Raw genomic sequence first — 56631 nt, forward strand, 5'->3', positions numbered from 1 at the left:
AGTTCGCCGCGTGCTGGCCAGCCCTGGCGCAGCCGGCCGGCGCCTGGATTTCCTCATGCAAGAGCTCAACCGCGAAGCCAACACCCTGGGCTCCAAAGCCTTCGATCCCCGCAGCACTCAAGCCGCGGTGAACCTGAAGGTGTTGATCGAACAGATGCGCGAACAAGTACAGAACATTGAGTAAGGCTATTTTGATGAAACCGACACCCGGCACCCTTTATATCGTTTCCGCGCCGTCCGGCGCCGGCAAGACCAGCCTGGTCAAGGCGCTGATCGACGCCGAAGCCGACATTCGCGTGTCGGTTTCCCACACCACCCGCGCCATGCGCCCGGGCGAAGCCGACGGCGTGAACTATCACTTCGTTGATCGGCCTACTTTCCAGGCGATGATCGAGCACGGGGATTTTCTCGAGCAAGCCGAGGTATTCGGCAACCTGTACGGCACGTCCAAAAGCCGGCTGCAACAAACGCTGGAAGCCGGCCAGGACCTGATTCTGGAAATCGACTGGCAAGGCGGTGAGCAGGTTCGCAAGCTGATCCCGGGTACACGTTCGATCTTCATCCTGCCGCCATCGCTGCAAGCCCTTCGTCAGCGGCTGACCAACCGCGGCCAGGACAGTGACGACATCATCGATGGCCGCATGCGTGAAGCGGTGAACGAGATGCGCCACTACGTTGAGTATGACTACCTGGTGATCAACGACGATTTCGCCACGGCGCTGGGCGACTTGCGCGCGATCTTCCGCGCCAATCGGCTGAGCCAGGGCCTGCAACAAAGCCGCCACGCCGCACTGCTGCAAGGCCTGCTAGGCTGAAGCGGCGACCGCGGCAGACCAACGGCAAGAGAAATGTTGGCTGACGGAGCGGTTCCTCTTCCATTAAGGCTGGTGATTTTTTAAACTGCCTAGTCCGCTACCCCGCTCCGGCGGGCGCTCACTGTTTATGCAAGAGGAAGACCATGGCCCGCGTGACCGTTGAAGACTGCCTGGAACATGTCGATAACCGCTTCGAGCTGGTCATGCTCGCCACCAAGCGCTCCCGTCAGCTGGCAACCGGCGGCAAGGAGCCCAAAGTGGGTTGGGAAAACGACAAGCCTACCGTGGTAGCCCTGCGCGAGATCGCCGCTGGCCTGATTGATTACGATGTAATCGCTGAGGCAGAGATCGTCGATGAAGAGCCGCTGTTCACTGCGTTCGAGGACGAGGCCAACGAGGCCGTCTAACCCCATGCCCTGTCGACTCACCGCGGCGAAGACGCCAATCTGGCGGGAGGTTCCTCCTTGCCAGGCATAGACGTTCTTGCCGAGCGCTTGTCGACCTATCTCGGCAAGGACCAGGTCAATCTGGTCCGCCGGGCATATTATTACGCCGAACAGGCTCACGACGGTCAGCGCCGCCGTAGCGGTGAGCCCTATGTTACCCACCCGCTCGCGGTGGCGAACATTCTTGCCGACATGCACATGGACCATCAAAGCCTGATGGCCGCCATGCTTCATGACGTGATCGAAGACACCGGTATCGCCAAGGAAGCGCTCTGCGCACAGTTTGGCGAAACCGTGGCCGAACTGGTCGATGGCGTCAGCAAGCTGACCCAGATGAACTTCGAGACCAAAGCCGAGGCTCAGGCAGAAAACTTCCAGAAAATGGCCATGGCCATGGCGCGCGATATTCGCGTGATTCTGGTGAAGCTGGCTGATCGGCTGCACAACATGCGCACCCTCGAAGTGTTGTCCGGCGAGAAGCGCCGCCGCATTGCCAAGGAAACCCTGGAAATCTACGCACCCATCGCCAACCGGCTGGGCATGCACAACGTGCGCGTAGAGTTCGAAGACCTTGGCTTCCAGGCCATGCACCCAATGCGCTCGGAGCGTATCCACCAGGCGGTGAAGCGCGCGCGGGGCAACCGCAAGGAACTGGTCGCCAAGATCGAACAGTCCCTGGCCAACTGCCTGGCGGTAGACGGCATCGAAGGCGATGTGAGCGGCCGTCAGAAGCATCTCTACGGGATCTACAAGAAGATGCGCGGCAAGCGTCGCGCCTTCAACGAGATCATGGACGTGTACGCGTTCCGCATCGTGGTGGACAAGGTAGACACCTGCTACCGCGTGCTGGGTGCCGTTCACAACCTGTACAAGCCGCTGCCGGGCCGCTTCAAGGACTATATCGCCATCCCCAAGGCCAACGGTTATCAGTCCCTGCACACCACGCTGTTCGGCATGCACGGCGTGCCTATCGAAATCCAGATTCGCACCCGTGAAATGGAAGAGATGGCCAACAACGGCATCGCCGCACATTGGCTGTATAAATCCAACGACGACGAGGTGCCGAAAAGCACCCATGCGCGCGCGCGTCAGTGGGTCAAGGGTGTGCTGGAGCTGCAACAACGCGCCGGCAACTCGCTGGAATTCATCGAGAGCGTGAAGATCGACCTCTTCCCGGACGAGGTCTACGTGTTCACGCCCAAGGGCAAGATCATGGAGCTGCCCAAAGGCTCCACGGCGGTGGACTTCGCCTATGCGGTGCATACCGATGTGGGCAACAGCTGCATTGCCTGCCGTATCAATCGCCGCCTGGCCCCGCTTTCGGAGCCTTTGCAAAGTGGCTCCACGGTCGAAATCGTTAGCGCACCCGGCGCCCGGCCCAACCCCGCGTGGCTGAACTTCGTGGTCACAGGCAAGGCGCGCACGCACATTCGCCATGCGCTCAAGCTGCAGCGCCGGTCCGAATCGGTAAGCCTGGGCGAGCGGCTGCTGAACAAGGTGCTGAACAGCTTCGATGCATCGCTCGATGGCATCCCGGCCGAGCGTATCCAACACCTGCTTGCGGAGTACCGCCTGGAAGTCATCGAAGACTTGCTCGAAGACATCGGGCTGGGCAACCGCATGGCTTATGTGGTGGCACGTCGGCTGCTGGCCTCGGACGGCGAGGCTTCGCCAAATCACGAAAGCCCGTTGGCCATTCGCGGTACCGAAGGGCTGGTGCTGAGCTACGCCAAGTGCTGCACGCCGATCCCGGGCGACCCTATCGTGGGTCACCTGTCTGCGGGCAAAGGCATGGTGGTGCATCTGGAGAACTGCCGAAACATCAGCGAAGTGCGGCACAACCCTGAAAAATGCATCCAGCTGGCCTGGGCCAAGGACGTGAGCGGCGAGTTCAATGTTGAATTGAGGGTGGAACTCGAGCACCAGCGAGGCCTGATTGCCTTGCTCGCCAGCAGCGTCAATGCCGCCGATGGCAACATCGAGAAGATCAGCATGGACGAGCGCGACGGTCGCACCAGCGTGGTCCACCTGATGGTAAGCGTGCATGACCGCGTGCATCTCGCTCGGGTCATCCGCAAACTGCGCGCGCTCAATGGCGTGATCCGAATCACGCGCATGCGAGCCTAGGCCATCGCCGGGCTCGATGCGCAACGGCTACTACAACAAGGAGTTTGCAATGACCAAGAGCGTCATCCATAGCGACAAAGCCCCCGCCGCCATCGGCACCTATTCCCAGGCCATCAAGGCCGGCAACACCGTCTACATGTCGGGGCAGATCCCTCTCGATCCCGCCACCATGGAGCTCGTGGAAGGCTTCGAAGCACAGACCGTGCAAGTGTTCGAGAACCTCAAATCCGTTGCCGAGGCGGCGGGCGGTTCGTTCAAGGACATCGTGAAACTGAACATCTTCCTCACCGACCTGAGCAACTTCGCCACGGTCAACGAAGTGATGGGCCGTTACTTCCAGCAGCCTTACCCAGCCCGTGCCGCGATTGGCGTTGCCGCGCTGCCAAAAGGCTCCCAGGTAGAAATGGACGCCATCCTGGTTCTCGAATGAGGCCGTGACGGCGCAGCCCCCATGGGCGCGCCGTCCTCACACTCCAAGGACTCTCCATGCGCACCCTGTTTCTGGCGATCCCCGCCCTGGCCATGCTGCTGGGCGGTTGCGCCAGCCATCCCGCCGATGCTGGCGGCACCTGGATCAACGAGGACGCCATCGAAGCCGCCGTCAAGGGCGGCAACCTGCGCCAGGCCTTGCTTGGCATGGGCCCCACGCTCGAATGGCAGATCGACTCGGCCGCCGGCAAGGCAACCTCCAGCAATGGTTTTGAAGTGGCCGAAGGCAGCCTGACGCCCACTGACAAGGCCCAGTGGCGAGTGGACTTCTACGGCAACGGTGCGGAATCGCTTGCCCTGGATGGCGACGAACTGCTGCAGGCCTCCAGCGACAGCGCCGCCGAGCAGACCTTCAAGCGGGTAGATCCTGCAACGCCTCAGCTCCCGCCAGGGGGCGCCTTCGAGCATCGCCTGTACGAAGCCTATATGGGGGGCGAGTGGACGGTCAGCGAAGGTGAAGGATTGGGTGCCAAGGTGCACTTCCTGCCCGACGGCCATGTCGACGGCTTGCCCGGCATGGACCGTTACGCCTTGTGCCTGGGTGGTGACTGCGCGGCCATGAGCGGCGCCTTCGATAGCATCTGGCTGCAGAGCGGCCCTCAGGGTGCGGCTTATATCCTCCAGCGGGGCAAGGACCAGCTGGAGATCTATCAGGCCGCGAACCAGGCCGCAGCGGATGAGATGCCCAGCCTGCGCCCTGGCCCGATTGCCTGGCGCCTTACGCGCTAGGCCCCAGCGGCTGTTGAAGCAGCGCCGCGTAGCCTTTGTGATAGTCGGGATAACGCGGCGCCCACCCGGTACTTCTGGCGAGGGCATTGCTGCATCGTTTGCTACCCGTGCGACGCATGGGCGCCGCTTCGGTCGCGACTTCAACCTGCAACTGCTCCCGCAGCCAGGCAAGCACCTCATGCAGCGGCGCCGGGTTGTCGTCCACGCCCAGGTAGCAGCCCGCCAGCGCTTTCCCCGCCCAGTCTGCCTGCAATAAATGCGCGATAAGCCCAGCGGCATCTTCGGCATGTATCCGGTTGCCATATTGCGGAGGATCTTCGGTCGCGTAATGGCCCTGCCGGGCCTGATTGATCAATCGCTCCCTGCCCGGGCCATAAATACCGGTCAACCGAACCACGGTAGCCGCTATACGGCTGGCGCCGGCAAGGCTTTCTGCTTCCAGCATGATCCGGCCGGCGTAACCGGTAGGGCAGGTATCCGACGCTTCATCGACCCACTCCCCCTCTGCCTGCCCATACACACTACTACTGGACACAAATACGAGCCTTCTTGGCGCCTGCGCGGTCTGCTCGACCCAGCTCATCACGTTGGCAAGCCCGTCCAGATACGCCCGGCGATACCCGGCTTCGTCGTGCTGGTCCGCGGCTACTGCATAAACGAGGTAGTCCGGGGCGAGTGCTTCCCAGCCGGCGGGGCAAGGCGCCAGGCTGAAATCCGCCTGAAGGCCGGGCAGCCCTGGTGGCAGCTTTCCCAGGTTGCGCCGTACGCCCGTGGCGTGCCAGCCGCTGCCTTGCAGCTGCAAGGCAAGCCTGCTGCCGACGTCTCCGCAACCGGCTATCACCACTCTGGGTATGCTCATGAACACCTCTATCTCGGCTTCGTTTGATGCGTCCGTGTGAAAAATCCGACGCAATCGCTTCTGCTATTAAGAATTACTTGCAATAATGGCGCACCATTTGTCCCGGCGCCCATCAGCCTGCATGGACCGCCACCTCCATTATTCAGGTTCGGCCAGCATGAATTCCACACAGTTCTCTGTTTCGCTCCCCTCGCTTCGCAGCATGTCGCGCGCCTGGTGCGCTTTCGCCCTGCTGCTCGTCAGCCTGGCTGCGCCGGTCGCTTTCGCGGACACCACTGCCAGCCCGGCCGCACCGGTCACCACGGCGGCGCCCACTTCCGTCGAAGCTGCTTCGCCCAGCCAAGCGCTGGTCGCCGAAGACGCTCCGAATATCGAAGACCCTGCCCTGAACCTGGGCCATGACTTGTCGCCATGGGGCATGTATCAAAACGCCGATATGGTGGTGAAAGCCGTCATGATCGGGCTCGCCATCGCCTCCATCATCACGTGGACGCTGTGGATCGCCAAAGGCCTGGAAGTACTGAACGCCAAGCGCCGCCTGCGCCGCGAAATCGAAGTGCTCAAGCGCGCCGCCACGTTGAAGGCAGCGAGCGATGCGACCAACCAGCCCGGAACGTTGGCTCACCTGCTGGTGCAGGACGCGATGGAAGAATTGCAATTGTCCGCCAATGCCCGTGACAAGGACGGCATCAAGGAGCGCGTGAGCTTCCGTCTTGAGCGCCTGGTTGCCGCCTGCGGCCGCAAAATGAGCAGCGGTACCGGCGTATTGGCAACCATCGGCTCTACTGCTCCGTTCGTGGGCCTGTTCGGTACCGTCTGGGGCATCATGAACAGCTTCATCGGTATCGCCAAAACCCAGACCACCAACCTGGCGGTCGTCGCACCCGGCATCGCCGAAGCATTGCTGGCGACTGCCTTGGGCCTGGTGGCGGCTATTCCGGCGGTGGTTATCTACAACGTGTTCGCGCGTTCCATCACCGGCTACAAGGCACAGGTTGCCGACGCCAGCGCACAGGTATTGCTGCTGGTAAGCCGGGACCTGGACCATCACCCGGTCGAGCGTGCCACCCAACCGCATTCCATGGTCAAAGCGGGTTAATCATGGGCCTGCATCTTAAGGAAGGCGCCGACGAGCTCGCCGAAAACCACGAGATCAACGTTACGCCGTTCATCGACGTGATGTTGGTTCTGCTCATCATCTTCATGGTCGCCGCGCCGCTGGCGACCGTTGATATCAAGGTAGACCTCCCGGCTTCCACGGCCAAGCCAGCGCCTCGGCCGGAAAAGCCGGTATTCCTCAGCGTGAAGGCCGACAAGCAGCTGTACCTGGGTGACGATGCAGTGGACCGTGCCACGCTGGGCCAGGTACTGGATGCCCGTACTCACGGCAAGAAAGACACAACGATCTTCTTCCAGGCCGACAAGGGCGTGGACTACGGCGACCTGATGGAAGTGATGGACGCCCTGCGTGGCGCCGGCTACTTGAAGGTCGGCCTGGTAGGCCTCGAGACGGCAGGCAAGCAATGATCGCAGCGAGTCGCCCTGTGCTAGATGTAGCGCGGTACGGAGGTAGCCTGGCATTGGTGCTGGCTATCCACGCGGTGGCGATCCTGGTCGCCCTCAACTGGAAAAGCACCGTCACGCCCCCTCCGCCGCCCCCGGCCATGATGATGGAGCTGGCCCCGCTTCCCGAGCCGCAGCCGCTTCCGCCGCCCGTGCCCGTGGTGCAGCCACCGCAGCCGGTGGAGGAGCCGCCACTGCCCAAGGTAGTGGAAGCGCCAAAGCCGGTGATCGAGCTGCCCAAGCCAAAACCCAAGCCCAAGCCGCAGCCACCCAAACCGCAGCCCAAGCCAGAACCGCCCAAGGAAACCCCGGTCGAGCAACCAGCGCAGCCAGCCTCCACGGCACCTGCCAAGGCACCGGCCCCTACCCCACCGCCACCGCCCGCGCCGGCGGCCAGCACCGCGCCCAGCTGGGAAAGCGAGGTATTAGGCCGGTTAGGACGGTTCAAGGAATATCCGCCAGCCGCACGTAGCCGGGGCACCGTGGGCCAAGTGATGGTGGAGTTCACAATGGACGGCCAGGGTCGCGTGCTGGATGCGAGTATCTTCACCAGCTCTGGCAGCAGCTTGCTCGACCGGGCGGCGTTGCGCGCCGTGAATCGTGCGCAGCCCTTGCCAATACCACCGGCAGACAAGTTGAGTAACGGAACGGTCAAGCTTAAAGCCCCTTTCAACTTCAGCCTTACTCACTGAGGTTCTGATACAAGGTCGCGTATTCGATAACGTGCGTCTATCGACTGCAGCCGCTATGCTGGGGCCGCAACTTCATGGACGCCCGTTATGACCCTTACAGAATTACGCTACATCGTGACCCTCGCCCAGGAGCAGCATTTCGGCCACGCCGCCGAACGCTGTCATGTGAGCCAGCCCACATTGTCGGTGGGGGTGAAAAAACTCGAAGACGAACTCGGCGTACTGATCTTCGAGCGCAGTAAAAGCGCTGTGCGCCTTACCCCGGTAGGGGAAAGCATCGTTGCCCAGGCGCAGAAAGTGCTCGAGCAGGCGCAGGGCATCCGTGAACTGGCACAGGCAGGCAAAAACCAGCTCACCGCGCCCCTCAAGGTGGGCGCCATCTACACCGTTGGGCCTTATCTGTTCCCGCACCTCATTCCCCAGCTGCACCGGGTTGCCCCGCAGATGCCGCTGTACATCGAAGAGAACTTCACGCACCTGCTTCGCGACAAGCTGCGCAACGGCGAGCTCGACGCAGTGATCGTTGCGCTTCCGTTCAACGAAGCCGATGTGCTGACGCTGCCGCTGTACGACGAGCCCTTCCAGGTATTGATGCCCAGCGACCATCCGTGGACCCGCAAGGAAACCATCGACTCCGCCTTGCTCAACGACAAGAGCCTGCTGCTGCTTGGCGAGGGGCATTGCTTCCGCGATCAGGTGCTGGAAGCTTGCCCTACGCTGGGCAAAGGCGCTGACGCGGCGCGGCATACCACGGTGGAGTCCAGCTCCCTGGAGACCATTCGCCACATGGTCGCCTCCGGGCTCGGGGTATCGGTACTGCCGCTGTCCGCCGTGCATAGCCATCACTACGCCCCCGGCGTCATCGAGGTACGGCCCATGACCCCGCCCGCACCCTTCCGCACGGTGGCCATCGCCTGGCGCGCCAGCTTCCCACGGCCCAAGGCCATCGAGATCCTCGCCGACTCGATCCGCTTGTGCTCGGTGGTCAAGGCACCTGCGGCGAACACAAAAGCCGCGGTATGACCGAACTCGCCGGCGTGCCGGTCACGGCACTCAAGGGGGTGGGCGAAGCCATGGCGGAGAAGCTCGCCAGGGTGGGGCTCGAAACCGTACAGGATGTACTGTTCCACCTGCCCCTGCGTTATCAGGACCGCACGCGTGTGATCCCGATCGGTAGCCTGCGCCCTGGCCAGGACGCGGTGATCGAAGGCGTGGTGCGCGGCGCGGACGTGATGATGGGCAAGCGCCGCAGCCTGCTGGTGCGCCTGGGTGACGACACAGGCGTGGTCAGCCTGCGCTTCTACCATTTCAGCAACGCCCAGAAGGAAACACTCAAGCGCGGCACGCCGGTGCGGTGTTACGGCGAGGCTCGCCCCGGCGCCTCGGGGTTGGAAATCTACCATCCCGAATACCGCGCGCTCACCGGCGACGAGCCTGCACCCGTCGAGCAAACCCTCACCCCTATCTACCCGCTGACCGAGGGCCTGACCCAGCAACGCCTTCGTCAACTGTGTGTGCAAAGCCTGGCGATGCTAGGCCCCAACAGCCTGCCCGACTGGCTTCCCGAGGAGCTTGCGCGCGAGTACCGGCTAGGGGCTTTGGGCGATGCCATTCGCTATTTGCACCAGCCGCCCGCAGACGCCGATGTCGAAGAGCTTGCCCTGGGCCATCACTGGGCGCAGGAGCGCCTGATATTCGAAGAGTTGCTCACGCATCAGCTTTCACAACAACGGCTGCGTGAAAGCCTGCGCGCGCAGAAGGCTCCGCCGCTTCCCGCGCCGCGCACCTTGCCGGCCCGTTACCTGGCAAATCTGGGCTTCAGCCCTACGGGCGCACAGCAGCGGGTAGGAAAGGAAATCAGCTATGACCTGTCCCAGAACGCGCCGATGTTGCGCCTGGTGCAAGGCGATGTAGGCGCCGGTAAAACAGTGGTAGCAGCCCTTGCCGCGTTGCAAGCGATAGAGGCCGGCTACCAGGTCGCGCTCATGGCGCCCACCGAGATTCTGGCCGAGCAGCACTACATCAACTTTCAGCGCTGGTTCGAGCCGCTGGGGATCGAGGTCGCCTGGCTGGCTGGCAAGCTCAAAGGCAAGACCCGCCAGGGCGCGCTGGAGCGCATTGCCGCTGGCGCGCCGATGGTGGTGGGTACCCATGCGCTGTTCCAGCCTGAAGTTCGCTTTCATCGCCTTGCCCTGGCGATCATCGACGAACAGCACCGCTTCGGCGTCCAGCAACGTCTGGCGCTGCGACAGAAAGGTGTAGATGGGCGCCTGTGCCCGCATCAGCTGATCATGACTGCCACGCCTATTCCCCGCACGCTGGCCATGAGTGCGTACGCCGACCTGGACACTTCGGTGCTGGACGAACTGCCACCTGGCCGCACGCCGGTGAACACCGTGTTGGTGGCGGACAGCCGCCGTATCGAGGTGATCGAACGTGTTCGCGCCGCGTGCGCAGAGGGGCGGCAGGCGTATTGGGTATGCACACTGATCGAGGAATCCGAAGAGCTGACCTGCCAGGCGGCGGAAACGACCTTCGAGGAACTCACCAGCGCCCTGGGTGAGTTGCGTGTGGGCCTGGTGCACGGCCGAATGAAGCCAGCAGAAAAGGCAGAGGTGATGGCCCGGTTCAAACAGGGCGAACTGCAGCTGCTGGTTGCCACTACGGTAATCGAAGTGGGGGTGGACGTGCCCAATGCCAGCCTGATGATCATCGAGAACCCGGAGCGCCTTGGGCTGGCCCAGCTGCATCAATTGCGCGGGCGGGTTGGCCGGGGCAGTACCGCTAGCCATTGCGTGCTGTTATACCACCCGCCCCTGTCCTTCATCGGCCGCGAACGGCTTGGGATCATGCGTGAAACCAACGACGGCTTCGTGATCGCGGAGAAGGACCTGGAGCTGCGGGGGCCCGGTGAAATGCTGGGTACTCGGCAAACCGGCCTGCTACAGTTCAAGGTGGCTGACCTGATGCGGGACGCGCATTTGCTGCCGGCGGTAAGGGATGCCGCCCAGCAACTTATCGCCCGCTGGCCCAACCATGTGAATCCGCTCCTCGAGCGCTGGTTGCGCCACGGGCAGCAATATGGCCAAGTATGAGGCCATAACTCCTTAATCTGCCCGCATTATTCCCGAAGCTGGGTATACTGGCGCTTTGTAAACGTTCGGATACAGCCATGACTGAAGTTGCCCTGGAAGTAGCAACACCGCACGCCCCCGATGCCATCCAGCAGCTGTTGCGCGCTCACAGCATCGATTACCGGGAAGTGATCGAATCGCCTCTGCTGAACCCTGCTCGACAGGTACAGGCAGTATTGCTCGGCGATGCGGTTGGCCTACTTCTGGTGCTGCTGCGCAAGGATCAGCTTCTGGACCTTACGCGCCTGGCCGAGATCTACGGCCGCACCCTTACGGCCGTACCGCTGGAAAAACTCAAACGCCTGCTCGACCCCCTCAACCTGGGTGAGCTGCCGGGTATCCCACTGGCGGTGAGTGCGCCTTGCGTTTACGACGAACGGCTGCTGGACATCGAGTATGTCCTGGTCGCTTCGGGCCAGCCTGGAATTCTTCTCGAAATTTCCACGGACCAGAATCAGTTCCGCAAGGCGCTGGCCAACGCCAGCTCCGCCCGCTTTGGCGAAGACGTCGCCAAACCGGTGGTCCAGCCACTCTCCGGTTCGCTAAGTGTAATTTCCAAGGGTGTGCAGGCATTTACTGCGCGCCGCATTCAACAGCGCCTCGAAGACACTATCGAGATTCCACCGCTGGCGACTACGGCGCAGAAAATCATCAAGCTGCGGGTTGATCCGGATGCCAGCACCGATGACGTGACCGGTGTGGTCGAAACCGATCCAGCCCTCGCGGCGCAGGTCGTGAGCTGGGCGGCTTCGCCCTACTACGGCTCGGTAGGCAAGATCCGCTCCGTCGAAGATGCAATCGTGCGGGTGCTGGGGTTCGATCTGGTGATCAACCTGGCCCTGGGTCTGGCATTGGGCAAAACCCTCACCCTGCCCAAGGACAAGCCCCAGCACGCTACGCCCTATTGGCAGCAGTCGCTCTATACCGCAGCGGTCGTTGAAGGCCTTACCCGGGCCATGCCGCGTGCACAGCGGCCCGAGGCCGGGCTTACCTACCTGGGCGGCCTGTTGCACAACTTCGGCTACCTGCTGCTGGCGCATGTCTTCCCGCCACATTTCTCGCTGGTGTGCCGCCACCTCGAAGTGAACCCCCACCTGCCCCACGCCTATGTCGAGCAGCACTTGCTCGGGATAAGCCGTGAGCAGGTAGGTGCCTGGCTGATGAAGCACTGGGATATGCCCGAGGAACTGGTCACTGCGCTGCAGTATCAGAACGACGCCAGCTATGATGGCGAGCACTCGGCTTATGCCAACCTTGTGTGCCTGGCGGTGCGCTTGTTGCGTGCTCGCGGCAAAGGCTTCGAGGTAGAGGAAGATATCCCGGACGCCTTGCTGGAGCGGCTTGATATCACCCGCGAGAAAGCCAACGAGGTGGTCACCAAGGTGCTGGATGCCGAGCAACTGCTACGTGAGCTCGCCCAGCAATTCGGTCAGGGCTAGGGTCGGGCAGCAGGGTTCCGTTCCTGAAAGCAGGCCGCAACGCGCGGCCTGTCGATAAGCGTGCTGGCAGCTATGCCGGCTTAGCCGATGCTCTCGCGCAGCCCTTTGCCTGGCTTGAAAGCGACCGTGTTGCTGGCTCGGATTTTCACGGGTTCGCCCGTTTGCGGATTCTTGCCTGTGCGGGCGCCGCGGTGGCGTTTTTCGAAAGTCCCGAAGCCAACGAGGGTCACATTGCCCTTGTTCACAGCCTGGGTAATTTGCTCAAGTAATACGTTGAGGACGTGATTAGCCTGGTCCCGGGTGAGATCAGCCTTGTCGGCGATAGCCTGGGCGAGTTCAGGTTTGCGCATGAGTGATGCCTCTTTGCAGTTTTTTGTTTTTATGTCCGGCTGGGTAGGCCCGTGCCGAATGCGCACGTGGACCCCTATCCACGGCTGACTGGTCGAGAATGGCACGCCCAGCGCACCCGCGCCAGTGGTGCGAAGGGCTTTATTATGGGACTTCGAGCTGATTCCGACGGATCGGATGGCTTATCGGCCATCCACCGTCAGGGTTAACTGCGGTTTCAAACGATCTCGATCATTTCGAAGTCGGTTTTGCCTACGCCGCAGTCCGGGCACAGCCAATCTTCAGGGACGTCTTCCCAGCGGGTACCCGGCGCCAGGTCCTCTTCCGGGCAACCGGCTGCTTCGTCGTAAATGAAACCACACACCACACACTGCCACTTCTTCATTGAACCCCCTCATCGTTATGCTATTGCCCGGCATGCCAGGGCGCCCGGCCATTCATGCTAAGCTTCATGACCTGCCAACCGCCATGCCTCTTGAACCGTGCCGCCTACTGCTCCGCTTTGCCCTCTCGCCTGGTCGAACGCCATCGAACCCGCCAACGCGCTGCTCGAAGACTGGCTGTTCGACGCCGGCTCGCTCACTCGCCGCCTCACTCGCCTTTCCGCTGACAGCTTCACGGTTGTTCCTGTCAGCGAAGGCTGGGCCGAGCTGCGGGAAGATGAATGCCTTGCCCTCTGCCTTTCACCCAATGCCATGGGCTGGGTACGGGAAGTCTACCTCAGCGGCCACGGCAGGCCATGGGTGTATGCACGCAGCGTGGCCGGGCAACAGGCACTCAAGCAAGACGGTTTCCCTCTCGCTGCGCTGGGCTCGCGCTCACTCGGCGAGTTACTGTTCGTGAATGGCGGTTTTACCCGAGGCGCCATCGAAGCAGGGCGTTATCCGGCCGCCTGGTTGCCCGTCGACGTAACCGGTGAAGCGCCATGGGCCCGGAGGTCACGCTTTGACCGCGGCGCACTGGGTATTCTGGTCACCGAAGTATTCCTGCCTGAATTCTGGGCCGCATTGCCCGGCTCCACGGAGGCTCTCTGATGTACCTGGCCCTGCTTCGTTCGCTGAACCGTGTTCATCCACGCGCCTGGGACTTCATTCAGCTCAGCCGAATGGACAAGCCCATCGGGATCTACCTGCTGCTGTGGCCAACCTTGTGGGCGCTCTGGATCGCCGGCCAGGGCAGCCCCTCGGCGAGCAATGTCGCCGTTTTCGTGGTGGGCGTGATCCTGATGCGCGCGGCTGGCTGCGTGGTCAACGACTTTGCCGATCGCAAGGTGGATGGCCATGTTCGACGCACCGAGCAACGGCCTCTGGTAAGCGGCAGGGTCAGGGGCCGCGAAGCGTTGGTGTTCTTTGCGGTGTTGCTGAGCCTCAGCTTTGCGCTGGTGCTCTGTACCAATGCCGCCACCGTGTGGTTGTCTGTGGGGGGGCTGGTGCTTGCGGCAAGCTACCCGTTCATGAAGCGCTACACCTACTACCCCCAGGTTGTACTGGGGGCCGCGTTTTCCTGGGGCATGCCCATGGCCTTCACGGCTGAAACAGGCCATGTGCCCGCGGCCGCCTGGGGGCTTTATCTGGCGAACCTGCTGTGGACCGTCGGCTATGACACCTACTACGCCATGACGGACAGGGAAGATGACCTGCGGATAGGCGTCAAATCCACGGCCATCCTGTTCGGCAATTCGGATCGGTTGATCATCGGCATCCTTCAAGGGCTGGCTATCGTGTGCCTGCTGCTCACTGGGGATCGCTTCGGGCTAGGCGGGTGGTTCCATGCCGGGCTCGCGGTTGCCGTCGGATGTTTTGTCTGGGAAGCCTGGCACACCCGCAAACGGGAGCGGATGGCCTGCTTCGAAGCCTTTCTACATAATCACTGGGCAGGTTTGGCTATCTTCGTCGGCATCGTCCTGGACTACGCCTTGCGCTAGCCTTGGCGGCTTTCTGCGGGGGCGTCGAAAGCACGCTAAAGCTTCAGCGCGGTACCCATAACTTGCTACCCTTCCCCTGACTGTCATGTGACTGCAATATTTCCGTTATCTAATGCAGCGCAATATCCAGGACAGGCTCGAGGGTAAACCATGGTTGGCAAAAGCATTCTCATCGTCGACGACGAAGCGCCCATTCGCGAGATGATCGCCGTCGCGCTGGAAATGGCCGGCTATGATTGCCTCGAAGCCGAGAACAGCCAGCAGGCGCATGCAGTAATCGTGGACCGCAAGCCAGACCTTATCCTGCTGGACTGGATGCTTCCAGGTACCTCGGGGATCGAACTGGCGCGTCGGCTCAAGCGGGACGAACTCACTGCCGCTACGCCTATCATCATGCTCACCGCCAAAGGTGAGGAAGACAACAAGATCCAGGGCCTGGAAGTGGGAGCGGATGACTACATCACCAAGCCTTTCTCGCCACGGGAACTGGTAGCGCGCCTCAAGGCCGTGCTGCGCCGGGCGGGCGCCACTGACAACGAAACGCCCATTGAAGTCGGTGGCCTGTTGCTCGACCCTATCGGTCATCGAGTGACTATCGACGGCAAACCGGCGGACATGGGCCCCACCGAATACCGCTTGTTGCAGTTCTTCATGACTCACCAGGAGCGCGCCTACACACGCGGCCAGCTGCTCGATCAGGTGTGGGGCGGGAACGTGTATGTCGAGGAGCGCACGGTGGACGTACATATCCGCCGGCTGCGCAAAGCCTTGGGTGAGGCCTACGAGAACCTGGTGCAGACCGTGCGCGGAACGGGGTATCGGTTTTCCACCAAGGGCTGAGCCGCTCGGCATGCGAAAGGATTGATCGCTAATTGAACCGAAACTGGCACGGCGTGCTTCTCCGCCATTTGCTGCTGTTGATTGGCGCCTGCCTGATCCTGGGCCTGCTGACCGGCCACTACGGCCTGTGCCTGGCCTTGGGCCTGGGCGGCTATCTGGCTAACACACTGCGCCACCTGCTGCGCCTTCAGCACTGGCTGCGCCATCAGCAGCCCGATGAACCTCCCCCCGAAGGAGACGGGTTATGGGGCGATGTGTTCGACAATATCTATAACCTCCAGCGCAAGGATAGCCGCGCCCGGGCACGGCTTCAGGGTGTGATAGACCGCGTTCAGGAGTCCACCGCAGCCTTGCGCGACGCCGTTATCATGCTGGACAGTGACGGCAACCTTGAGTGGTGGAACCCGGCGGCCGATACGCTGCTGGGCCTCAAAACCCCACAGGACGGCGGCCAGCCAATCACCAACCTGGTACGCCACCCACGGTTCAAGGAGTACTTCGAGGCGGAACAGTACGCCGAGCCGCTGGAAATGCCGTCGCCACTGAACGACCGGCTGCGCCTGCAGTTCATGGTTACCCGCTACGGGAACAACGAACACCTGATGGTTGTGCGCGACGTGACGCGCATTCATCAGCTGGAGCAGATGCGCAAGGACTTCATCGCCAATGTCTCCCACGAGCTGCGTACGCCGCTGACAGTGATCACCGGCTACCTGGAAACCTTGCTCGACAACGCCGGGCACCTGAACCCGAGATGGTTACGGGCGCTGCAGCAGATGCAGCAGCAAGGCAGCCGCATGCAGACACTGCTCAATGACCTGCTGCTGCTGGCCAAGCTCGAAGCCACGGACTACCCCTCCGATAGCTACCCGGTGGACGTGCGCGCCATGCTGCAAAGCATTGTCAACGATGCTACCGCCCTCTCCGGCGAACGCCACCATCAGGTGACGCTGGAAGCGCCTTCGGGCCTGTGTATGAAGGGCAGTGAACCAGAGTTGCGCAGCGCGTTCTCGAACCTTGTGTTCAATGGCGTGAAATACACCCCTGATAACGGCCGTGTGCATGTACGCTGGTGGCAGGACGAAACCGGCCTGCATCTGAGCGTGCAGGATTCGGGTATCGGTATCGAGCCCAAGCATATCTCGCGGCTTACCGAACGGTTCTATCGCGTGGACTCCAGCCGCAGCTCCAGCACTGGCGGCACTGGCCTGGGCCTGGCGATCGTCAAACATGTACTGCTTCGCCATAAAGGTAGCCTGGACATCGCAAGCATTCCGGGCAAGGGCAGTACGTTCATCTGCCACTTTCCGCAGGCGCTCTGGGTGCAGTCAACGGCGGCCGACAGCACCTTTGCATAACCGGCTGGAAGAACCCTGCTACGGTTTGCTACTGGCCAATCGTGGCACTACTCGCTAAATTGCTTCATTCGCGCCCCTGGATGGCGCTATCCCCTAACCAGCACGGATTTCACACGTCTCCCAATGGACCCTTCCCCTGCGTTAACGCTGTCTACCCTCTTCGCCGACTTCGGCATGATTCTTTTCGCGCTATTCCTGGTTCTGCTCAACGGCTTCTTCGTTGCCGCCGAGTTCGCCATGGTGAAATTGCGCTCCACACGCGTCGAGTCCATCGCGGAAAAGGAAGGCTGGCGCGGCAAGATCCTGCGTACGGTGCATAGCCAGCTCGACGCCTACCTTTCGGCCTGTCAGCTGGGTATCACCCTCGCCTCGCTTGGCCTCGGGTGGGTGGGCGAGCCTGCGTTCGCGCACCTGCTCGAGCCCCTGCTGGCGGCGGTTGGCGTGCAATCGGCGGAAGTTATCAAAGGGGCGTCGTTCTTTACCGCGTTCTTCGTGATCTCGTACCTGCACATCGTGGTCGGTGAGCTCGCACCCAAGTCCTGGGCCATTCGCAAGCCCGAATTGCTTTCGCTGTGGACGGCCGTCCCGCTGTATCTGTTCTATTGGGCCATGTACCCGGCTATCTGGCTATTGAACGCCAGCGCCAACGGCATCCTGAGGATCGCCGGCCAGGGCGAGCCCGGCCCTCATCACGAACACCACTACAGCCGCGAGGAACTCAAGCTTATCCTGCACTCCAGCCGCGGCCAGGATCCGAGCGACCAGGGCATGCGCGTTCTGGCCTCCGCCGTCGAGATGGGTGAGCTGGAAGTAGTGGACTGGGCCAATTCCCGGGAAGACCTTATCGTGCTCGAACACGGGGCGCCCCTGAAGGAAATCCTGGCGACGTTCAGGCGGCACAAATACAGCCGCTACCCTGTGTACGACAGTGAACGCGGCGAGTTCGTGGGCCTGTTGCACATCAAGGACCTGCTGCTGGAACTGGCGGCGCTGGACCACGTTCCCGCCTCGTTCAACCTCACCGAACTCACACGGCCGCTGGAGCGTGTATCACGACACATGCCGCTGGCCGAGCTGCTGGAGCAGTTCCGTACCGGCGCCGCGCATTTTGCGCTGGTGGAAGAAGCGGACGGCAAGGTGATCGGCTACCTCACCATGGAGGACGTACTGGAAGTGCTGGTGGGCGACATCCAGGACGAGCACCGCAAGGCAGAGCGCGGTGTGCTGGCGTATCAACCGGGCAAGCTGCTGGTGCGTGGCGACACGCCGCTGTTCAAGGTCGAACGCCTGCTGGGCGTGGACCTGGACCACATCGAGGCGGAAACCCTGGCAGGGCTGGTGTATGACAGCCTGAAGCGGGTACCGGAGGATGAGGAAGTGATCGAGGTGGAAGGGCTGCGCATCATCATCAAGAAAATGAAGGGCCCCAAGATCGTGCTCGCCAAGGTGTTGAAGCTGACTTAACGGTTGCCTACCGCGAAATTCGGCAGGCTTTGCAATGGCCTGTCGAACTCGTAGGGGATGGACTCCAGGCCCAGGCCGGTATTGCGCTGCACCACGAAATGCAAGTGCGGCCCGGTACTGTTGCCGGTATTTCCAGAGCGTGCCAGCGGCGAGCCTACGGCGACCTTGTCACCCTCGCGCACCACTACCGACCCTTGCATCAGGTGCAGGTAAACGCTCATGGTGCCGTCATCGTGCAATACCCGCACAAAATTGCCCGAGGCCTCGGCCCCTCCCGCCCCTTGGCTGTTCTCTACCTTGATTACAGTACCCGCGCGCGCCGCCACGATAGGCGTGCCTTCAGGCATGGCAATGTCGATGGCGTAGCGCCCGCGTGGGCCTGTGTGGCTGAAGCGCCCGTTGGCGCCCTGGCTGATCCGGAAAGGGCCACCCAGCCATGGGAAGGGGTAACGGTACGCCCGGGGGCTGGTCGAAGGGTCACCCAGGGCGTAGCGGAACTCCGGGCTGCCTGTGATCGGCTTGCCCGGCCTGGCCGGTGAAACGGTAGCGAGGACCAGCGAGGACCGTGGCGGCACCGTCCGGCTGATACTGCGGGGCAAGGTGCCTGCGGCGTTGCCAATGGCGCCAAGGCGTAGCTCGACCTGTACCGGAGCGTACAGGTCGTTGCGCGCTTCATAGGTGACCTTGCCGTCCGCACGGCGAGTATCAAGGCGAACCTGCGCGGCCAGCGATTCCACCATGCGGTCCTGGAATACCAGGCGCTTGGCGCCCGGAGTGATGCGATCCGTGTAATTGACCACGCCGTTGGCATCGGTGAACTTGTAGATCGCAGAGGCGTGAACCTGGCCGACGGCACCCAGTAGTGGCACGCAGAGCAGCCAACCCAATGCCGCCTTTTGCATGGGTCAGGCGCCCGGGACGAAGTGCTTCTGTACGGTGCCGCGGGCAATCAGCCGCGAGACGTAATCCAGCTTCTGCGCATCCTGGTCCACGAAGCGGAACGTAAGCTGCAGCCATTCGCTGTCTGGCTTCGGCTCCATGGCGACAACAGCATGCAGGTACCCGTTGAGCCGGGCCACTTCGTTATCGCCCTGCTCCAGGTCCAGCACCGCTTGCTCCAACACCTGAGGCAGCGTATCGGTACGCTTGACTACCACCAGGGCCTCCTTGAGGCTGAGGGCCTTGATCACGCAGGCCATGTTCCCGCCATTGGCCAAGCGTAGCTGGCCCTGCCCACGCCCGCCCACAGACGCTGCCGCCGGACGTGCAGCCGGAGCTGGCGCTGGCCTGGCTGCCGCAGGGGCGACCGGTGCCGCCGCAGGAGCGCCTTCCGGCCGGTTACTGGTGAGCGCCGCAAGCGAATCGTTGGCAAACGCCGAGGCATTCGGACGCGACCCCGGCCCGCTCATCAAGGCGTCCAGCTTGCCGGCCCGGTGAAGGGCTTTCTTTACCTTGGTGAGCAACTGCTCATTGGTGAAGGGCTTGCCGACGTAGTCGGAAACACCTGCCTGGATCGCCTGGATAACGTTTTCTTTATCACCCCGGCTGGTGACCATGATGAAAGGAACTGTCTTGGTACTCTCTTGCTCCCGGCACCAGGTCAGTAATTCCAGGCCGGTCATCTCGGGCATTTCCCAGTCGCAAAGGATCAGATCGAAGGGGTCCTTGGCCAACATCGCCTGAGCCTTGCGGCCGTTGACGGCATCCTCGATCTGCATGCCGGGAAAGGCATTGCGCAAACATTTTTTTACCAGATCGCGGATGAAAGGCGCGTCATCCACTACCAGAACACTGACCTTGGCCATTAAGGACTCCTGAAATTCATCCGGACAGCATAGCGTGCGCCACCGTGGCCACACCTACCCGGACCTCGCACCCGCCAGGCGGACGCCAAAAAATCTGCTGCCAGTATGAACGAAAACGCCCGGCACAGGCCGGGCGTCGATACTCGGGCAAACCTACTTATCGTCAGCCCGTGGAGAAACATTAGCGCGTTCGGCGTTACGGCGAACTTCTTCTTTCATGCGCTCGAGCCCGAGGTGGCGAACATCGGTGCCCTGAACCAGGTAGATCACCAGCTCGGCAATATTACGCGCATGGTCACCGATCCGCTCCAGCGAGCGCAGCGCCCAGATCACATTGAGCACGCGAGAGATGGAACGTGGGTCTTCCATCATGTAGGTCACCAGCTCGCGCAGGGCCGTCTTGTATTCGCGGTCGATGGTCTTGTCGTACTGCGCCACCGACAGCGCCAGGTCTGCGTCGAAGCGGGCGAACGCATCCAGCGCGTCACGCACCATTTTCAGTACCTGGTCGCCAATGTGGCGTACTTCCACGTAACCACGAGGCGACTCACCTTCCTCGCACAGCTGAATGGCCCGTCTGGCGATCTTCGTGGACTCGTCCCCGATGCGCTCCAGGTCGATCACCGATTTGGAAATACTGATGATCAAGCGCAGATCCGAGGCGGCAGGTTGGCGGCGGGCCAGAATGCGCAGGCATTCCTCGTCGATGTTGCGCTCCATCTGGTTGATTTCATCATCCAGGTCACGTACCTGCTGGGCGAGGCCGGAGTCAGCTTCGATCAGCGCGCTTACCGCATCGTTGACCTGCTTTTCCACAAGCCCACCCATGGCCAGCAAGTGGCTGCGCACTTCTTCCAACTCGGCATTGAACTGCTGGGATATGTGATGATTCAGGCTCATTTTATCAATCATGGGTCAGGCTCCTGGATACCGGTGGTGGTTGGCGACAGCGTGGGTGCGTACGGGTGCGGCGGCTTGATCAGCCATAGCGACCGGTGATGTAGTCTTCGGTCTGCCTCTTTTTCGGGTTAGTAAACATGCGATCGGTGTCGCCGAACTCGACCAGCCTGCCCATGTGCATGAATGCGGTGTAATCCGATACGCGGGCGGCCTGTTGCATGTTGTGGGTCACGATGACAATGGTGAACCGGGTTTTCAGCTCGTAGATGAGCTCCTCCACCTTGAGCGTGGAAATCGGGTCGAGCGCCGAGCACGGCTCGTCGAGCAACAGCACCGCCGGTTCTACCGCGATGGTGCGCGCGATCACCAGGCGCTGCTGCTGGCCACCCGACAAGCCCAGCGCCGATTCATGCAAGCGGTCCTTCACCTCATCCCACAGTGCCGCGCCCCGCAGGGCCCACTCCACCGCATCGTCAAGCACGCGTTTCTTCTTCACGCCCTGGATACGCAAGCCATACACCACGTTCTCGTAGATGGTCTTGGGGAAGGGGTTGGGCTTCTGGAACACCATCCCCACCCGCCGACGAAGTTCGGCGACATCCAGGCCCCGGCGATAGATATCATCGCCGTACACCTTGACCGTGCCTTCCACCCGGCAATCATCCACTAGGTCGTTCATGCGATTGAACGTGCGCAACAGGGTTGACTTGCCACAGCCGGAAGGGCCGATGAAAGAGGTCACACGCCGCTGAGGAATGCTCAAGGCCACATCGAACAGGGCCTGCTGCCGGCCGTAGTACAAGTTGAGCCCCGCGACGTCGATGGCGACCTCTTCGGGCACCACGGTAAGGCCCGGCTTCTTGCGGCCCAGGGCGCCCATGTCTAGGCCCCGGCCGGGTGTGTGTTGCTGCATGCAGGCTCCATACGCTAGTGAACGGGACATCAGCGGGCTGGCCGCGCTTGGATCAGGTGTCGAGCGATCGGTATTTCTCTCGCAAATGGTTGCGAATCGCCACGGCCGACAGGTTCAGCAGTGCAATCACCAGCACCAGCAACAAGGCCGTGGCGTATACCAGAGGCCGCGCGGCTTCGATGTTCGGGCTCTGGAACCCCACGTCATAGATATGGAAGCCCAGGTGCATGATCTTCTGGTCCAGGTGTACGTAGGGATAGTTGCCGTCCACCGGCAAGGCAGGCGCCAGCTTCACGACACCTACCAGCATCAATGGCGCCACTTCCCCTGCGGCCCGCGCGATCGCCAGTATCAACCCCGTCATGATCGCGGGGCTGGCCATGGGAAGCACAATTTTCCAGAGGGTTTCGGCCTTTGTGGCGCCCAGGGCCAGCGAACCCTCGCGCAGGGAGCGAGGTATGCGCGCCAGGCCTTCTTCAGTGGCGACGATGACTACCGGCACCGCCAGCAACGCCAGGGTCAAGGATGCCCACAGCAGCCCCGGCGTGCCCAGCGTGGGGGCCGGCAGTGCCTCGCGGAACAATAACTGGTCCAGCGAGCCACCGAGCACATACACGAAAAAGCCTAGCCCGAACACGCCATAGACAATCGCCGGTACGCCGGCAAGGTTGTTCACGGCAATCCGGATCAAGCGGGTCATCCACCCCTGGCGCGCGTACTCACGCAAATAAACAGCGGCAAGTACCCCGAAAGGCGTAACTACAACAGCCATCAGCAGGGTCATCATCACCGTCCCGAAGATGGCCGGAAAAACGCCCCCCTCGGTATTCGCCTCACGCGGGCCAGTGCTGAGGAATTCCCACAGCTTGTCGATATACACCCGAGCTTTTTCGAGGAGCCCCATAGCGTTGGGACGCCAGGCATGGAGCACATTACCCAGGTTGACCTCAAGTTCATGCCCCTGGGCATCGGCCATGGTGAGGCTGTCCCGAGCGGCGGCGCGTCGAAGCTCGTCAAGGTGCGCTTCCAGGCCTTGGTAGCGGGCCGTCAGCGCGCTGCGCTCTGTTGCGAGGTCTGCCTGGCTGGCGGCGTCAAGGCGCCCGTCCAATTCAAGCTTGCGCGCCTGAAGCCGCAGTTGCTCCAACGCATGGTTGATCCCGCCAACATCGCTTTGCTCTACGTGTTCCAACTGCTCGCTGATAGCAGCCGCCCTGGCAAGGCGCGACTGCAGTTGGCTCCACGCCTCTGGCCCCTCGGCCACCACGCGCCCGCCTTCCTTCACGTTTAGCAGGTGGCCGTAGAAATTCCCCCACTCCCGCCGTTCCAGCACCACCGCCTCGGCGGGATAGGCACGGAAGGTCAGCCACTCCCCCACTACCCAATTGAAATCGCTGGTACCCAGGTCCCGGTTGCCCGACTTGAGCAGCACTCGGGTAATCAGGGTTGCGCTACCCTCGGCCAACGGCAATCCAGCCTCGCGCAGCCGCGGGAGAGGCGCCTGTTCCTCTTGTACGATTTCCCCCATCACGCTGACGGGAGCTTGGCCGGGTACTTCGTAGGTAGCCTGGAGAATATCGGCAGGCCAGAAGTGGCCCAGCCCTCGGACGGCAATCAAGGCCAGCAAGCCGATGGTCATGATAACCGCCACAGAAACCGCCCCAGCGCTAAGCCACACGCCTGGCGCACCGCTGCGTAGCCAGCCCATCGGGGTAGCCTTGTGTACTGTCGTGTTAGCGCTCACAGGGAGGAGTACTGCTTGCGCAAGCGCTGGCGGATCAGTTCTGCCAACGTGTTCATGATGAAGGTGAACAGCAACAGCACCAGGGCCGCAAGGAACAACACACGGTAGTGGCTGCTGCCGACTTCGGATTCCGGCATCTCGATCGCTACGTTCGCTGCCAGCGTGCGCATGCCTTCGAACAGGTTCATGTCCATGATAGGGGTGTTGCCGGTAGCCATGAGCACGATCATGGTTTCGCCTACCGCGCGCCCCATGCCGATCATCAGTGCTGAAAATATCCCGGGGCTGGCGGTCAGCAGCACCACTCGCACGAGGGTTTGCCACGGCGTGGCGCCCAGCGCCAGCGAGCCGAAACTGAGGCTGCGGGGTACGCTGAACACGGCATCTTCGGCAATGGAATAGATGTTGGGGATGACCGCAAAGCCCATGGCGATACCTACCACCAAGGCATTGCGCTGGTCGAAGTCGATGCCAAGGTCCAGGCTCAACCACTGCCGCATATCGCCATTGAACAAGCACTGTTCAAGCCAGGGGCTGAGGTACAACGAGCTGCCCCCCAGCAGTAGTATCACCGGTATCAGCAAGGCACTTTCCCATCCTTCGGGCACCTTGAGCCTGACGTCGGCCGGCAGGCGGCTCCATAGCAGCCCGAACAGGAGTATTCCCAGCGGGGTAATCAGGAGAAGGCTGAAGACGCCAGGCAAGTGGCTTTCCAGGAACGGCGCCAGGAACAGGCCGGCAAAAAACCCCAGAATGACGGTCGGCAGGGCCTCCATCAGTTCGATCACTGGCTTGACCTTGCGGCGCATCGCCGGTGCCATGAAGTAGGCGGTATAAATGGCAGCGGCCACCGCCAGCGGCGCCGCCAGCAGCATCGCGTAGAACGCTGCCTTGAAGGTGCCGAAAGCGAGGGGGGCCAGGCTCAGCTTGGGCTCGAAATCCGAGTTCGATGCGGTGGACTGCCATACATAGTCGGGGCTGTCGTAATGCTCGTACCACACCTTGTCCCACAGCGCGCTCCAGGACACTTCCGGGTGCGGATTATCCAGCGTGAACCTGAGGAGCTGGCCGTTCGTTTCGAGCATCAGGCGGTTCGCGCGGGGAGAAAGCGCCAGCACGCCGCTCGCAGGCGCCACCTGGCGCACGAGAAGCGTACGGTGCGCTGTGCTATGGAAAACACCCAGTTGGCCTGTTTCATCGAGCGCTACGAAACCCTTGCGCCGCTGCTCGGTACGGATGCGACTGATCGGGGCTTTACCCAATTGAAAGTCGCGAATATGGCTCAGGCGGGCCTCCCCGTCCGCGCCCCGAGTCATGAACCACTGGCCCAGGCCGCCAGCCGAGCTGCCGATAAGCAGCGATACGCCCCCCACCAGCTGAGCACTGGCGGTTACCCTGTCGTCGGCGCTTTCCAGAAGCTTGTAGCGGCCGTTGAGCGTGCGGCTTTGCAAATCGAAGACATCGGCATAGGCGCGACCATTGATCACGTACAACCAGCGCTGAGCAGGGTCGAGGTAAATCGCCTGAACCGATTCGGTCAGCTGCGGCAGCGGGATGCGCGTTTGTGTTGGTGTGCCGCCCGGCCGCTCGCTGAGTGACAAGACCGTCAAGGTTGTGCCATCGGTGCCGGCAAGCATTGCGTCAGTATCGCTTGTGCTCAGGCTGATATGCCGCACAGGCGAGGCGTGCTCATCCAATGTAATGGGCGCGGGGCCATAGGGGTATTCCACCGCCGGGGTAATGGTTTTGTGATCGTCGGGCCAGGCTGTCTGGTACAGGTGCCTAAATACGAGCGCCTGGCCATTGGAAAGGCCTACCGCTACCAGCCCCTTGCCGGGCTGATCCTGGGCTATTGCAGTAATGCGGGTACCCATCGGCAAGGGCAGCGCTACCGTCCCGAGCACGGCGCCATCCACCGCGCTGAAGAACACCGCCGCGCCGTCCTCGGAAAGCCGCATCGCCACGCGGTTCTGCTCCTCCAATGTGAGCAGAACAGGCCGCCCCGCCGTGGACAGCCATGCAGGCGTCAGCGGATCCCTCACGGTCAGCGTCGCGCCTTTGAACAAGGGCGCAACCACATACGCCAGATAGAAGAAGATCAGGGTGATGGCGGCCAGCACGCCCAGGCCACCGACCCAGACGTAACCACGGGTAAAACGATCGACGAACGCACGCAGCCGGCGATGGCGTTGCATGGCTGGCGTATTGAAGTCGATGCGCGCCGAGGGCGTGCCAGGGTTTGCCTTGCTTACAGCCGGATCATTCATCCGCACACCCTAGCGGCGATATATGACAGAAACGTGACATCACGGTGACAGCATTGCCACAGCCTGATCGTGCTTCGCATGGCAATAATGACCACCGGTACCTCAATGTGTGGGTTAGTGAGCGCCATCGCCCAAGCCTACGCTTGCCAAGGCTTGCGCCGCGACGGTCGCAGGCAAGGGGATATAACCGTCCCGCGCCACCAGCTGCTGGCCACTGCGGGACAATATCAACTTCAGGAACTCCCCTTCCAGCGGTGGCAAGCGTCGGTTCGGTGGTTTGTTCACATACACGTAAAGGTAACGTGCCAGCGGGTAGCTGCCGTTGATGGCATTGGCTTCAGTGTCCTCTACAAAGGGACCACCGTCTGCCAGGGCCAATGGCACGGTACGCACGCTTGCGGTCTTGTAGCCAAACCCCGAATAGCCGATGCCGTTGAGCGAACTGCTGATCGCTTGCACCACCGATGCCGAACCCGGCTGTTCATTGACACCCGGTTTGAAATCGCCTTTGCACAGGGCCCGCTCCTTGAAATACCCGTACGTACCGGAAACCGAGTTACGTCCGAATAGCTGCAGAGGCTGGTTCACCAGCGTGCCGGTTTCGCCCAGATCCCCCCAGCGCCGCGCATCGGCACGGGCGCCACATAGGCGAGTGGACGAGAAGATGGCGTCCAACTGGGCTAGCGTAAGGCCCTTGATCGGGTTGTCCTTGTGCACGAACACGGCCAGCGCGTCGATAGCCACCGCAACCGCGGTTGGTTTGTAGCCGTATTTCTGCTCGAAGGCCTGCAGCTCAACGTCTTTCATCCGGCGGCTCATCGGGCCGAGGTTGGCAGTACCTTCGGTGAGCGCTGGCGGCGCGGTGGAAGACCCGGCCGCCTGAATCTGCACATTCACGCTGGGGTACGTGCGCCTGAACGCTTCTGCCCACAGGGCCATGAGGTTTGCCAACGTATCGGAGCCTACGCTGGTGAGGTTTCCGGAGACGCCCGCGGCCTTGTCATAGTTCGCAAGGCCGGGGTCCACCGTAAGGGGGCCAGGCGCTGGCGGTAACGCCGCGCCTGCAAACGGCGCAGCCAACAGGCAGATCATCACCGAAAGGCGCGGGAAGATCATAGGGATGCTCCGAGCGGCAGGACGCACGCAATCAAAGGCCGCCGTTGCAGGCAAAGGGCAGAGTGTAATTGCCAATTGTTACAGCTTGATGACCGGCCGCCCTGCCCCGCGACCGGCCTTGGTTTATCGCCGGCGGGCGAGCAGATAAAGCCCTACCACAAAGCCCAGCACACACAGCCCGGCCACGTACCACGAAGCACCCATGGGGTTGTATTTGACCATCATCGAGACAGCCAAGGGCGTGAGCCCGCCGAATATTGCATAGGCCAGGTTGTAGGAGAACGACAGGCCGGTAAAGCGCACCACGGCCGGGAATGCTTTGACCATGACATAAGGCACGGCGCCGATCACCCCTACACACAGGCCAGTCACGGCATAGAGCGGGAACAGCCAGTCGGGGTGAGCCTGCAGGCTGTGGTAAAGCGCCCATGAGCTCACGCCCAGCGCAACGCTGCCTACGCTGAATACCTTACCTGCGCCAAAGCGATCGGCCAGCGTGCCTGCCAGGATGCAGCCCAGGCTCAGGAACACGATCGCCAGGCTGTTGGCCTGCAAGGCTATCTTTGCCGGGAAGCCGTAGATTTTCTGCAGCAAGGTGGGGGTCATCAGGATTACGACCACGATCGCCGCCGACAACATCCAGGTCAGCAACATGGAAAGGACCACTGCGCCCCGGTGATCACGCAACACCGCCTGCAAGGGCAGCTCGGCCGCCAACGCCTTGCGCTGCTGCAACTCGGCGAATACAGGGGTTTCGTGCAGCCAGCGGCGAAGGTAGACCGAGAACAGGCCAAAGACCCCACCCAGGATAAATGGAATTCGCCAGGCGTAAGCAGCCACTTCCTCGGGCGCGAACAAGCTGTTGATCAGCGTGGCCACCAACGAGCCCAGGAGGATACCCGTGGTCAGCCCGCAGGTAAGGGTGCCGCAGGCATAGCCGATGTTGCGCGCAGGCACATGCTCGGACACGAATACCCAGGCCCCGGGCACCTCACCGCCAATGGCCGCGCCTTGGATCACCCGCAATATCAGCAGCAGTACGGGGGCGGCAATGCCGATCTGAGCGTAAGTGGGCAGCAGGCCCATGCACAGCGTGGGCACGGCCATCATGAAAATGCTCAGGGTGAACATTTTCTTGCGCCCCAGCAGGTCGCCGAAGTGCGCCATCACGATACCGCCCAAGGGGCGAGCAAGGTAGCCAGCGGCAAAAATCCCGAAGGACTGCACCTGTTTCAGCCATTCCGGCATGTCTGCGGGGAAAAACAACTCCCCGACGACAGCTGCGAAGAAAACGAAGATGACGAAATCGTAGAACTCCAGCGCGCCGCCAAGGGCCGACAGCGATAAGGTCTTGTAATCATTACGGTTCAGCGGGCGCGTTGACGGCGCGGCGCTGGATGGCGCGGTGCTCATGGGTGCATTCTCTTATTGATCGCGTTCGGCAGCAGGCTCCGCCAGAGCAGGCGCCGGCGGGTGTAGGAAGATAGCAAATTGCTTGATAAAGCACATATATCTGTGTTTGAACGGTTATGCACACGCAGATGGCTCTATATACTGGGCCGCAATGGCTGTCACCTTTTATGAGCCATCATTTCGAAGTCATGGGTCCGAGGCCCCCGGCATGATTGAACTCGAACAAGAAGATCCTATTCCGCAAGGCGACCTTGCCTTGCAGATCACCGCGCTCCCACGGGAAACCAACGGCTTCGGCGATATATTCGGCGGGTGGCTGGTGGCCCAGATGGACCTGGCCGGTACCGCCATGGCCAGCAAGGTCGCTGGCGGGCGTGTGGCGACCGTGGCCATTGACCGCATGGCTTTTCTGGTTCCGGTAGCCGTGGGCGCGCAGTTGTCCTTCTACACCCAAACGCTGGAAATCGGCCGTAGCTCGATCCAGATGATGGTTGAGGTATGGAGCGACGACCCGCTGTCCAGCGAGTGGCGCAAGGTAACCGAGGCAGTGTTCGTGTTTGTGGCCATCGATGGCAGCGGCCGCACCCGCAGCGTTCCACCCCGGCGTTAAACTTGCCAACGGCGGCGCGGTCAACGCCACACTCCCATCTGTATCGAGGAAGCGATATGTCGACCCCCACGCTGGAAAAGCTCAAGCAGGGCGAACTGGATATCTGGCGCGTGAAAACCGCCCACGCGGAGCTGCTGGTGGCCGAGCAAGGCGCGCAGGTATTGAGTTATGGCCGAACGGGCGAGCAGCCGCTGATCTGGCTCAACGACCACGCCGATTTCAAGCAAGGCAAGCCTATCCGCGCGGGCGTACCGGTGTGCTGGCCTTGGTTCGGCAACCTGGCCCGCAACCCTGAAGCCATTCAGCACATGCGCGAAGGCACCGAACCTGCAACGGCGCACGGCCTGGTACGCACACTGAAGTGGGGCCTGGCCGAACCAGCCATCGAAGGCGACAAGGTCACGCTCACCTTCACCCTGCCCGAAGCCGACGGCCAGCTTCCTGGCTGGCCTCACGCCGCGCGCCTTGAATTGAAAGTGGAACTGGCCGATACCCTGACAGTGTCGCTGACCACGCTCAACCTTGGGGTCGAAGCCCTTCATCTGAGCCAGGCCCTGCACACCTACTTCGCCGTCAGCGATGTGCGCCAGGTAGCCGTGGAAGAAGTGGCAGGGCTGGAATACATCGAAACCCTCGAAGACTGGGCGCGCCGTAACCAGAACGGCCGGCTGGAAGTGACAGGCGAAACCGACCGTATCTACCTTCAAACACCGCCTCGGTTGACCATTGCCGACAGCGAATGGAAGCGGCGCATCCTGATCGATACCCAAGGTTCGGCGAGCGCGGTGATCTGGAACCCCTGGATCGAGCGTGCCGCCGCCCTTCCAGATATGGCCAACGACGGCTGGCAGCGCATGTTCTGCATCGAAACGGCCAACGTGATGGCAGATGCCAAGGTACTCGGCCCTGGCGAATCCCATACCTTGGCAGTGACCATTTCCAGCGAAGCGTTGTAACGCTCAAGTTGCTCGCCCCAGCTCCGGGGCGAGGGTTACAGGTCCTTGTCTTCCACTACCCGCACCTTGCTGGCGTCCATCGCGTACGCGGCGTCGGCAAGGTCGTTGCTGACCTTTTCAATCTTGAGCGTACCGATCGCCCACAACGGGGTGTAGATGTCGTCCAGCTTCAAACCCTTGGGGTAGCGGATAAGAATCAACTGATTGGGCGGTGGCGGCGGTACGTGGATACACGCACCCGGGTAGGGCACCAGAAAGAAAAGCGTGCTGCGGCCCTTGGCATCGGTTTCCAGCGGAACCGGATAACCACCGATTCGAATGGTCTTGCCATCCATTGCCGGCACGGTCTTGGTGGAATACATCACCGCAGGCAGACCCTTCGGGTTCTTCAGCCCACCTTTGCCGGTGAAGGAGCCGGAAGCTTCCGGGGTGTTGTGGTCGATGTCCGGCATGTCCTCCAGGGCTTTCTGGTCGGACTTCGGCATCAGGGCCAACCAGTCCGTTTCCGGTGGCTCTCCCCAGGCCAGGGTGCAGAACGACAACAAGCAGGCAAGCAGTACAACGCGCATCAACGATGAGTCTCCAGAAACGGGGGCGAATTTCAGCCCCCGTCCCCGAGGGGTCAATCCTTTTTGATCATGCCGTAGATCACCAGCAGAATGATCGCGCCAACCAGTGCGCCGAGGAAACCTGCCCCTTCGCCTGCCTGATAAATGCCCAGTGCCTGCCCGCCGTAGGTGGCCGCCAACGAACCGCCAATACCGAGCAGGATGGTCATGATCCAGCCCATGCTGTCATTGCCGGGTTTCAGAAAGCGCGCCAGCAAGCCAACGATCAAGCCGATTACGATGGTTCCGATAATGCCCATTAAGTATCCCTCTCAGTCACAGGGCCGGCCGCGTGGCAACCGGCGTCTTGCAATGAGAGGGCGAGGGGCCACGGAGGTTCCGCTTCGGTGCCCGCTACGTTACCCGCTTCGGTCAATCGGCAATAAGTGCCTGCACGTTGGCAATGCCTTGACCCAGGGCAGCGGAATCAGCGCAGCGAACAGTCGCGTGGCCCACCTTGCGCCCAGGCTTGAATGCCTTGCCATAGTGATGCAGGTGGCAACCGTCGATGGCAATCACGTTTTCCACAGGCGGTACTTCGCCGATGAAGTTGAGCATTGCGCTTTCACCGACCTTGGCAGTGGAACCCAATGGCAAACCGGCAATTGCCCGCAGGTGATTTTCGAACTGGCTGCATTCCGCGCCTTCGATGGTCCAATGGCCAGAGTTGTGCACCCGGGGCGCAATCTCGTTGGCCTTCAGCCCGCCATCCACTTCGAAGAACTCGAAGGCAAGCACACCTACGTAATCGAGCTTTTCCAGCACGCGCCCGACGTAGTCTTCGGCCAGCGCCTGCAACGGGTGGCCGCTGCTGGCAATCGAGAGTTTCAAGATGCCCGCTTCGTGGGTGTTGTGCGCCAGAGGGTAGAAACGCGTTTCACCGTCACGGGCGCGCACCGCTACCAGCGATACTTCCCCGCTAAAAGGCACGAAGCCTTCGAGCAGGCAAGGCACGCTACCGAGCTCGGCAAACGTGCCCGCCACATCGGCAGCGCTGCGCAGCACCTTCTGGCCCTTGCCGTCATAGCCCAGGGTGCGGGTTTTCAGTACCGCAGGCAGGCCGATGCTGGCGACTGCCGCGTCCAGATCCGCCTGGGACTGAATATCGGCGAAATCAGGCGTGGGTATACCCAGCTCCCGGAACAGGCTTTTTTCGAACCAGCGATCGCGGGCGATGCGCAGGGCCTGGGCACTGGGATACACGGGGACGAAGCCCGAAAGAAAATCGACGGTTTCTGCTGGCACGCTTTCGAACTCGAACGTGACCAGGTCTACCGCCTCGGCCAACTGGCGCAGGTGCTGCTCGCTGGAATACCCGGCAAGCACATGCTCGCCCAGCTCGGCGGCACAGGCGTCAGGCGCCGGATCGAGAAAGCTGAAGCGCATGCCCAGCGGCGCTCCCGCCAAGGCAAGCATCCGGCCCAGCTGGCCGCCACCGATAACACCGATTTTCATGGTCAGGCCTCGCGCGGGTCCGGGTTGTCCAGCACAGTCGTGGTTTGCTCGGTGCGGAAGCGCACCAGCGCATCATGGAATTGCGGGTATTTGCCGCCCAGGATGCTGGCGGCCAGTAACGCGGCGTTGATCGCACCAGCCTTGCCGATGGCCAACGTTGCCACTGGAACGCCAGCGGGCATTTGCACGATGGACAGCAGTGAATCCACGCCCGAAAGCATCGACGACTGAACCGGCACGCCCAGCACCGGGAGGTGGGTTTTGGCTGCACACATGCCTGGCAGATGAGCAGCACCGCCAGCACCGGCGATGATCACTTCCAGGCCTCGCCCTTCGGCTTCGTCCGCGTACTGGAACAGCAGGTCGGGCGTGCGGTGAGCGGAAACCACCTTCACCTCGTAGGGGATACCGAGCTTTTCCAGCATGTCGGCGGTGTGGCTAAGGGTGGACCAATCGGACTTCGAGCCCATGATCACGCCAACCAGTGCACTCATCGTCGAGCCTCTTCATTTCGGGCGCCTGTGGCGCGACAGAAAACAACAAGCCACGCGGCAAAGCGGCGTGGCTTGACTTGGGTCGAAAGCCGGATCACCCACCGGCCAGAGGCCGCGCAGTATACCTCAACAGCCGGCGAATGGGCGCAATTGTGACCGCGCCTGTCCCGACGGCCCGGTGCATGTTTCGCACTTCGAGGAAGGAACATTCCCCACGTAATGGTCGCTGCTACAGCCTCCCGCCACCTTCGCCCACTTTGGTCAGATGGGCCCGGGCATAGACGCCCTTGTCGGAGGAAGGATCCCATGCAAAAACCATTTAAGCTGTACGCTGCCACCACCCTTGGCGCCCTTGCAGGCCTTGTGTTCTATAACCCCGCTGCTTTTGCCCAAGCTATGCCGATCCGCTTGAATGTGGTGCTGCACGATGATGTGCCCGCCTCACAGCGCGAGGATCTTGAGGCCAGGTACCTCAAGCCATGGGTAAAGGAAATGGAAACGTTTTCCGGCCGTAAAGTCGAGCTGCGCCTCAACGAAAACGTCGCGGGTATTTCGAACGCGGATTACCGGGTGGCGGATCGAAAACCACTCTGGGATCTGCTGCTTCACCATAATGCTCAGGTGTGGGGAAAAGACAACAGCGACTGGAACTACCGGCTGGACAAGACCCTGCTGCTGGTCCCCGGAAGCGTTCCGGCGCAGGATCCGGAGCAAAGCGAGCTTCTCGGCGAAGGGCTGATACGCAATAGCGCAGGTTGGGCCTCGCTGAAAACCTTCGCTGCCGCCGGTCACGAGCTAGGCCACATGTTCGGGGCCACCCACGAAGGCGCCGAAGTGTTGTTCAACGGATGGTTCTGCGAAACCTATACCTACCCGTACAGGCAAGCACTGCGCTCGAACTGCTATCGCTATAGTGACCGTAATCGAGAAGCCATCAATGCCTATCTGTCGGAAGCACCTTGAGGCTTAGCCCCGCTGCCCCGGCGCTTCAAGCTTGCGCCATAGCAACCGCACGCTGGCTTTTCGCACAAGTGAACAACGATAGAGCCTGATCTCAAGTGGAATGTGCCAAAGGGGGGCCCCACATACCACCAACTCACCCCGGTTGAGCTCTGCGGTTACGCTCAGCCGGGGCACCCAGGCCACTCCCAGCCCCTGCAGTGCCATGGCCTTGAGGCTATCCGCCATGGCGGTTTCGTACACCGTGGTGTAGCGCAAGCCGCGCTGGCGAAGCAGCGCATTCACCGATCGCCCAAGGAAGGCGCCGGCGCCATAAGCAAGCAAGGGAACACTGCCGCCGCTGTCCAGGTTGTACAGCGCGCTGCCGTCCGCCGACGTCGAACACACTGGCAGCATTTCGGTAGCGCCCAGGTGCAGCGACGGGAAGATCTCCGGGTCCATCTGCAGCGTCGCTTCAGGGTCATAGAACGCCAGCATGATGTCGCAGCCGCCTTCGCGCAGCGCATGGATAGCATCGCCCACGTTGGTGGCCACCAGCCGTGTGGCCATGGGCAGGCCCTCGTTCCGCAGCCGCGCGATCCAGCCTGGAAAGAAGCCCAGCGCAAGCGAGTGGGCCGCAGCTACCTGCACCACTTCGCCTGGGCCGCCTTCAAGGTGGTGCAGGTGACGCAATACCTCGGCAACCTGATCAACTACATTGCGGGCGGTCACCAGAAACAGCTGCCCGGCCTCTGTCAACTCGATCGGGGTTTTAGCGCGGTTTACCAAGGTAAGGCCCAACGCAGCTTCAAGGCTGCGAATGCGGCGGCTGAATGCCGGCTGGGTGACGAAACGCCGCTCCGCCGCCTGGGAAAAGCTACGGGTAGCGGCCAGGGCGCTGAGGTCTTCAAGCCATTTGGTTTCGAGGTTCATCAAAGAGCCTTCCGGTCAGCAGGGGTACACGCTCGGGAGCGACCATTCGTCACACCCATCGTTATGCCGTTTGTGCATGGGGCAGCGCGCAACAGCATTGGCCGCATTATCGCCTCAAAGCGCAGTATTAGCAGCATTCCGGTGCTTACCGGGTTCACTCAGAGCTAACAGCTATCATGTCCTCCGCTGCATCTTCGCGCATCGAAAAAGACCTCCTCGGCACCCTCGAAGTCCCCGCTGATGCTTATTTCGGCATCCAGACCCTGCGTGCCGTCAACAACTTCCGGCTTTCCGGCGTGCCGCTGTCGCACTACCCCAAGCTTGTCGTTGCGCTGGCGATGGTCAAGCAGGCTGCCGCCGACGCCAACCGTGAACTTGGCCACCTCAGCGACAGCAAGCATGCAGCGATCAGCGAAGCCTGTGCGCGGATTATCCGGGGCGACTTCCACGACCAGTTCGTGGTGGACATGATCCAGGGCGGCGCCGGTACTTCCACCAACATGAACGCCAATGAGGTGATCGCCAACATTGGCCTGGAGGCGATGGGCAAGCAGAAGGGTGAATACCAACACCTGCACCCCAACAACGATGTGAACATGGCGCAGTCGACCAACGACGCCTACCCCACCGCCATCCGCCTGGGCCTGCTGCTGGGCCACGACGCCTTGCTTGCCAGCCTCGATAGCCTTATCCAGGCATTCGCCGCCAAGGGCGCGGAGTTCGCGCATGTGTTGAAGATGGGCCGTACCCAGTTGCAGGACGCCGTGCCCATGACCCTGGGCCAGGAGTTCAAAGCGTTCGCCACCACCTTGGGCGAAGACCTGCAACGCCTGCGCAGCCTCGCGCCGGAACTGCTCACTGAAGTGAACCTGGGCGGTACCGCCATCGGCACCGGGATCAATGCCGACCCGCGCTATCAGCACCTCGCGGTGGCTCGCCTGGCAACCATCAGCGGCCAGCCATTGGTACCTGCGGCCGATTTGATCGAAGCCACCTCCGACATGGGCGCGTTCGTGCTGTTCTCCGGCATGCTCAAGCGCACCGCAGTCAAGCTGTCGAAGATCTGCAACGACCTGCGCCTGCTGTCCAGCGGCCCACGTACCGGCATCAACGAAATCAACCTCCCGGCCCGTCAGCCAGGCAGCTCCATCATGCCCGGCAAGGTCAACCCGGTTATCCCCGAAGCCGTGAACATGGTGGCCTTCGAGATCATGGGCAACGACTTGGCCCTGACCATCGCCGCAGAAGGCGGCCAGTTGCAGCTCAACGTGATGGAGCCGCTGATCGCCTACAAGATCTTCGACTCGATCCGCACCCTGCAGCGCGCCATGGACATGCTGCGTGAGCATTGCGTCGTGGGCATCACGGCCAACGAACAGCGCTGCCGTGAACTGGTGGAACACTCGATCGGGCTGGTCACCGCGCTCAACCCTTACATCGGCTATGAAAACGCCACGCGTATCGCCCGCATCGCGCTGGAAACCGGCCGTGGCGTACTGGAACTGGTTCGCGAGGAAGCCTTGCTCGACGACGCCATGCTCGCCGACATCCTGCGCCCTGAAAACATGATCGCGCCGCGGCTGGTGCCGCTCAAAGCCTGATTACACACCGCATCACCAGGCTGAGGGACTAGACACCTCTCACCTTTTGCGAGCCCCGAAACGGGGCTCTTTTTTTGTCCGTTTTTCAGGCTTTTGCCTTTGTTTTCAATGCCCGAACGTCCGCTTTGCACCAAGGCTGGGCAGACGCTCGCGCTATACGCGGGTATAGTGCGCCCCTTTTTTGTCGGTGTGGCGTTTCGCTACCCGGCTGCCAACACGAGGAAACAACATGCTTGGGGTCCTTAATGACTTCCTGTCCGGCAAAGTGCTGATCGTGCTGATCGTCGGGCTGGGCGGCTACTTCACACTACGTTCGCGCTTCGTTCAGTTGCGCCATTTCCCGCATATGTTCAGCGTGTTCGCTGACAGCCTGCGCAGCAGCTCCAGCCAACTCAGCTCGTTCCAGGCACTGATGCTCAGCCTTGCCGGCCGGGTAGGCGCTGGCAACATCGCTGGCGTGGGCGTGGCGGTTACCCTGGGTGGCCCAGGTGCGGTGTTCTGGATGTGGGTAACGGCGCTGGTGGGCATGGCCAGCAGCTTCTTCGAATGCTCCCTCGCCCAGCTGTACAAGCGTTGCGACGAAGAAGGCCAATACCGCGGCGGCCCGTCTTTCTATATCCAGCATGGGCTGGGCAAGCGCTGGCTGGGCATGGTGATGGCGGCGCTGCTGCTGCTCACCTTCGGCTTCGCCTTCAATGGCCTGCAGTCCCACGCGGTCACCACCTCGCTCAACGATGCCTTCGGCTTTGACGTGAAGTACTCCGGGCTGGCGCTCGCCGTGCTCATGGGCCTGGTGTTCGTGGGCGGCATCAAGCGTATCGCCAAGGTCGCGGACCTTTTGGTACCGGTGAAAACCCTGGCCTACATTGCCGTCACCGTTTACGTGATCGTGCTGCAGTTCGATCAGGTGCCGCTCATGCTTGCGACCATCGTGAAGAGCGCGTTGGGTATCGACCAGGTCTTTGGCGGGCTGGTGGGCAGCGCGATCGTGCTGGGCGTAAAACGCGGTGTATTCGCCAACGAAGCCGGCCTTGGCAGCGCCCCTAACGTGGCTGCGGTGGCTGAAGTGCGCCACCCGGTTGCGCAAGGCGTAGTGCAAGCCTTCAGCGTGTTCCTCGACACCTTCGTGATCTGCACCTGTACGGCTTTGCTGATTCTCCTGTCCGGGGTATACGGCACTGCATTCAACGGCAACGGTATCGTGCTGGCGCAGGATTCGCTGGCCGCAGTGGTGGGGCCCTGGGGCAAGGTATTCATCAGCGTAGCCCTGGCGTTGTTCGTGTTCACGTCGATGCTTTACAACTACTACCTGGGTGAGAACAACCTGCGCTTCCTGGGCGGCGGCAAGAAGATGATCTTCGTTTACCGCGTGATCGTGCTTGCCCTGGTGGTATGGGGTGCAATCGAAAACCTGGAAACGGTATTTGCCTTCGCCGACCTCACCATGACTTTGCTGGCGTTGGTGAACCTTACTGCCTTGTTCCTGCTGTTCAAGGTTGGCCTGCGCTTGCTGCGTGACTACGATGCGCAACGGGCAGCAGGTGTAAAAACACCCGTGTTCGATGCGCGTCAGTACGCCGACCTGGACCTGGACGCGCGTGCCTGGCCCGTGACCAGCCAACCCCAAGATACCGACCGGAGCTGACCTATGAGCCCTGCCCAGCCTGCTTCCCACATTCGCGTGCTCTATACCGGCGGTACCATCGGTATGCAGGCCACGGCCAGCGGCCTGGCGCCTGCGGGCGGCTTCGAGGCACGGATGCAGGCTCGGCTGGACGCTTCCGGGTTGCAGACCGCGGCCTGGTCGTTCCAGGAAATGCAGCCGCTGATCGACAGCGCCAATATGTCTCCTGCTTACTGGCAACAGCTGCGAGGGGCGATTCGCCAGGCAGTGGACAACGACGGCTGCGATGCCGTACTCGTGCTGCATGGCACCGATACGCTGGCGTACAGCGCAGCGGCCTTGAGCTTTCAGCTGATCGGCTTGCCCGCGCCGGTTGTGTTCACAGGCTCGATGCTGCCCGCTGGCGTGGCCGACAGCGACGCCTGGGAAAACCTGGAAGGTGCGCTCAACCTGTTGACCCAAGGCATGGGCGCTGGGGTATGGCTGCACTTCCATGGCCAGTCGATGCTCCCGACGCGGTGTGCCAAGGTACGCAGCAGCGGCCGCGACGCGTTCGCGCCGTTGCACCGGGACCACAGCGCAGCCGCCACCGGTGAGCTGCCAGCGCAGCTGCATTATCAGCAGCCCAAAGCCTTGGCGCGCGTAGCCACCCTGCCCTTGGTGCCGGGGTTCGATCCGGCATGGATAAGCGCGCTGATAGCGACCGGCGTGCAGGGCCTGGTGCTGGAATGCTATGGCAGCGGCACCGGGCCAGGCGATGATGCAGCTTTCCTCGGTGCGTTACGCGAGGCCCGGGATCAGGGCGTGGTCATGGTGGCGGTCACTCAATGCCAGCAAGGCGGTGTGGTATTCGATGTGTATGAAGCCGGCAGCCGATTGCGCAACGCCGGCGTTGTTGCCGGTGGCGGAATGACCCGCGAGGCGGCCTTCGGCAAGTTACATGGCCTGCTTGGCATTGGCCTGCAGGCCGATGATGTGGCCCGCCTGCTGGAAGTGGACCTCTGCGGTGAGCTGACCGGCCTGCGCCGCTGAAGCGGGGCTCACCTCGCAGGCGCGAAGCTTGCACGCCTCCGGCAACTTCGGAGGCGCCCACATGCTGCACAGTCACCTCACCACGCTAAACGCCGTATCGCTGATCCTTGATACCTTCCGCGCCGAGGGCATCAGCACGCCAGCGCTGCTCTCGGGAAGCGGCATCGAAGAAGCCGACCTGGCACGGCCCGACCTGCACATCACCACCGCCCAGGAGATGCAGGTCTGCGCCAACGCCTATGGCCTGCGGGACAACATCGGGCTGGAGTTGGGTGCGCGAATGCACGTGTCATCCTACGGCATGCTGGGTTACGCCTTGCTACTGAGTGCCACTTTCGGTGACGCCCTCACGTTTGCACTGCGCTACCCCGCGTTACTCGGAACGCTGTTCGAGTTACGCCTGGAGGAGGACAGTAACCTGGTATGGCTGCGCGCCTCGAACTACACCGACCGCCCCGCGCTGGCGATCTTCAACGCCGAACTGTGCATGGCCTCGCTGCGGGTGATCTGCAATGACGTGCTTGGCCAGCCGCTTCCCCTTAAGGAGGCCCGCTTCAGCCACGCCCTGCCCCACTACGCCGACGATTACCAGCAGGCGTTCAATTGCCCGCTACGCTTTAGGTGTACAGACAACGCCTTTGCTTTCGAACGAGAATGGCTGGCCAAGCCTTTGCCACTGGCCGACGCAGTTACCCACAGTGCCATGGCAGAGCGCTGTCGACGGCAGAATTCAGAGTTCACAGGCCGCCAGGCCTGGTTGGGGCGCATCCGCCAGGCGCTTGCTCGGCAACTGCATGCGCCGCCTGGCCTGGAAGGGCTGGCGCGGCAAATGAAGTGCTCAGGGCGCACGCTCCGCCGCCGCCTGCAGGATGTGGGCAGCAGCTACCAGGACCTGCTCGACGACCTGCGCTTCGAGCAGGCCAAACATCTGCTGGTAGAAGCGCGACTGCCCGTTTACCGGATCGCAGAACAGTTAGGGTTTAGCGAGACCGCAAGTTTTCGCCACGCCTTTATCCGCTGGAGTGGCGTTTCCCCGAGTGCATTCCGCGCCTGAACGGTGCACGCCGCCCTATGGAGGGGCGAAATACGGACACCCTCCGTGGCCATATTTATCCCCTTTTGGCCACTCCTGCCGTTCCCGCCGCCCTACGCCCGGTTCAAGAATGGAGCACGGTAAACAGCCTGCGGAGAACAACAATATGCGTACCTACTATTCGGATGATCATCGTTTGCACCACGGTCGGTGTGAACTGATCGACGGAAAGCTGATGCCCTGCTTCGAGATGCCTTCGCGGGCGGACCACGTGCTGGCGCGTGTAGAACACCAGCAATTGGGCGAGGTACTGCCGCCCGAAGACTTCGGGATGGCACCGTTGCAGCGGGTACACAGCGAGGCGTATCTGGCGTTCTTCAAAGGCGCCTGGGACCGCTGGGCCACGATGGGCGAGGACGGCGACCTGCTGCCCTATACCTGGCCGGCGCGCACGCTGCGGCAAGTAAAACCCACCAGCCTGCACGGCGAGCTGGGGTACTACAGTTTCGATGGCGGCGCCCCCATTACCGCTGGTACCTGGCAGGCTGCCTATAGCGCCGCCCAGGTCGCCTTGAGCGGCGTTGCCGATATCCAACAAGGCGCCCACAGCGCATTTTCACTGTGCCGGCCGCCGGGGCACCACGCCGCAGCCGAGCTTATGGGCGGCTATTGCTACCTGAACAATGCGGCTATCGCAGCACAGGCGTTTCTGGATCAAGGCCGGGCGCGTGTGGCGATCCTCGATGTGGATTACCACCACGGCAACGGCACCCAGTCCATTTTTTATGAGCGCAGCGATGTGCTGTTCGCGTCGATCCATGGCGATCCAACAGCGGAATTTCCCTTCTTCCTCGGTTATGCCGACGAAACCGGGGAAGGCGCTGGCGAGGGGCTAAACTTCAATTACCCGTTGCCGGCTGGCAGCGGATGGAATGACTGGGCCGCTGCGCTGGACCAGGCGTGTGGAGAAATTGACCGCTATAACGCGGACGTCGTGGTTGTATCGCTGGGCGTAGATACCTTCAAGGAAGACCCGATCTCTCAATTCAAGCTCGATAGCCCGGACTATCTGTTGATGGGCGAGCGCATTGCCCGCCTGGGCAGGCCTACGCTGTTCGTGATGGAAGGCGGGTACGCCGTCGAGGAAATTGGCATCAATGCGGTGAACGTGCTGGAAGGTTTCGAACGCGCAATCAAGGAAGCTCGATAATGACCCCATTCAAGCGACTGCTGGTGCCCGCGCTATGCGCCCTCGGGCTGATGAGCCAAGCCCAGGCCGATGAGCCTCGTACATTGAAGGTGTACAACTGGTTCGATTACATCACCCCGGAAACGCTGACCAACTTCCAGAAAGACACCAGCGTGAAACTGGTCTACGACATCTTCGACACCAACGAAGCGCTGGAAGCCAAGTTGCTGGCGGGCAAGTCTGGTTACGACTTGGTCGTTCCGTCCAATGTGTTCCTGGCCAAGCAGATCCAGGCAGGGGTATTCCAACCGCTGGACCGCTCGAAGTTGAGCAACTGGCAGCACCTGGACCCCAAGCTGATGAAGTTGCTCGAGGCCAATGACCCAGGCAATAAATACGCTGTGCCGTACATGTACGGAACGATCCTGATCGGCTTCAACCCGGACAAGGTGAAGGCTGCGCTCGGTGACAACGCGCCAGTGGACAGCTGGGACCTGGTGTTCAACGAAGCCAACCTCAAGAAGCTGCACGGCTGCGGCGTTGCCTTCCTGGATTCCCCTTCCGAGATCATGCCGCTGGCCTTGCAGCACCTCGGGCTTGACCCCAACAGCAGCAAAGCGGAGGACTACAAGAAAGCCGAGGCATTGATGGTGAAACTCAAGCCTTACATCACCTATTTCCACTCCTCCAAATACATGGCGGACATGGCGAACGGGGACATCTGTGTGGCTGTCGGTTATTCGGGCAGTTTTTCCCAAGCGGCCAACCGCGCCAAGGAGGCCAAAAACGGCGTGAAGGTCGATATGCGCCTGCCGAAGGAAGGTGCGCCTATCTGGTTCGACATGCTGGCAATACCGGCGGACGCGGCCAACCCCGCCGACGCCCACGCCTTCATCGACTACCTGCTGCGCCCTGAAGTGATCGCGCCAATCAGCGATTTCGTGGGCTATCCCAACCCGAACAAGGACGCCACAGACAAGGTTGACCCGGCCATCAGGGCCAACCCCAATCTCTACCCGACCGAGGAAGCAATGGCCAAGCTGTATACCCTCAAACCGATGGATCGAGAAGGCGAGCGCCTGCGCACGCGTTCCTGGACACGCATCAAATCGGGCAGTTGATCGTTATCTGGCCTGCCGCCTTGGGGCGGCAGGCCGGGGTTATATTCGCCAGGCGGTTTTTAACCGAGACACCGCCACGCAGATAGCGCGTTCATTGATACCGGCAAAGCCCAGTACCAGCCCGGCACGCTTATCCACAGGCGTGTTGGAGCTTGGCAACCAGTAGCTGGACAACGGCTGGATATCCACACCTGCATCGGCTGCCAACCGCACCAGCTCGGTTTCTCGTTCAGCGGTGCTCACGTCCACTTTCACATGCAGCCCCGCACTGACCGCCGGCATAGGGCTGCAGCCTGGAATGGAGAGCGGCCAAGCGCCCAACAGTGCGTTGCGCCGGCCCAGCGCTGCCTTGCGCATCCGGCGTATATGCCTTTGAAAATGCCCCCGCAGGATGAACTGAGTCATTACCCACTGGCTGGCCACTTCGGAATGACGGGTATCCACGGCGCGGCGTCTGGCGAATACGGGCGCCAGCCCAGGCGGTAGAACCAGGTAACCCAACCGCAGGGCGGGAAATGCCACCTTGCCGAATGTACCCACGTAAATGACCCTGCCGTTGGGGTCCAGCGCGGCCAGAGGGGCCAAGGGCGCGCCACTGTAGCGATACTCGCCGTCGTAATCGTCTTCAATGATCCAGCCCCCGGTTCGCCCTGCCCATTCCAGTAACTGCAGCCGGCGCGCCAGGCTCATGGTCACCCCGGTCGGGTACTGGTGGGCCGGGGTCACGTAGGCCACTTTGCACGGGGGGGCCTGGTTTAGCGCTTCAACACTCAAGCCCTCACTGTCTACATCAATACCTACGAGGCATGCTCCGGCACTGGCCAGTGCATGGCCCGCTGCCCGGTAGCCCGGGTTCTCAACCGCAGCGTAGTCTCCAGCTTCCAGAAGCAGCTGTGCACAAAGGCTTATTCCTTGCTGCGCTCCACAGGTGATTACTATCTGATCAGCATTGCAACTCAAGCCCCGAGAACTGCGTAGATAAGCGGCGACTCTGTCGCGAAGGGCTTCTTCTCCGGCGGGGTCTTGATAGGTGAAGGCGCTGAGGTCAGGGTTTCGCCAAAAGGCGCTGTAAAGCTTGCCCCAAACGTCGAAAGGGAACAGATCGAATGCAGGTATGCCCACTTGAAACGCCCGTGGGGGTCCCTTTTTTGGCATCGCCAGGCCATTGGCCAATGCCCGGGAGTATGCAGATGTCAGAGGCGTTTTACTGGATGCAAATACAGTGCTTTCTGTGGATAAGCCTGTGGTTAACCTAGGGTGATTTCCTGTTGATAACTCTGTGGATGAACGCACTGGCGAGAAACTGTTTTGCCGCGCCGTTGGGGTAATTGCCACATACGTACCGTCGCCCACGCGGGCTTCGGTAAACCCCTCAACCGTAAGCTGTTCATAGGCGCGCATTACTGTGTTTCGGGATAGCCCTAACACCGTTGCCAGGTCTCGGCTCGCCGGCAAGCGCACGCCACCGCTCAAACGCCCATCGAGCACTCGCTCACGAAGTTGCTCATATAACTGTCGAACCAACCCCTGACCTTTGATGAACTCAAGGCCGCAGGGATCAAAGGGTAAGGGAGAGTTCACGGATTGGAACCTTGAATATTGCAGTTAATGGATCTTATAGCGGGCCAATAGGATACGTAGCATAGCGCATGTCCCTCCCGAGGAAACCGCCATGTACAACCCTACTGCGTTCAAGGAATCAGACGTAAACCGCTTGCTGGCGCAGATCGGTGACTGCGGCCTGGCGTTGCTGATTACCCACGGCAGCGAAGGCCTGCAAGCCAGCCATGTGCCGCTGTTGCTCAAGCGCAAGGGGGATCAGGCCGTATTGCAAGGGCACTTGGCCAAAGCCAACCCGCAATGGCACGACCTCGCCGCGGGTACACCTGCACTCGTGGTGTTCAGCGGCCCGGATGCCTATGTAAGCCCGGGGTTCTATCCCAGCAAGGCGGATAACCCCAGCGTGGTGCCTACCTGGAACTACATCTCTGTGCAGGTGCGTGGCACGCCATGCACCTTCCATGAACCCGAACAGTTGCATGCCGTGGTGGGGGCGCTCACCCAGCGGCATGAGGCGCAACGTGCCGAGCCTTGGTCGATCAGCGATGCCCCCCCGGCTTACATCCAGAAAATGCTCACCGCTATCGTCGGCTTTTCCATTGCGATCGAGCACATCGAGGGCAAGCGAAAGCTCAGCCAGAACCGAAGCGCTGCGGACGTACAAGGGGTGAGGGACGCACTGGCGGCCAGTACGCACTCAAGTGATCAAGCCCTGGCAAGCGCCATGGGCGCGGGCCCTATCGTTCAACCAGCAAGAGATACCCCATGAAAGCTATTGAAATCCGCTCCGTTCAGGCCCACGATCAAGGCAACTGGCTACCGCTGTGGAAGGCTTACCAGGCGTTCTATGGCGTGGACATTCCGCACGCCGTTACCGACGTGACCTGGCAGCGGATACTCGACACGAATGAACCCATCAATGCGGCGCTCGCCTGGTGCGATGGGCAGGCGGTAGGCATGGTGCATTGGATCTTTCACCGCTCCTGCTGGACGATCGAGAACTCTTGCTACTTGCAGGATCTAATCGTCGACGAGAGCCAACGCGGCCTTGGAGTTGGCCGTCAATTGATCGAGCACGTCTATGCCCAGGCCAGGGGCGGCGGCTGTACCAAGGTTCACTGGCTGACCCACGAAACCAACGCCACCGCCATCGCCTTGTACGAACGTATCGCGGAGCGGCCGGGCTTTATCCAATTCCGCAAACCCCTTTAGGAGCCGTCATGGTAACCCCCGCAATGATCTGGAAACCGGTGAAGGCACCGGTCGCTGATACCATCGAAGGGGAATACATCCGCCTCGAAAAGTTGGTGCCCGCGCGGCACAGCGAAGACCTGTGGGAAGTGTTGCAGGGCCCTGAGGCCGACCCGCTGTTCTGGGACTTCCTCCCGTACGGCCCTTTCAATAACCGCGAAACCTTCGACATCTGGCTCGACGGCTATGCCATCAGCAACGATCCGCTGGGGTTCTGTGTGGTCGACAAGCACACAGGCAAGGCCGAGGGCGTATTGAGCCTGATGTCCATCGTGCCCGCCCATGGCCGCATCGAGATCGGCCATGTAGCGTTCGGCGCCCCCATGCAGCGAACCCCCAAGGGCACCGAAGCGATCTACCTGCTAGCGCGGCAAGTGTTCGCCGCCGGGTACCGCCGGGTTGAATGGAAATGCGACAACCGCAACGAACGGTCGCGCCGTGCGGCTACCCGCTTCGGGTTCACCCCGGAGGGAGTATTCCGCCAGCATATGGTGGTGAAGAACCACAACCGCGATACCGCCTGGTTCTCCATGCTGGACTCACAATGGCCCGCCGCCGAAGAGGCCTTCCGGGCCTGGCTGGCGCCGGAGAACTTCCAGGATGGCAAGCAGGTGAAAACCCTGGAAGCGCTGCGTGGATAAAGCCCGGTAGGCGGCTGGCAAAAAAAAAGGGGGCCGAAGCCCCCAGAGGTTAACCGTCTCGATTCAGCCTTCGATCTCGATCAGTACTTCGCCAGGGGTAACGCGATCGCCCTTGGCGACATGAATGGTCTTTACCGTGCCAGCGATGGGCGCCTGAATTTCGGTTTCCATCTTCATGGCTTCGGTGATCATCACCGCTTGCCCCGCCTTCACCTGGTCGCCTTCCTTGACCAGTACCTCCACGATATTTCCCGGCATGGTGGTGGTTACATCGCCCGGCGCGCTGGCCTGCTTGCGCTTGCCGATGCCGCTACCGACGAACTCGTTAAGTGGCTCGAACACCACTTCCTCAGGCATGCCATCAATGCTCAGGTAGAAGTGACGCTTGCCTTCGGCCTTTACGCCTACACCGGTGATGTCGACGCGATAGGTTTCGCCATGCACATCAATGACAAACTCGGTCGGCACACCTTCGCCCTGCACGGAAGCCACCGCGCCGGCCTCTGGCACGGGCAGGAGGGCCTCGGGTTTGAGGGTGCCAGCGTTACGTTCCTCGAGGAACTTGCGGCCGATGTCGGGGAACATGGCGTAGGTGAGCACGTCTTCTTCACTCTGCGCCACTTCACCGATGTCACCGCGCAGCTTGTCCATTTCAGGCTTGAGCAAGTCAGCGGGGCGAACGTCGATCACGTCTTCGCTGCCGATGGCCTGCCGGCGCAAGGTTTCACTGACGGTGCCCGGCGCCTTGCCATAGCCGCCCTGGAGGTACAGCTTCACCTCATTGGTAATGGTCTTGTAGCGTTCACCCGCCAGCACGTTGAAGAACGCCTGGGTACCCACGATCTGTGAGGTAGGGGTTACCAAGGGAGGGAAACCCAGGTCTTCGCGAACCCGCGGGATTTCAGCCAACACCTCGTTCATGCGGTTGAGTGCGCCCTGCTCCTTCAGCTGGTTCGCAAGGTTGGAAATCATGCCGCCGGGCACCTGGTTCACTTGCACTCGCGTATCCACCGAGGTGAATTCGCTTTCGAACTGGTGGTACTTCTTGCGAACGGCATAGAAATACAAGCCGATTTCCTGAAGCAGCTCCAGGTCCAGGCCCGTGTCGTATTCGGTGCCCTTCAAGGCTGCCACCATGGATTCGGTACCCGGATGGCTGGTGCCCCAGGCAAGGCTCGATATCGCGGTGTCGATATGGTCGGCGCCGTTTTCCACAGCCTTGAGCTGACACATCGCTGCCAGCCCGGCGGTGTCGTGGGAATGAATGAACACGGGCAGGCTTTGCTCGGCCTTCAATGCCCGTACCAGTTCACCAGTGGCGTATGGAGTAAGCAGCCCGGCCATGTCCTTGATGGCGATGGAGTCGCACCCCATGGCTTCCATCTGCTTGGCCTGCTCCACGAAGGCCTGCACTGTATGCACGGGGCTGGTGGTGTAAGCGATGGTGCCCTGGGCGTGTTTGCCAGTGGCCTTCACGGCCTCGATGGCAACGCGCAGGTTTCGAATGTCGTTCATCGCATCGAAGATACGGAACACGTCGATACCATTGCTGGCAGCGCGAGCGACGAAAGCTTGCACCACGTCATCGCTGTAATGGCGATAGCCCAGCAGGTTCTGGCCGCGCAGCAGCATTTGCAGGCGCGTGTTGGGCAGGGCCGCGCGCAACTGGCGCAGACGCTCCCATGGGTCTTCCTTGAGGAAACGCACACAGGCGTCGAACGTGGCACCACCCCAGACTTCCAGCGACCAGTACCCGACCTTATCGAGCTTGTCGCAGATCGGCAGCATGTCTTCGGTACGCATGCGGGTAGCCAGCAGGGACTGATGAGCATCACGCAGCACGGTGTCGGTAACGAAGATCTTCTTGGGCATCTCAAAAGCTCCTTGGGCTACACGCTTCAAGCCGCAAGCTGCAAGTAAAAGCCGATCCGCTTTAGCTTGCCGCTTGTAACTTGCCGCTTGTAGCTACGATTCATAGCCCGGCGTGGGCGGCGATGGCGGCGGCGATGGCCAGGGCCAACTCTTCGGGTTTACGCTTGATCGAGTAGTGCGTGAGCTCCGGATGGCTTTCCACGAAGCTGGTATTGAACTGCCCGCTACGGAATTCCGCGTTACGCAGAATCTCCTGGTAATACGCCGCCGTGGTTTTCACGCCTTGCACGCGCATGTCATCAAGGGCGCGCAGCCCGCGGTCCAGGGCTTCTTCCCAGGTAAGCGCCCACACCACCAGCTTCAGGCACATGGAGTCGTAGAAAGGCGGAATGGTATAGCCCGTATAAATAGCCGTATCGGTGCGTACGCCTGGCCCACCGGGCGCGTAATACCGGGTGATCTTGCCGAAGCTCGGCAGGAAGTTGTTCTTCGGGTCTTCGGCGTTGATCCGGAACTGCAAGGCGAAGCCGCGGTGCTGGATATCTTCCTGCTTCACCGACAACGGCAGCCCCGAAGCAATGCGAATCTGCTCGCGAACGATGTCCAGCCCGGTAATTTCTTCGGTAATGGTGTGCTCTACCTGCACCCGGGTGTTCATCTCCATGAAGTACACCTCGCCCTCGGCGAGCAGAAACTCCACGGTACCCGCATTCTCGTAATTGACTGCCTTGGCCGCGCGCACGGCCAGGTCGCCAATGTAGGCGCGCTGTTCCGGGGTGAGCTGGGGGCTGGGAGCAATTTCGATCAGCTTCTGGTTGCGCCGCTGTATCGAACAATCGCGCTCGAACAGGTGCACCACGTTGCCGCTACTGTCGCCAAGCACCTGGGCTTCGATGTGCTTGGGATTGACGATGCATTTTTCGAGGAACACTTCAGCCGAGCCAAACGCCTTGGTGGCCTCGGAGATAACCCGGGGGAACGCCTGCTCGAGTTCCTCACGGCTGTTGCAACGGCGGATACCCCGCCCGCCACCGCCTGAAGTTGCCTTGAGCATTACCGGGTAGCCGATCCGGTCGCCTTCGCGCAGGGCTTCGGCAATGTCCGCCACGTTGCCTTCGGTACCCGGCGTAACCGGCACCCCGGCAGCAATCATGGTGCGACGGGCTTCGGTCTTGTCACCCATACGACGGATCACATCAGCCGAGGGGCCGATGAATTTCACCCCCCGCTGGGCACAGATTTCCGCGAGCTCTGCGTTTTCGGATAGAAAACCATACCCGGGGTGCAAGGCGTCGCAGCCCGTTTCGACCGCCAGGTTCACCAGCTTGCGTGGGTTCAGATAGCCCGCCAAGGGCTCGGCACCAATGTTGTGGGCCTCGTCTGCCCGCTTCACATGCAATGCATGGCGATCGGCGTCGGAGTAAATCGCAACGGAGCGAATGCCCATTTCGGCGCAGGCGCGCACGATACGAACTGCAATCTCGCCTCGGTTAGCGATGAGGATCTTTTTTATCACGTCGTTTTCCCTCGTCCAGCATGGGCGGCACGCAATGCCTCACGGCTTGAGCAGGCACCTTTTCACCCTAACCGGGGTCAACGATAAATAATAATTAGAGTTTGTTGGGCCACCCATAAGGGAAAGCTTATAGTTATCGCTTTGCCAAGCTTCGGAGCGACGCGTGCGTAAATCCCTGATGCGAATCACCCTGCGCCAGCTCCGGGTATTCAATGAAGTGTGTGACCTTCGATCCTTCAGCCGAGCAGCCGAGGAAATGTCGCTCACTCAGCCAGCGGTGAGCCTGCAGATCCGCCAATTGGAAGAAGTGATCGGCCAGCCTTTGTTTGATTACGTGGGCAAGAAGCTTTACCTCACCGAGGCTGCTGAAGCACTACAAGGCGCAAGCCGGGACATCTTCGGGCGGCTGGAAAGCTTCGACATGCAGCTCTCTGACCTTCAAGGTTCACTGCAGGGCCAACTGAAGCTGGCGGTGGAATCCAGCGCCAAATATTTCCTCCCGCACCTGTTCGCGGCCTTCAAGCGCAAGCATCCGGAAGTGAGCCTTGTGCTAAGCGTAGTCAACCGTGCGCAGGCGTTGCGGCGCTTATCCGACAATCGCGATGACTTGCTGATCATGTCCATGGTGCCCCAGGACATGGACCTTGAGTTCCTGCCGTTTCTTACCAATGACATCATTGCCGTTGCACCTGTCGGCCATCCGCTGGCGCAAGAAAGCGAGTTGCGCCTTCAGGCGCTCGAGCCATGGCCGCTGCTCATCCGCGAAGCGGGCTCGGGAACACGCATGGCTTGCGAGGTGTTCTTGAAGGAAAAGAGGGTGCATTTTGGCCAGACACTGGAAGTGGGTTCGGCCGAAGCACAGAAAGAAGCCGTAATAGCGGGCCTTGGGGTAGCGCTGTTGAGCCGCCATGCGGTGATCGGTGAGCTGCGCAGTGGCGTGCTGCGGGAATTGCCGGTAACCGAGTTGCCCCTGCGGCGGAGCTGGTGCCTGGTACGGGCGAAAGCCAGGCGCCCGTCACCCGTGGCTGCGGCATTCCTGGCGTTTATCCGAGAGGAGCGCGCGCAGCTCAGTAGCCTGGCTGAACGCTTTGCACATTGTCCATGACGCCCGCTTTCCAGGCATACAGCTCGGGGTAATCTAAGGTGTCAGCCAACAGACGTCGCTCGTCGATACGGCTTTCAATGGCACGGCGAAACGCCATCCGCCGTGCGTCTTCTTCCTGGCGGCGGGTCTTGCCGTTGGTGGAGCCTTCATAGGAACGCGCCATGATGCCTCTCCTATCGGTTCAGGGGAGCTACAGCATGGCGGTGGTGCGTTAAGTTTTGAGGGCACGCGAGTTACGTCGCGGTTACAGCGACTATTCGTCAGGGTGCTTGATCGACTTGGGCGACAGGCGAAGGCTGCGCAAGCTGCGCTTCACACTCTTGAGGTGGTTCACCAGTGTTGGGCCGCGGGCCATGGCCACACCCATCGCCAATACATCGATAACCACCAGGTGGGCGATACGCGAGGTGAGCGGGGTGTAGATCTCGGTATCCTCGTGCACATCGATCGCCAGGTTGACCGTAGACAGCTCGGCCAACGGGGTTTGGCTCGGGCACAGCGTAATCAGCGAAGCGCCGGTTTCGCGAACCAGGTTGGCGGTGATCAGCAGGTCTTTCGACCGGCCTGACTGGGAAATGCACACTGCGACATCGCCAGGCTGCAAGGTCACCGCCGACATGGCCTGCATATGGGGGTCCGAATACGCCGCAGCGGTAAGCAGGAGGCGGAAGAACTTGTGCTGAGCATCGGCCGCTACCGCGCCGGATGCCCCAAACCCGTAAAACTCGACCCGCCGCGCCTGCGCCATGGCCGTCACCGCCCGCTGCAAGGCCTGGGCGTCCAGGTGCTCACGGACCTCCATCAAGGTGTGCAGCGTGGTATCGAAAATCTTCAGGCTGAAATCGGCGACCGAATCGTCTTCGTGAATCGCGAACTGGCCGAAGCTCGCCCCCGCAGCCAGGCTTTGCGCCAGCTTGAGCTTGAGGTCCTGGAACCCTGTGCAGCCAATGGCCCGGCAAAACCGCACGATGGTCGGCTCGCTGATGCCCACGTTGTGGGCCAGGTCTGCCATGGAGCTATGCATGACGGCCGCCGGGTCGAGAAGCACGTGATCGGCAACCTTCAGCTCCGACTTGCGCAGCAGATGGCGGGATTGGGCAATGTGTTGCAGAAGGTTCAAGAGAGAGGACTCATTTGGTGTCGGGCAGGGCCACGGTTTTTTGTAGTTATACTACATGGGTGATCGCAGGCCCAGTCAAACAAGGGGAACGCCCTCGTTGCCACGCACGGCGAGCCACTGTTGGAACTCTATGGCCGGGACCGGTCGGCCAATCAGATAGCCTTGCACTTCATCGCAGCCCTGCCCTTTGAGCACGCGCAACTGGCCCGCCGTTTCGACGCCCTCGGCGGTCACCTTCAAGCCAAGCCCATGGGCCATGGTGATCACTGCCTGGGTGATGGTGGCGTCGGCACTGCTGTCTTCCAGTTCGCGCACAAAAGCCTGATCAAGCTTCACAAAGTCCACGGGCAGGCGTTTGAGATAACTGAGGGCAGAATAACCGGTGCCAAAATCATCGATGGCCAGCTTGACCCCAAGCTGTCTCAGCTGGGCGAAGGTGGCATGAATGGCGCTGACGTTGTCCAGCCACTGGCTTTCTGTCAGTTCGAGTTCGAGTAGCGTAGGCGCCAGCCCGCTTTCAGCCAATACCTGGCGGATCAGGCTTACCAGGTTCCCGTAGCGTAGCTGCTGCCCGGAGAGGTTTACCGAAACCCTCAGATCGCCCAGGCCGTGGCGTTGCCATTCGCGGGCCTGACGGCAGGCAGTCCGCAACACAAACTCGCCTATAGCTGTGATCAGGCCAGTTTCCTCTGCCAGTTCGATGAACGCGCTCGGCCCTATAAGCCCTCGCTGGGGATGACGCCAGCGTACCAGTGCTTCTACGCCGCCCAAGGCTTCGGTGCCCAGGTTGAGCTTGGGCTGGTAGAACACCTCCAACTGATTTAACGCCAGCGCACGGCGCAGCTGGTGCTCCAGTTGCAAGCGGTCATGGGCATCGGCCTGCATCGGCTCGGTAAAGAAGTAGAAGCGATCCCCGCCCAGGCGCTTCGCCTGCTGCATGGCCATGTCCGCCTGATTCAGCAGGATCGGGCCTTCACGTGCCGTATCCGGCAACAGGCTGATACCGATAGACGCCGTAAGGGTAAGCTCGTGGCCATCCAGGCGCACCGGGGCGCGGATTTTTTCCAGCAGTCGTGTTGTGACCCGTATAAGGCTCGACAAGCTGGTGTAGGCGTCGAACAACACCGCGAACTCGTCCCCTGCCAGCCTTGCCACGGTGTCGGCTTCCGGTAACGCAGCGCCGATCCGCTTGGCGATCTGGCGCAGCACCTGGTCGGCCGCATCGTGCCCGAAGCTGTCGTTGAGCAGTTTGAATCGGTCCAGGTCAATGTGCAGCAGCGCCAGGCTGCGCCCGTTATGCCTTAGCCGCTGGCAGGCATCGTGCAATCGCTGCCGGAACAGCCCTCGGTTGCCCAGGCCGGTGAGTTCGTCGTGATAGGAAAGGTAATGCAGGCGCTCTTCGGAGGCGCGCCTGGACGTGAGGTCGGAGCAGAACACAACCACACGGCTCAGGGCACCTTGTTCATCGAGCACAGCACTCACCTGCAGCCATTGTGGATACAGCTCGCCGTTCTGGCGGGCCTCGACTACTTCACCTTGCCAGCCACCTCGCTCCAGCAATGCCTGGTGAATTTGTGGGAACTGGCGACGCAGGTCCCGGCTGCATGGCAACTCCAACAACAACTGACCAATGCATGCCGGGGCTTGGTAGCCGGTTATGCGGGTGAAGGCCTGGTTGATGGCCAACACCACAAAGTCCGGGTCGAGCACCACGATGCCCTCGCTCATGGCTTCGAACACCGTCGCTGCCAGGCGTTGTTGTTCCTCCTGCTCACGCAACCGGGTGATATCCCGCCGCGTACCCAGCATGCGCAATACGCGGCCCCCTGGCGTGCGGTCCACCGCCCGGCCTCGGTCTTCTACCCAAAGCCAACGGCCATCGTTATGCCGAACACGGTATTCAACCCGATAGTCCTCCGTGCGACCTTTAAGGTGAGCGATCAGGGTGCGCTTGAGTATTGGCACATCGTCGGGGTGCAATCGCGGGCGCAAATGCTTGAGCAATATCGGCACATCTTGCTGCGCGATGCCAAACAACCGCTCTAGTTCGGTATGCAACACCTCATCGGTGCGCAAGTCCCAGTCCCATAAGCCCAGTTCGCTGGCTTCCAAGGCCAGCGCCAAGCGCGCCTGGCTCTTGCTCAACGCCTGGTTTGCCTGGTCGAGTTGCTGGCTTCGGCGGGCCACATGTTCTTCAAGATGTGCCTGGATCGCACGCAGCTCCTGCTCGGCAGCGCGGCGTCGTTCCATTTCTTCGGTCATTTCCCGGTTAAGCCGGGTAATGACAGCTTGCTCTTCCCTCAGGTTGGCGATCAGTGCCTGATTCTGAAACCGACGGAGCAGGCTGCGCTCTATCAGCCGATTCACCTGCCAGGCGACTACACAAAGGGACGCCAACAGCATCAGGCCCAACCAGGCCCAGCCGCGCTGGTGTACCCCACCCACCGTGAACAGCCAGATCACCGGAGGAGCGAGGCATGGCACGGCGAAACTGAGAAAAGCGGTAAAGCTGACGGCATAAGCGATGCTTGCCGACAACGCCGCAGCGCCGAGCAGGCCGAAGATCCACGCTTGTTGCAGGAAGCTATCGAAGGGGGCCAGTAGAATGGCAGCGCCAGCCAGCGTAAGGCCACTGGCCGCAGAGCCAAGCAAGAACATCCGGCGCCAGATGGGCGCTGCCTGGCGGTTGGGCATGGAGGCATCGAACGCAGCCACCTGGATTACCCGCAGGGTCACCAGCGTCATCAGCCAGCCAAGCCACGCACTCACCAGCACATGATGACCGGGCGACCAAAGGATCCAGGAACACACCAGCCCGGTGAGTAACATCAGGAGCGTAGGCACCAGTGATCCCTGGTACAGCAAGCGGGTACGTTCTACCGTGAGGCTGGCCGAAAAGTCGTGTTCAGCCACCTGCCGCGCAGGCACGGCCCGCCCTGGAGAGCGGTTTTCAAGGGCCATAAGCGTTGTTCTTGTTCGGACCTGAAGGATGCTGGCAGCATACACAAGATTTCACCGATTGCAGCCAATGGCCAATTGCCGTCTATCTAGGCGAAGGCTCGCCCTGCTGGCGGTTGACCGGCCGACGGCCCACCGGTCGTAAGCGGTGTTTGCTCAGCCATGTCTACGCACCCTAGAATGCCGTCATGCATGACGACCTCTCTCTTTTGCTCAATTCGCTCAACGATGCCCAACGCCAGGCGGTCGCCGCCTCTGTTGGCCGTCAGTTGGTTCTCGCCGGCGCTGGCTCTGGCAAAACCCGCGTGCTGGTGCACCGCATCGCCTGGTTGATGCAGGTGGAGCATGCCTCGCCGCACTCTCTGTTGGCCGTGACGTTTACCAACAAAGCGGCGGCCGAGATGCGTCACCGCATCGAACAGCTGATGGGTATAAGCCCGGCCGGCATGTGGGTCGGCACCTTCCACGGGCTGGCCCACCGGCTGCTACGCGCTCACTGGCAGGAAGCCAAACTGAACCAGAACTTCCAGATCCTGGATGGTGACGATCAACAGCGCCTAGTGAAGCGGGTGATTCGCGAGCTGGGGCTGGATGACCAGAAATGGCCTGCACGGCAGGCTCAGTGGTTCATCAATGGCCAGAAAGACGAAGGCCTGAGGCCGCAGCATATTCAACCCAAGGGTGACCTGTTCCTGGCCACCATGCGCAGCATCTATGAAGCGTATGAAGCCGCCTGCGAGCGTGCCGGGGTTATCGACTTTTCCGAGCTATTGCTGCGGGCACTGGACCTGTGGCGCGACAACGCCGGCCTGCTGGAGCATTACCAGCGGCGCTTCCGCCACGTATTGGTAGACGAATTCCAGGACACCAACGCGGTGCAGTATGCCTGGCTTCGGCTGTTGGCCAAGGGCGGGCAAAGCCTCATGGTAGTGGGCGACGACGACCAGTCGATCTACGGCTGGCGGGGTGCCCGTATCGAAAACATCCGCCAGTACACCACCGACTTCCCGGATGCCGAGCTGATCCGCCTGGAGCAGAATTACCGCTCTACCGCCGGGATCCTGAACGCAGCCAACGCACTGATCGCCAACAACAGTGGGCGCCTGGGCAAGGAGTTGTGGACGGACGGCAGCGAAGGTGAGCCGATCAGCCTCTATGCCGCCTATAACGAGCATGACGAAGCCCGTTATGTTGTGGAAACCATCGAAAGCGCACTCAAGACCGGCCTGGCCCGTAGCGAAATCGCTATTCTCTATCGTTCCAACGCCCAGTCGCGGGTGCTTGAAGAGGCCTTGCTGAGGGAGCGCATACCCTATCGCATCTATGGTGGGCAGCGATTCTTCGAGCGCGCCGAAATCAAGAACGCCATGGCGTACCTGCGCTTGCTCGATGGCCGTGGTAATGACGCCGCGCTGGAGCGCGTGATCAACGTACCACCGCGGGGCATAGGCGAGAAAACCGTGGAGGCCATTCGGCAACATTCCCGTCAGGCCGAAGTGTCGATGTGGGAGGCCATACGGCAGCTGGTAGCGAACAAAGGCCTTACGGGCCGCGCTGCGAATGCCCTGCAGGCTTTCATGGACCTTATCGAAGACCTGGCCGCGCGCACTCAAACCATGCCGCTGCACGTGATGACGCAGACGGTCATCGAGCATGCCGGCCTGATTATTTACCACCAGGAAGAGAAAGGTGAGAAAGGCCAGGCCCGGGTGGAAAACCTCGAGGAACTGGTAAGCGCTGCCCGCAACTTTGAAAATGCCGACGGAGAGGAAGACCTTAGCCCGCTGGCAGCCTTCCTGGGGCACGCCTCGCTCGAAGCCGGTGATACGCAGGCTGACGAGCACGAAGACAGCATTCAGTTGATGACGCTGCACAGTGCCAAAGGCCTGGAATTCCCATTCGTGTTCCTTGTGGGCATGGAAGAAGGGCTGTTCCCCCACAAGATGAGCCTGGAAGAACCTGGCCGCCTTGAGGAGGAGCGGCGCTTGGCCTACGTGGGTATCACCCGCGCCATGCAGCAGCTGGTGATGACCTACGCCGAAACTCGCCGGCTGTATGGCAGCGAAACCTACAACAAGGTGTCGCGCTTCGTGCGGGAGATCCCGGCAAACCTGCTCAAGGAAGTACGCTTGTCCAACAGCGTAAGCCGCCCCTTCGGTGGAGCGGCCAAGCCCAATATCGGCAGTATCTTCGGCCAGGCTGGTATCCCCGATACCGTGTTCAACCTGGGCCAGCGGGTCCAGCACGCGGTGTTCGGTGAAGGCGTGATCCTGAACTTCGAAGGCGCCGGTGCCCAGGCCCGCGTTCAGGTGAACTTCGCCGAAGGCAGCAAGTGGCTGATGCTGGGCTACGCCAAACTGGTACCGCTGGAATAATCCTCTGCGCGGGAAGGAAACTTCCCGCAGCTTTGGCCTCTCTCTCCTACATGGAGGGCTGAAGCCTGTAGGAAACTTCCGTAAAAGCCGGAAACAATCTCTCGCTGGCTATACCCCCTCCCGCCGTGCAACATGGCTCGCGCTATATCCATTAAAGATGGGAATGCCTTCATGCAACGATTTCTCAGCATCGCCATGGCGCTTTGCCTCAGCCTCACGCTGAGCCTGGACGCCAACGCCGCCAAGCGCTTCGGTG

The 56631-nt window shown here is 61.4% G+C and carries 54 protein-coding genes (2 of these 54 only partly in view); 32 read left to right on the forward strand and 22 right to left on the reverse strand.

The features are described 5' to 3' along the window. From AC3Z8Y_RS24070 to AC3Z8Y_RS24095, 6 genes are all read left to right on the forward strand, one after another. Positions 1-184 carry the end of a YicC/YloC family endoribonuclease gene (locus AC3Z8Y_RS24070; RefSeq protein ID WP_490087864.1) on the forward strand. 680 nt of this gene lie to the left of the window's left edge, so only the last 184 of its 864 coding nucleotides appear in the window; its start codon lies off the left edge, out of view; it ends in the stop codon at positions 182-184. A gap of 10 nt (positions 185-194) precedes the next feature. Continuing rightward, on the forward strand, positions 195-815 hold the full coding sequence (gmk, locus tag AC3Z8Y_RS24075) for a guanylate kinase (protein WP_490087865.1): 621 nt from the start codon (positions 195-197) through the stop codon (positions 813-815). Positions 816-958: 143 nt separating this feature from the next. Beyond that, positions 959-1222, forward strand: coding sequence for a DNA-directed RNA polymerase subunit omega (gene rpoZ, locus AC3Z8Y_RS24080; protein WP_168083447.1), 264 nt, complete (start codon positions 959-961; stop codon positions 1220-1222). Positions 1223-1279: 57 nt separating this feature from the next. Continuing rightward, a complete protein-coding gene (gene spoT, locus AC3Z8Y_RS24085) occupies positions 1280-3388 on the forward strand; it encodes a bifunctional GTP diphosphokinase/guanosine-3',5'-bis pyrophosphate 3'-pyrophosphohydrolase (protein ID WP_490087866.1) in 2109 nt (702 codons plus the stop codon). A gap of 49 nt (positions 3389-3437) precedes the next feature. Then, positions 3438-3818, forward strand: coding sequence for a RidA family protein (locus tag AC3Z8Y_RS24090; protein ID WP_181111109.1), 381 nt, complete (start codon positions 3438-3440; stop codon positions 3816-3818). A 56-nt stretch (positions 3819-3874) separates the two neighbouring features. After that, positions 3875-4606 (forward strand): hypothetical protein, encoded by a 732-nt coding sequence (locus tag AC3Z8Y_RS24095; protein ID WP_490087867.1) that lies wholly within the window; start codon positions 3875-3877, stop codon positions 4604-4606. Here AC3Z8Y_RS24095 and AC3Z8Y_RS24100 read toward each other — a convergent pair. Beyond that, complete coding sequence (locus tag AC3Z8Y_RS24100) at positions 4596-5465, reverse strand: sugar nucleotide-binding protein (protein WP_490087868.1); 870 nt, start codon at positions 5463-5465, stop codon at positions 4596-4598. The genes AC3Z8Y_RS24095 and AC3Z8Y_RS24100 overlap by 11 nt on opposite strands. A 157-nt stretch (positions 5466-5622) precedes the next feature. Here AC3Z8Y_RS24100 and exbB point away from each other — a divergent pair, with 157 nt between their 5' ends. From exbB to AC3Z8Y_RS24130, 6 genes are all read left to right on the forward strand, one after another. Then, on the forward strand, positions 5623-6564 hold the full coding sequence (gene exbB, locus AC3Z8Y_RS24105) for a tonB-system energizer ExbB (protein WP_490087869.1): 942 nt from the start codon (positions 5623-5625) through the stop codon (positions 6562-6564). A 2-nt stretch (positions 6565-6566) separates the two neighbouring features. After that, positions 6567-6992 carry a TonB system transport protein ExbD gene (gene exbD, locus AC3Z8Y_RS24110; RefSeq protein ID WP_181111113.1) on the forward strand — a complete coding sequence of 142 codons (426 nt, stop codon included), beginning with the start codon at positions 6567-6569 and terminating at the stop codon, positions 6990-6992. Then, positions 6989-7720: an energy transducer TonB family protein gene (locus AC3Z8Y_RS24115; RefSeq protein ID WP_490087870.1), complete on the forward strand. Its 732-nt coding sequence runs from the start codon at positions 6989-6991 to the stop codon at positions 7718-7720. Before exbD ends, AC3Z8Y_RS24115 begins: the two co-directional genes overlap by 4 nt. Positions 7721-7807: 87 nt before the next feature. Next, positions 7808-8743: a hydrogen peroxide-inducible genes activator gene (locus tag AC3Z8Y_RS24120; RefSeq protein ID WP_181111115.1), complete on the forward strand. Its 936-nt coding sequence runs from the start codon at positions 7808-7810 to the stop codon at positions 8741-8743. After that, positions 8740-10815: an ATP-dependent DNA helicase RecG gene (gene recG / locus AC3Z8Y_RS24125; protein WP_490087871.1), complete on the forward strand. Its 2076-nt coding sequence runs from the start codon at positions 8740-8742 to the stop codon at positions 10813-10815. The genes AC3Z8Y_RS24120 and recG overlap by 4 nt, the downstream gene beginning before the upstream one ends. Positions 10816-10892: 77 nt before the next feature. Beyond that, on the forward strand, positions 10893-12293 hold the full coding sequence (locus AC3Z8Y_RS24130) for an aminoacyl-tRNA deacylase and HDOD domain-containing protein (RefSeq protein WP_490087872.1): 1401 nt from the start codon (positions 10893-10895) through the stop codon (positions 12291-12293). An 80-nt stretch (positions 12294-12373) separates the two neighbouring features. On the opposite strand, the gene AC3Z8Y_RS24135 is transcribed toward AC3Z8Y_RS24130, so the two are convergent. Then, a complete protein-coding gene (locus AC3Z8Y_RS24135) occupies positions 12374-12643 on the reverse strand; it encodes an HU family DNA-binding protein (protein ID WP_181111118.1) in 270 nt (89 codons plus the stop codon). Positions 12644-12858: 215 nt separating this feature from the next. Then, entirely contained in the window at positions 12859-13026 is a 168-nt protein-coding gene (locus AC3Z8Y_RS24140) for a rubredoxin (protein ID WP_490087873.1), read from the reverse strand. Positions 13027-13123: 97 nt separating this feature from the next. On the opposite strand from AC3Z8Y_RS24140, the gene AC3Z8Y_RS24145 reads away from it, so the two are divergent. The 5 genes from AC3Z8Y_RS24145 to AC3Z8Y_RS24165 all read left to right on the forward strand — a co-directional run bounded on the left by AC3Z8Y_RS24145 (position 13124) and on the right by AC3Z8Y_RS24165 (position 18227). After that, the gene (locus AC3Z8Y_RS24145; RefSeq protein WP_490087874.1) at positions 13124-13675 is read left to right on the forward strand and encodes a chorismate--pyruvate lyase family protein; all 552 of its coding nucleotides are present in this window, start codon (positions 13124-13126) and stop codon (positions 13673-13675) included. Continuing rightward, on the forward strand, positions 13675-14565 hold the full coding sequence (gene ubiA / locus AC3Z8Y_RS24150) for a 4-hydroxybenzoate octaprenyltransferase (protein WP_490087875.1): 891 nt from the start codon (positions 13675-13677) through the stop codon (positions 14563-14565). The genes AC3Z8Y_RS24145 and ubiA overlap by 1 nt, the downstream gene beginning before the upstream one ends. Before the next feature lie 150 nt (positions 14566-14715). Next, positions 14716-15405: a phosphate regulon transcriptional regulator PhoB gene (gene phoB / locus AC3Z8Y_RS24155; protein WP_490087876.1), complete on the forward strand. Its 690-nt coding sequence runs from the start codon at positions 14716-14718 to the stop codon at positions 15403-15405. 32 nt (positions 15406-15437) lie between these two features. Further along, positions 15438-16763: a phosphate regulon sensor histidine kinase PhoR gene (phoR, locus tag AC3Z8Y_RS24160; protein WP_490087877.1), complete on the forward strand. Its 1326-nt coding sequence runs from the start codon at positions 15438-15440 to the stop codon at positions 16761-16763. Positions 16764-16886: 123 nt separating this feature from the next. Next, entirely contained in the window at positions 16887-18227 is a 1341-nt protein-coding gene (locus tag AC3Z8Y_RS24165; RefSeq protein WP_490087878.1) for a hemolysin family protein, read from the forward strand. Here the strand turns inward: AC3Z8Y_RS24165 and AC3Z8Y_RS24170 are convergent. From AC3Z8Y_RS24170 to AC3Z8Y_RS24205, 8 genes are all read right to left on the reverse strand, one after another. Further along, on the reverse strand, positions 18224-19129 hold the full coding sequence (locus AC3Z8Y_RS24170; protein ID WP_490087879.1) for a peptidoglycan DD-metalloendopeptidase family protein: 906 nt from the start codon (positions 19127-19129) through the stop codon (positions 18224-18226). The genes AC3Z8Y_RS24165 and AC3Z8Y_RS24170 overlap by 4 nt on opposite strands. Positions 19130-19132: 3 nt before the next feature. Further along, the gene (locus tag AC3Z8Y_RS24175; RefSeq protein ID WP_490087880.1) at positions 19133-20032 is read right to left on the reverse strand and encodes a response regulator; all 900 of its coding nucleotides are present in this window, start codon (positions 20030-20032) and stop codon (positions 19133-19135) included. A 153-nt stretch (positions 20033-20185) separates the two neighbouring features. After that, complete coding sequence (gene phoU, locus AC3Z8Y_RS24180; protein WP_181111127.1) at positions 20186-20944, reverse strand: phosphate signaling complex protein PhoU; 759 nt, start codon at positions 20942-20944, stop codon at positions 20186-20188. Between the two features lie 67 nt (positions 20945-21011). Further along, a complete protein-coding gene (gene pstB / locus AC3Z8Y_RS24185) occupies positions 21012-21845 on the reverse strand; it encodes a phosphate ABC transporter ATP-binding protein PstB (RefSeq protein WP_490087881.1) in 834 nt (277 codons plus the stop codon). A 52-nt stretch (positions 21846-21897) separates the two neighbouring features. Next, positions 21898-23550 (reverse strand): phosphate ABC transporter permease PstA, encoded by a 1653-nt coding sequence (gene pstA / locus AC3Z8Y_RS24190; RefSeq protein WP_490090080.1) that lies wholly within the window; start codon positions 23548-23550, stop codon positions 21898-21900. Between the two features lie 32 nt (positions 23551-23582). Continuing rightward, positions 23583-25853, reverse strand: a complete 2271-nt coding sequence (locus AC3Z8Y_RS24195; RefSeq protein ID WP_490087882.1) for an ABC transporter permease subunit — start codon at positions 25851-25853, stop codon at positions 23583-23585. Positions 25854-25967: 114 nt separating this feature from the next. Continuing rightward, the gene (locus AC3Z8Y_RS24200) at positions 25968-26969 is read right to left on the reverse strand and encodes a phosphate ABC transporter substrate-binding protein PstS family protein (RefSeq protein WP_490087883.1); all 1002 of its coding nucleotides are present in this window, start codon (positions 26967-26969) and stop codon (positions 25968-25970) included. Between the two features lie 123 nt (positions 26970-27092). Then, a complete protein-coding gene (locus tag AC3Z8Y_RS24205) occupies positions 27093-28382 on the reverse strand; it encodes an MFS transporter (RefSeq protein WP_490087884.1) in 1290 nt (429 codons plus the stop codon). Between the two features lie 208 nt (positions 28383-28590). Here AC3Z8Y_RS24205 and AC3Z8Y_RS24210 point away from each other — a divergent pair, with 208 nt between their 5' ends. Both AC3Z8Y_RS24210 and AC3Z8Y_RS24215 read left to right on the forward strand, forming a co-directional pair. Next, complete coding sequence (locus AC3Z8Y_RS24210; RefSeq protein ID WP_008366910.1) at positions 28591-28992, forward strand: acyl-CoA thioesterase; 402 nt, start codon at positions 28591-28593, stop codon at positions 28990-28992. A 56-nt stretch (positions 28993-29048) separates the two neighbouring features. After that, positions 29049-29948, forward strand: coding sequence for a D-hexose-6-phosphate mutarotase (locus tag AC3Z8Y_RS24215; protein ID WP_490087885.1), 900 nt, complete (start codon positions 29049-29051; stop codon positions 29946-29948). 35 nt (positions 29949-29983) lie between these two features. On the opposite strand, the gene AC3Z8Y_RS24220 is transcribed toward AC3Z8Y_RS24215, so the two are convergent. The 4 genes from AC3Z8Y_RS24220 to purE form a co-directional block, all read right to left on the reverse strand. Further along, entirely contained in the window at positions 29984-30517 is a 534-nt protein-coding gene (locus tag AC3Z8Y_RS24220) for a DUF3299 domain-containing protein (RefSeq protein WP_490087886.1), read from the reverse strand. 53 nt (positions 30518-30570) lie between these two features. After that, positions 30571-30816 carry a GlsB/YeaQ/YmgE family stress response membrane protein gene (locus tag AC3Z8Y_RS24225; protein ID WP_181111134.1) on the reverse strand — a complete coding sequence of 82 codons (246 nt, stop codon included), beginning with the start codon at positions 30814-30816 and terminating at the stop codon, positions 30571-30573. Positions 30817-30928: 112 nt separating this feature from the next. Next, positions 30929-32011 (reverse strand): 5-(carboxyamino)imidazole ribonucleotide synthase, encoded by a 1083-nt coding sequence (locus tag AC3Z8Y_RS24230; RefSeq protein ID WP_490087887.1) that lies wholly within the window; start codon positions 32009-32011, stop codon positions 30929-30931. Positions 32012-32013: 2 nt separating this feature from the next. After that, complete coding sequence (gene purE, locus AC3Z8Y_RS24235; RefSeq protein ID WP_181111136.1) at positions 32014-32505, reverse strand: 5-(carboxyamino)imidazole ribonucleotide mutase; 492 nt, start codon at positions 32503-32505, stop codon at positions 32014-32016. Positions 32506-32811: 306 nt separating this feature from the next. On the opposite strand from purE, the gene AC3Z8Y_RS24240 reads away from it, so the two are divergent. Further along, positions 32812-33468, forward strand: a complete 657-nt coding sequence (locus AC3Z8Y_RS24240; RefSeq protein ID WP_490087888.1) for a hypothetical protein — start codon at positions 32812-32814, stop codon at positions 33466-33468. Positions 33469-33471: 3 nt separating this feature from the next. Here the strand turns inward: AC3Z8Y_RS24240 and AC3Z8Y_RS24245 are convergent, their stop codons facing one another. Beyond that, on the reverse strand, positions 33472-34377 hold the full coding sequence (locus tag AC3Z8Y_RS24245) for a LysR substrate-binding domain-containing protein (protein WP_490087889.1): 906 nt from the start codon (positions 34375-34377) through the stop codon (positions 33472-33474). 176 nt (positions 34378-34553) lie between these two features. On the opposite strand from AC3Z8Y_RS24245, the gene AC3Z8Y_RS24250 reads away from it, so the two are divergent. From AC3Z8Y_RS24250 to AC3Z8Y_RS24275, 6 genes are all read left to right on the forward strand, one after another. Beyond that, positions 34554-35978 carry an aspartate ammonia-lyase gene (locus AC3Z8Y_RS24250; protein WP_490087890.1) on the forward strand — a complete coding sequence of 475 codons (1425 nt, stop codon included), beginning with the start codon at positions 34554-34556 and terminating at the stop codon, positions 35976-35978. A gap of 229 nt (positions 35979-36207) precedes the next feature. Continuing rightward, positions 36208-37623, forward strand: a complete 1416-nt coding sequence (locus tag AC3Z8Y_RS24255) for an alanine/glycine:cation symporter family protein (RefSeq protein WP_490087891.1) — start codon at positions 36208-36210, stop codon at positions 37621-37623. Positions 37624-37626: 3 nt separating this feature from the next. Next, positions 37627-38634: an asparaginase gene (locus AC3Z8Y_RS24260; protein WP_490087892.1), complete on the forward strand. Its 1008-nt coding sequence runs from the start codon at positions 37627-37629 to the stop codon at positions 38632-38634. Positions 38635-38695: 61 nt separating this feature from the next. Beyond that, positions 38696-39688: an AraC family transcriptional regulator gene (locus AC3Z8Y_RS24265; RefSeq protein WP_490087893.1), complete on the forward strand. Its 993-nt coding sequence runs from the start codon at positions 38696-38698 to the stop codon at positions 39686-39688. Positions 39689-39833: 145 nt separating this feature from the next. Further along, a complete protein-coding gene (locus tag AC3Z8Y_RS24270; protein WP_490087894.1) occupies positions 39834-40877 on the forward strand; it encodes a histone deacetylase family protein in 1044 nt (347 codons plus the stop codon). After that, positions 40877-41977 (forward strand): polyamine ABC transporter substrate-binding protein, encoded by a 1101-nt coding sequence (locus AC3Z8Y_RS24275; RefSeq protein ID WP_490087895.1) that lies wholly within the window; start codon positions 40877-40879, stop codon positions 41975-41977. The genes AC3Z8Y_RS24270 and AC3Z8Y_RS24275 overlap by 1 nt, the downstream gene beginning before the upstream one ends. A 39-nt stretch (positions 41978-42016) precedes the next feature. Here the strand turns inward: AC3Z8Y_RS24275 and pdxR are convergent, their stop codons facing one another. Next, the gene (gene pdxR / locus AC3Z8Y_RS24280) at positions 42017-43558 is read right to left on the reverse strand and encodes a MocR-like pyridoxine biosynthesis transcription factor PdxR (protein WP_490087896.1); all 1542 of its coding nucleotides are present in this window, start codon (positions 43556-43558) and stop codon (positions 42017-42019) included. Positions 43559-43649: 91 nt separating this feature from the next. Here pdxR and AC3Z8Y_RS24285 point away from each other — a divergent pair, with 91 nt between their 5' ends. Genes AC3Z8Y_RS24285 through AC3Z8Y_RS24295 form a run of 3 tightly spaced genes read left to right on the forward strand, consistent with a single transcriptional unit; the run spans position 43650 to position 45429 of the window. Continuing rightward, entirely contained in the window at positions 43650-44306 is a 657-nt protein-coding gene (locus AC3Z8Y_RS24285; protein ID WP_490087897.1) for an FMN-binding negative transcriptional regulator, read from the forward strand. Next, entirely contained in the window at positions 44303-44749 is a 447-nt protein-coding gene (locus AC3Z8Y_RS24290; RefSeq protein WP_490087898.1) for a GNAT family N-acetyltransferase, read from the forward strand. The genes AC3Z8Y_RS24285 and AC3Z8Y_RS24290 overlap by 4 nt, the downstream gene beginning before the upstream one ends. Positions 44750-44757: 8 nt before the next feature. Then, complete coding sequence (locus AC3Z8Y_RS24295) at positions 44758-45429, forward strand: GNAT family N-acetyltransferase (protein ID WP_490087899.1); 672 nt, start codon at positions 44758-44760, stop codon at positions 45427-45429. 63 nt (positions 45430-45492) lie between these two features. On the opposite strand, the gene oadA is transcribed toward AC3Z8Y_RS24295, so the two are convergent. Next, on the reverse strand, positions 45493-47301 hold the full coding sequence (gene oadA, locus AC3Z8Y_RS24300) for a sodium-extruding oxaloacetate decarboxylase subunit alpha (RefSeq protein WP_490087900.1): 1809 nt from the start codon (positions 47299-47301) through the stop codon (positions 45493-45495). A 100-nt stretch (positions 47302-47401) separates the two neighbouring features. Then, positions 47402-48817 carry an acetyl-CoA carboxylase biotin carboxylase subunit gene (locus AC3Z8Y_RS24305; protein WP_181111290.1) on the reverse strand — a complete coding sequence of 472 codons (1416 nt, stop codon included), beginning with the start codon at positions 48815-48817 and terminating at the stop codon, positions 47402-47404. Positions 48818-48980: 163 nt separating this feature from the next. Between AC3Z8Y_RS24305 and AC3Z8Y_RS24310 the strand changes: the two genes are divergently transcribed. Continuing rightward, positions 48981-49922: a LysR family transcriptional regulator gene (locus AC3Z8Y_RS24310; protein WP_490087901.1), complete on the forward strand. Its 942-nt coding sequence runs from the start codon at positions 48981-48983 to the stop codon at positions 49920-49922. Here the strand turns inward: AC3Z8Y_RS24310 and AC3Z8Y_RS24315 are convergent. The 3 genes from AC3Z8Y_RS24315 to AC3Z8Y_RS24325 form a co-directional block, all read right to left on the reverse strand. Further along, positions 49885-50085, reverse strand: coding sequence for a PA3496 family putative envelope integrity protein (locus AC3Z8Y_RS24315; protein WP_490087902.1), 201 nt, complete (start codon positions 50083-50085; stop codon positions 49885-49887). The genes AC3Z8Y_RS24310 and AC3Z8Y_RS24315 overlap by 38 nt on opposite strands. Before the next feature lie 90 nt (positions 50086-50175). Next, positions 50176-51042: a transcriptional regulator HexR gene (gene hexR / locus AC3Z8Y_RS24320; protein ID WP_181111152.1), complete on the reverse strand. Its 867-nt coding sequence runs from the start codon at positions 51040-51042 to the stop codon at positions 50176-50178. Between the two features lie 75 nt (positions 51043-51117). Continuing rightward, positions 51118-54003, reverse strand: a complete 2886-nt coding sequence (locus tag AC3Z8Y_RS24325) for a putative bifunctional diguanylate cyclase/phosphodiesterase (protein WP_490087903.1) — start codon at positions 54001-54003, stop codon at positions 51118-51120. A gap of 185 nt (positions 54004-54188) precedes the next feature. On the opposite strand from AC3Z8Y_RS24325, the gene uvrD reads away from it, so the two are divergent. After that, positions 54189-56375: a DNA helicase II gene (gene uvrD / locus AC3Z8Y_RS24330; RefSeq protein ID WP_490087904.1), complete on the forward strand. Its 2187-nt coding sequence runs from the start codon at positions 54189-54191 to the stop codon at positions 56373-56375. A 171-nt stretch (positions 56376-56546) separates the two neighbouring features. Continuing rightward, positions 56547-56631, forward strand: the beginning of a protein-coding gene (locus AC3Z8Y_RS24335; protein WP_490087905.1) for a Tim44 domain-containing protein. Its footprint extends 773 nt past the window's final position; 85 of the gene's 858 nt are visible here — the first part of the coding sequence; its start codon is at positions 56547-56549; the stop codon falls past the right edge of the window.

The organism is Pseudomonas sp. 3MAES_34.3B (assembly GCF_058145875.1).

Coding starts and splice junctions, on each gene's coding strand:
- AC3Z8Y_RS24095 (WP_490087867.1), top strand. CDS start 3,875: ATGCGCACCCTGTTTCTGGCGATCCCCGCCCTGGCCATGCTGCTGGGC.
- uvrD (WP_490087904.1), top strand. CDS start 54,189: ATGCATGACGACCTCTCTCTTTTGCTCAATTCGCTCAACGATGCCCAA.
- ubiA (WP_490087875.1), top strand. CDS start 13,675: ATGTACCTGGCCCTGCTTCGTTCGCTGAACCGTGTTCATCCACGCGCC.
- AC3Z8Y_RS24210 (WP_008366910.1), top strand. CDS start 28,591: ATGATTGAACTCGAACAAGAAGATCCTATTCCGCAAGGCGACCTTGCC.
- AC3Z8Y_RS24115 (WP_490087870.1), top strand. CDS start 6,989: ATGATCGCAGCGAGTCGCCCTGTGCTAGATGTAGCGCGGTACGGAGGT.
- rpoZ (WP_168083447.1), top strand. CDS start 959: ATGGCCCGCGTGACCGTTGAAGACTGCCTGGAACATGTCGATAACCGC.
- AC3Z8Y_RS24100 (WP_490087868.1), bottom strand. CDS start 5,465: ATGAGCATACCCAGAGTGGTGATAGCCGGTTGCGGAGACGTCGGCAGC.
- AC3Z8Y_RS24140 (WP_490087873.1), bottom strand. CDS start 13,026: ATGAAGAAGTGGCAGTGTGTGGTGTGTGGTTTCATTTACGACGAAGCA.
- AC3Z8Y_RS24270 (WP_490087894.1), top strand. CDS start 39,834: ATGCGTACCTACTATTCGGATGATCATCGTTTGCACCACGGTCGGTGT.
- exbD (WP_181111113.1), top strand. CDS start 6,567: ATGGGCCTGCATCTTAAGGAAGGCGCCGACGAGCTCGCCGAAAACCAC.
- AC3Z8Y_RS24090 (WP_181111109.1), top strand. CDS start 3,438: ATGACCAAGAGCGTCATCCATAGCGACAAAGCCCCCGCCGCCATCGGC.
- exbB (WP_490087869.1), top strand. CDS start 5,623: ATGAATTCCACACAGTTCTCTGTTTCGCTCCCCTCGCTTCGCAGCATG.
- AC3Z8Y_RS24195 (WP_490087882.1), bottom strand. CDS start 25,853: ATGAATGATCCGGCTGTAAGCAAGGCAAACCCTGGCACGCCCTCGGCG.
- AC3Z8Y_RS24290 (WP_490087898.1), top strand. CDS start 44,303: ATGAAAGCTATTGAAATCCGCTCCGTTCAGGCCCACGATCAAGGCAAC.
- phoU (WP_181111127.1), bottom strand. CDS start 20,944: ATGATTGATAAAATGAGCCTGAATCATCACATATCCCAGCAGTTCAAT.
- AC3Z8Y_RS24220 (WP_490087886.1), bottom strand. CDS start 30,517: ATGCGCGTTGTACTGCTTGCCTGCTTGTTGTCGTTCTGCACCCTGGCC.
- AC3Z8Y_RS24240 (WP_490087888.1), top strand. CDS start 32,812: ATGCAAAAACCATTTAAGCTGTACGCTGCCACCACCCTTGGCGCCCTT.
- AC3Z8Y_RS24265 (WP_490087893.1), top strand. CDS start 38,696: ATGCTGCACAGTCACCTCACCACGCTAAACGCCGTATCGCTGATCCTT.
- AC3Z8Y_RS24260 (WP_490087892.1), top strand. CDS start 37,627: ATGAGCCCTGCCCAGCCTGCTTCCCACATTCGCGTGCTCTATACCGGC.
- AC3Z8Y_RS24230 (WP_490087887.1), bottom strand. CDS start 32,011: ATGAAAATCGGTGTTATCGGTGGCGGCCAGCTGGGCCGGATGCTTGCC.
- AC3Z8Y_RS24165 (WP_490087878.1), top strand. CDS start 16,887: ATGGACCCTTCCCCTGCGTTAACGCTGTCTACCCTCTTCGCCGACTTC.
- phoB (WP_490087876.1), top strand. CDS start 14,716: ATGGTTGGCAAAAGCATTCTCATCGTCGACGACGAAGCGCCCATTCGC.
- purE (WP_181111136.1), bottom strand. CDS start 32,505: ATGAGTGCACTGGTTGGCGTGATCATGGGCTCGAAGTCCGATTGGTCC.
- AC3Z8Y_RS24315 (WP_490087902.1), bottom strand. CDS start 50,085: ATGGCGCGTTCCTATGAAGGCTCCACCAACGGCAAGACCCGCCGCCAG.
- pstB (WP_490087881.1), bottom strand. CDS start 21,845: ATGCAGCAACACACACCCGGCCGGGGCCTAGACATGGGCGCCCTGGGC.
- oadA (WP_490087900.1), bottom strand. CDS start 47,301: ATGCCCAAGAAGATCTTCGTTACCGACACCGTGCTGCGTGATGCTCAT.
- AC3Z8Y_RS24175 (WP_490087880.1), bottom strand. CDS start 20,032: ATGGCCAAGGTCAGTGTTCTGGTAGTGGATGACGCGCCTTTCATCCGC.
- AC3Z8Y_RS24130 (WP_490087872.1), top strand. CDS start 10,893: ATGACTGAAGTTGCCCTGGAAGTAGCAACACCGCACGCCCCCGATGCC.
- recG (WP_490087871.1), top strand. CDS start 8,740: ATGACCGAACTCGCCGGCGTGCCGGTCACGGCACTCAAGGGGGTGGGC.
- AC3Z8Y_RS24325 (WP_490087903.1), bottom strand. CDS start 54,003: ATGGCCCTTGAAAACCGCTCTCCAGGGCGGGCCGTGCCTGCGCGGCAG.
- AC3Z8Y_RS24275 (WP_490087895.1), top strand. CDS start 40,877: ATGACCCCATTCAAGCGACTGCTGGTGCCCGCGCTATGCGCCCTCGGG.
- AC3Z8Y_RS24250 (WP_490087890.1), top strand. CDS start 34,554: ATGTCCTCCGCTGCATCTTCGCGCATCGAAAAAGACCTCCTCGGCACC.
- AC3Z8Y_RS24200 (WP_490087883.1), bottom strand. CDS start 26,969: ATGATCTTCCCGCGCCTTTCGGTGATGATCTGCCTGTTGGCTGCGCCG.
- AC3Z8Y_RS24245 (WP_490087889.1), bottom strand. CDS start 34,377: ATGAACCTCGAAACCAAATGGCTTGAAGACCTCAGCGCCCTGGCCGCT.
- AC3Z8Y_RS24135 (WP_181111118.1), bottom strand. CDS start 12,643: ATGCGCAAACCTGAACTCGCCCAGGCTATCGCCGACAAGGCTGATCTC.
- pstA (WP_490090080.1), bottom strand. CDS start 23,550: ATGGGCTGGCTACGCAGCGGTGCGCCAGGCGTGTGGCTTAGCGCTGGG.
- AC3Z8Y_RS24170 (WP_490087879.1), bottom strand. CDS start 19,129: ATGCAAAAGGCGGCATTGGGTTGGCTGCTCTGCGTGCCACTACTGGGT.
- AC3Z8Y_RS24120 (WP_181111115.1), top strand. CDS start 7,808: ATGACCCTTACAGAATTACGCTACATCGTGACCCTCGCCCAGGAGCAG.
- AC3Z8Y_RS24295 (WP_490087899.1), top strand. CDS start 44,758: ATGGTAACCCCCGCAATGATCTGGAAACCGGTGAAGGCACCGGTCGCT.
- AC3Z8Y_RS24205 (WP_490087884.1), bottom strand. CDS start 28,382: ATGAGCACCGCGCCATCCAGCGCCGCGCCGTCAACGCGCCCGCTGAAC.
- AC3Z8Y_RS24215 (WP_490087885.1), top strand. CDS start 29,049: ATGTCGACCCCCACGCTGGAAAAGCTCAAGCAGGGCGAACTGGATATC.
- AC3Z8Y_RS24225 (WP_181111134.1), bottom strand. CDS start 30,816: ATGGGCATTATCGGAACCATCGTAATCGGCTTGATCGTTGGCTTGCTG.
- AC3Z8Y_RS24285 (WP_490087897.1), top strand. CDS start 43,650: ATGTACAACCCTACTGCGTTCAAGGAATCAGACGTAAACCGCTTGCTG.
- AC3Z8Y_RS24255 (WP_490087891.1), top strand. CDS start 36,208: ATGCTTGGGGTCCTTAATGACTTCCTGTCCGGCAAAGTGCTGATCGTG.
- gmk (WP_490087865.1), top strand. CDS start 195: ATGAAACCGACACCCGGCACCCTTTATATCGTTTCCGCGCCGTCCGGC.